Below are 57091 nucleotides of genomic sequence, written 5' to 3' on the forward strand. Positions count from 1 at the left end.
TGCTCCTCTTTCTTGGCGGTTAGAGGGGGCCATGATGCTACCGTGGCTTGTCCTCTCACCGCCAAACTGAGTTGCACTTACGAGTTGAATTCAGGGAGTATTAACCGCAGATTACGCTGATTTACGCGGATTTTCTCCGTGGCAAGGGAAGCGCACGTCGACAATCCCGCAATGGAGCGTGGGAACGCCATCCCGGATGGCAGAAGACCCTCTCGCCGCGCAGCCAGATCCCCTTGGCCTGCAAAACCCGGGGAAAATCCATGTAAATCAGCATAATCTGCGGTCAGGATCTTTTTGCCTTTCTGCTTGAATTCGTGGCCAGCACTTCCTTCAGGCCGGGGAGCGCGCCGGGGCCGGGGCGTCGAGGTTCCAGTCCGCCCAGATGGGGCGGCAGCCGGTGGGCATTGGAGGCAGACGTCCGAGTTCGCTCCAGGCGCCGGGAGCGTGGAAGTCGGAGCCCGCCGATGCCAGGAGGCCGAACCGGCGCGCCAGCTCGGCCATGGTCCGGGTCTCCTCCGCGGACTGAACCCCGCTCACCACCTCCAGGCCGATGCCGCCGCATTCCAGGAAGGCCTGCAGCAGCTGCCGCAGCCGTCCCGGCTTGAGCCGGTAGCGGGCCGGATGGGCAATCACCGCCTCGCCCCCGGAGGCCCGGATCCAGGCCACCGCCTCCTCCAGGCTCGCCCATTCGCTGGGCACATAGGCCGGCCTCCCCGGCCTGAGATAGCGGACGAAGGCATGCTGCATGTCCGTGGCATGACCGGCGGCCACGAGGTGACGGGCGAAGTGGGCCCGTCCGATCTGGCCCAAGCCGGCATGTTCGCGCGCACCGGCCAGCGCGCCCATGATGCCGCAGCGGTTCAGGCGGCGGTCCATCTCCTCGGCCCGCGCCAGGCGCTGCTCCTGCAGCCGGGCCAGCCCCGCCCGCAGCTCCGGATGGTCGGGGTCCACCCGCAGCCCGACCACGTGCACCAGCCCCTTTTTCCAGGTGACCGAGATCTCGACCCCCGGCACCACCTGCAACGCCGTCCCCTGGGCGGCCAACCGGGCCTCCGCCACTCCGTCCACGCAGTCATGATCGGTCACCGCCAGTACCGTGACCCCGGCCTCGCGGGCCCTGGCCGTCAACTCGGACGGGGTCAGCAGACCGTCCGATGCGGTGGTATGGGTGTGGAGGTCGTAGCAGGCCCTGCCCTTTACCCACAAATCAGTCATCAGAGCCCCCCGGAAGCGTCAGGACAAGGCGTGGTGCGCAGGGAAGGGTGGGTTCCCTTTCCAAGCGCCGCAGCGCAGGACTGGGGCTTCCGGGGGACTCCCTTCGGGCGACTCGCTGAGGGCCGATTTGTGGGTAAAGGGCAGGGCTAGCCATGAGGCGAACAGTATACATGGCCGGGGAACGGAGCTCGGCGAGCGTGGTCATACGCAGTTGTCCGGAAGCTTATCCTTCACTCACTCAGCTGAACCTTGCGCCGCAATAGGGGCGCCGGGTATCTTGGTGCGATGCAACTACTATTCGATCTGTTTCCCGTCATCCTCTTCTTCGCCGCTTTCAAGCTGGCGGGCATCTACGTGGCCACCGGCGTGGCCATCGCCGCCTCGATAGCCCAGGTGGCCTGGGTCTGGCTGCGTCGGCGCCGGGTGGAGGCGATGCACCTCATCACCCTGGGGCTGATCGTGGTGCTCGGCGGTGCCACCCTCCTGCTGCAGGACGAGATGTTCATCAAGTGGAAGCCCAGCGTGGTGAACTGGCTCTTCGCCGTGGTCTTCCTCGGCAGCCAGTTCGTGGGCGAGAAGCCGCTGGTGCGCCGCTTCATGGAGAGCAAGGTGGAGCTGCCCGCGTTCGTCTGGATCCGGCTCAACCTGAGCTGGGTGGCCTTCTTCACCCTGCTCGGGTTCGCCAACCTGTTCGTGGTCTACCGCTTCGACACCGAAACCTGGGTGAACTTCAAGCTGTTCGGCATGATGGGCCTGACCGTGGCGTTCGTGCTCGCCCAGGCGCTCTATCTCGCCCGGTACATTCCGGAGGGTTCGGAGAACACCCCCGCGGGAGGCGCGTGACATCATGTACTACGCCATCCTGAGCGAGGACGCCCCCGGCACGCTCGAACAGCGGCTGGCCGCCCGGCCGGCCCACCTGGAGCGGCTCAGGGCGCTGCAGGCCGACGGCCGGCTGCTGGTGGCCGGACCCCACCCTGCCATCGATGCGGAGGACCCCGGGCCGGCCGGCTTTACCGGGAGCCTCGTCATCGCCGAATTCCCGTCCCTGGAGGAGGCCCGGAGCTGGGCCGATGCCGATCCCTACATCGAGGCGGGCGTCTATGCCCGGGTGACGGTCAAGCCCTTCCGCAAGGCGCTCCCCGCATGAGCGAAGACAGCCGCGTCGCATTCATCCGCCAGCGCCTGACCGAGGCCCTCAATCCGCTGCGGCTGGAGATCATCGACGAAAGCCACAAGCACGCCGGCCATCGCGGCAATGTCCAGGGCGGCGGCCACTACCAGGTCACCGTGGTTTCCGAGGCCTTCGCGGGCAAGCGCCTGCTCGCCCGCCACCAGATGATCTACGCCGCCCTGGGCGACGCCATGAAGGCGGAAATCCACGCCCTCGGCATCAACGCCCGGACGCCGGAAGAGGTGGAGGGCGGTTGATTCAGTCGCCGGTTGCCGGTGACACGCCCCAGCCCCAACATCTCATAAATCTCTCGCCAAGACGCGAAGAACGCCAGGAAAAACAACAGATTGACGGTCTCATACTGCGGCGGCCCTCGTGTGAGACGATGCCTGATGTTTAATTCACAAGCTATTAATCATTTTAACCTTGGCGTCTTGGCGGGAAAAATTTGGGCTAGTCCCATTCGAACGCCGCCAGCGACAGGAAGCCGTGGCTGAAGCCGCGGTGCAGGACACGTCCGGGCCGGCCCGGCGTCGCCGCGCCCAGGGGCACGAACAGGGGCAGCAGGTGGTCCGGCGTCGGGTGGTTGTGCTGCGCCTCGGGCGCCTGCCCGGCATAGTCCAGCAACGCCTCCGCATCCCCCGCCTCCACCCGCCCCGCAAGCCAGTCGTCGAACTGGCGCGCATAGCTCTTCACCGGCGCGTCTTCCGCCTGGCCGGCGAAATCCCTCAGATTGTGGGTGGCGCCGCCGCTGCCGAGGATCAGGACGCCTTCACTGCGCAGGGGCGCCAGCGCCCGCCCCAGTTCGAAATGGTGCCGCGGCCCCAGGGGCATCTGCACCGAGAGTTGCACCACCGGCACCCGGGCCTCGGGGAACATGAACCGCAACGGCACCCAGGCGCCGTGGTCGAGGCCGCGGGTGGCGTCCGTCTCCACCTGGAATCCCGCGCCCCGCAACCGTCCGGCGATGGACTCTGCCAGTGCGGGCGCGCCCGGGGCCGGGTAGCGGAGGCGGTAGAGGGGCGCCGGGAAGCCATGGAAGTCGTGGATCGTCCCCGGCCGCTCCGCCGATCCCAGGGCCGGATGCGGTGTCAGCCAGTGGGCGGAGACGCACAGGATCGCCTCCAGGCCTGCCAGCCGCCCACCCAGCCCGGTCCAGAAGGACTGCGTCGGCCCCTGCTCCAGGGCGACGGTGGGGGCGCCATGGGAGACAAACACGCAAGGCAGGGGCAGGCTGGAGACGGGCATGGGTCTTCTCCTTCACGGAAGAGGAACGGCTGCCCGGTTTGACCACCCGGAACGGATTTCGTTGTCCATATCCCGCGGCGGGTGAACTGCCGCTGGAACACCCTCGACTGCCGGCGCAGTCCCCAGGCAGCAACCTCCCCGCCCCCCGCTTGTCCCAGTCCAGCATTCCTGACGGCGCCTCGTCCGGCGCAGCGGATCGACCCTCCGCTACCGCCGCCCCGAGGCGCGCGCGGGCTTCGCCCCGGGCCTGGCCCGCGCAGACATCCCCTCAGGGGACCTCTGCCCCCGTCTCGTGGAAAGGCTCCCCGCAGATTCCGCGCCGCTCCAGGCGGCATCGCTGCTGAAGACATGGCTGCGCTATGGACTGCTCCGCGGCCTGACCCCCTTATACCCCTACTACTTCTGTAGTTACACCAACTGTCAAGAGAGAATTGTGAGATTCGTGTTCACAATTGGTCTATTTTTGTATTAAATATGGGTATCCCGTCACAAATTTACGAATATTCCTACTTGTAAATTCAGTACACACTCGCCAAACTTCATCCACCGAGCGAGGAAAATTTTGACTGAAATCAATTATTGATCCAGGTCAACAACTGCCTCGGTCCGGACCGTTCTGGATAGACCCGGCAGGTCGACAGTTACTTATCAGCCAGCTGCTTTTCCACGGCTCACGCACACAGGAGTCAGGCCATGCACAAACTCATGAACAGGTTTCACGCAATCCAGGGCCGCATCGCATCCCGCATGCACGCCTTCGCCCGGGACGAGGAAGGCGCGACCATGATCGAGTACGCCCTCATCGCCGCCCTCATCTCCGTCGCCGCGATCACGGTGCTGAGTCCTCTCGGACAGAAGATCCTCGCCGTGTTCCAGGACGTTCTGGACGCGATGCCGTAACAGTATCCGGGCGTGTTCGACCCGGGCAGGCCGCCACGTGCCGGCGGATTGGCGGCACGTGGCGGGGATGGCACAGGAAGATGACGGGGCACGGAATCGTGCTGGCGGTGCTGACCGCCTGGGCCTTGCTGGCCGCCCTTCTCGATCTGCGCTATCGCCGACTGCCCAACCCCCTGACCCTCGGGGGGGCGGTGATCGCGCTGGGCTGGCTGGCGATCACCGGCGAAGCCCTGGCCGGCCCCCACTGGAGAGAGGCGGTGGTGTCGGGTGCAGTCGCTTTCGGCTTCACCCTGCCGGCATACCTCGGCGGCGCCATGGCGGCGGGTGATGTGAAGCTGTGCACCGCCATGGGCCTGATGGGGGGCTACACCGTCACCCTCTGGGCCTTTCTCCTCGGCGGGCTGGTGGCGGGCGTTCTGGCCATCGTGCTGCTGAGGGTCGGCCGGGATCGCCGGGTTCCCTACGGCACGGCGATGGCCGTCGGCTTCATGGCCGCACTCTGGTTCAGGTAACCGGGAGCCGCGGAACCACACAACGAAGACAACACAGTGCGTTGAAGGGAAGTCGACGCCACAGGGGTAGGTAGATGCACACAGCAATGCCCATGGCCTGGCAGCCTCGCAGCAGGCACAAGCGGTCCCGGAGCGGCGAACGGGGCGCGGCGCTCATCGAGTTCGCCTTCGCCTTCCCCCTGCTTTTCCTGCTGGTCTACAGCCTGCTGGCCTACGGGATCCTGTTCACCCTCCAGCAGAGCATGACCCTGGCCGCCGAGGAGGGCGCCCGGGCCGCCATCGCCGTGGACCCGGACTATCCCGATTACGCCCTGCAGGTCCAGACCCGGGCCCGCACGACCGCCATGAACCGCCTGGCCTGGCTGCCGGAAACCTACCGCGATGTGCTCTCCGCCAACATCGTGGTGGTGATCGACGCCGGCAACGTGGCCACGCTGCGGGTGCGCTACCCGGACTACGCCGGCAACCCGATCATACCCGCCATCACCCTGCCGGGGCTGGGCTCCGTACCACCCTACCCCGCGGACCTCAGGGCCGAGGCGAGCATACAGCTTTGAAACGACCGGACCGGCGCCGATGCACCGCCGGTTCCCATGCGCAAGAGACAGACCCAAGAGACCTTTGACGGGGGGGTTCAATGAGTGGAAACGTGATGAAGGTATCGGCCTGGTTCATGGTGGTGCTCGCCATCGTGCTGGGTATCTATGCCTACAAGCTGACCAAGGAGGCCGCCACCCCGGCCCCCGCCGAGCCCCAGACGATCGTCCAGACCGTTCCCGCACCCGAAGCCCCCTATCAGGCGGTGATCGCGGTCAAGCCCATCGTGCCCGAGCTGCCCATTCCCGCGGATGCCGTGAGCCTGAAGCCGGTCTGGGTCATGCCCGCGGGCGGATTCGAGCGCATCGATGCGCTGGCGGGGCGCATCCCCACCCAGCCCATCGACGTGGGCGAGCCCGTGCTGGAGAAGCATTTCCTGGTCGGCAGCGTCCTGTCCCAGAAGCTGGAGCCCGGCCAGCGGGCCGTGGCCCTGCAGATCAGCGAGGAGACCGGCGTGGGCGGCTATCCCCAGCCGGGCGACTTTGTCGACGTGCTGCTGTTCCTTCCCGACGACAAGGAGAACGAGAACAGCCAGGCGCGGCTCCTGCTGGAGCGGGTCAAGGTCCTGGCCATGGGAACCCAGGTCAGCGGCCCGCAGGGCCAGGGCAAACCGAACCAGAGCGCCCGCACCGCCGTGCTCAGCGTGCCGGAAGCGAAGGCGCTGGAGCTCATGCTCGGTGCCAGCGCGGGAGAAATCCGGCTGTCGCTCCACGCGGCGAAGGAAGCGGAGCAGCTGGCCATGGCGGCGCCTGTCGGGGAGGCCGCGGCGGAACCCAAGCCGCCGGCCGCCGGCGAGGGGAAGCCGGCGCCCGCCGCCGCCGAGCCCCAGGTCCTGACCCTGAAGGAGTTCGCCGAGGTCCCCAAGACCGCCACGCAGAAGCCGGCGAACCGGGTCGCGGCCACACCCCGGGTGGTCATCTACCGGGGCGGGCAGCGGGAAACGGTTCCCTGCTGCCGCTGAAGAAAACCGTACTGACGGCCCGGCGCCACACGGCCGGGCTCCGACTCCCTGCCGGGCGCGCAGGGAAGCCTGACAGTAAACGAAGGGGTTACCATGGGTAGAACACTCGCTGCACTGGGTCTGGGAATCGCGCTGCTGGCCGTCGCCCTGCCCGCGGAGGCGGGACAGCCGGCCGCCGTCAAGGTGGAAGTGGGCCAGCAACGGCTGGTGACGCATCCGAAATCGATCCGCCAGGTCGCCATCGCCGACCCGCAGGTGGCCGATGTCCGCGTGCGCGGCTCCCGCGAAGTGGTGCTCATCGGCAGGCAGCCCGGCAACACGGAGCTGACGCTCTGGCCCCGGGACAACAGCCCCGCCAGCGGTTTCGCCGTGTGCGTGCCCGGCCCCCTCGCCGACGGCACCCTGCAGCACTGCCTCGACTCCTCGGCCATGGGTGAGAAGGTCCTGCTGAGCGGCGAGAGCGACAGCCTCCCCGCGCAGGACACCCGGCTGCAGCTGGTGGGCGACGGCGCCGTCGACGCCAGCCAGACCGCCTTCGACACCCAGGTCCAGACCAATATCCGGATCGTCGAGGTGAGCCGCAACACCCTGAAGCAGATGGGCTTCACCTTCGGCCGCAACAGCGAAAGCATCACCTTCGCGCTGGGGTCGCCCGGCACCTTCTCCGGCGTGGAGGGAGGGCCCGGCACCGGCGGCTACACCCTCAACAGCGACAGCGGTTTCCTGCCCATCGCCGAGGCCTTCAACCTCATCGCCGGACGCTCCAAGAGCGGGCTGCTGGCGACCCTGAGCATGCTGGAGGGCAACGGCCTGGCCCACACCCTGGCCGAACCGAGCCTGGTGGCCATGAGCGGCCAGTCCGCCAGCTTCCTCGCCGGCGGCGAGTTCCCGGTCCCCGTCCGCGGCGACAACGAATCGGTGACGGTCGAGTACAAGGAGTTCGGCGTGCGCCTGACGCTCACCCCCTCGGTGCTCTCCGCCGACCGCATCGTACTCAAGGTGGCCCCCGAGGTCAGCGAGCTCGACTTTACCGCCGGTGTCGAAAGCGGCGGCGTCTCGGTGCCCGCATTGCGGGTCCGCCGCTCCGACACCATGGTGGAACTCGGCGACGGCGAGAGCTTCGCCATCAGCGGCCTCATCAGCTCCGGCATGATCTCGAACGTGGACAAGGTACCCGGCCTCGGCAATATCCCGGTGCTGGGCGCGTTCTTCAAGTCCACCCGTTTCGAGCGCCAGGACAAGGAGCTCATCATGGTGGTCACCCCGCATGTCGTCCGTCCCGTGGCCCGCAACGCCGTGACCCCGCCCCTGCCGGGCGCCGCCTACCAGGACTACAACCCCGGCACCGGGGAACTGCTGTTCTTCGAAACCGGCCGCTTCGATCCCCGCGGCTACGGCTTCAGCGAGTGAGGTGGACCCAGTGAAGACACCTTACATCGCCATCACCAATCGTGAAGACATCGTCCGCTGGCTGCAGGCGACGCTCGGGCCCAATGCCGAAATCGCGGTCGCGGACCCGGCTTCCCCCGAACGCATCCTGCAACTGGCGGACGCCACCGGGGCGAACGTGGTCTTCACCCTGTTCACCCCCGCCGAGGTCCTCACCAGCGCCCGGCTGGTGGAACGCCTGCTCGAGGCCAAGCCCTACCTGGCGGTGGTCGCCGTGGCCGAGGCCCAGGACGAGCGCCTGATGCTGGCGGCGATGCGTGCCGGGGCCCGCGACTACCTGACCTTCGGCAGTGAGCCCATCGAGGTCCAGGGGCTGGTGGGCCGGCTCCTGGAGCGGCTCCCGGCCAAGGGTGCCGGGAGTGCGGGCCGGCTCTTCTCCGTGCTCTGTGGACGACCCGGCGACGGCAGCGCGACCCTGGCGGTGCACCTGGCGCTCGCACTGCGCGAGCGCACCGACCCGGAACGCCGGATACTGCTGCTCGACCTGGGCGTCCCCGCCGCGGATACCCTGCTGTACCTGGACATGAAGCCGTCCTACACCTTCACCGACGCCATCCGCAGCGTGCGCCGCTTCGACGAAACCCTGATCAAGTCCGCCTTCGCCCAGCACGGCAGCGGGCTGTCGGTCCTGCCCATGGCCGAGGACTTCCTCGATCAGTCGGTAAGCGTGACCCTCAACGACGCCCTGGTCCTCATCGGCATCCTCAAGAACCATTTCGACGTCATCGTGGCCAACCTCGGCGGCATGCCCCACTCGGACTTTCTCTCCCAGATGGTGGATCGTTCCGAGCGGGCGGTATTGCTGGCCGAACAGTCCGTGGCGAGCATCAACGCCAACCGCCGGCTGATCGACTACCTGGTCGACCGGGGCGGCGAGCCGGGCAATCTCGACCTGGTCGTGGACCGGCACCTGGTGAAGCTGGAGCTCGGGGCCGAAAAGATCTCCGAGGTGCTGTCCGCGCCGCTGCTGGCCACCCTGCCCTCCCACGGCATGGAGAGGCTCGGGGCGATGAACGCCGGCTACAGCATCTTCGAGTACGCCCCCAACAGCCCCTATTCCCGTTCGGTGAAGAAGCTGGCCACCGACCTGTTCATCGGCGAGCGCATCAACCTGGCCAACCGCGGCGGCGGATTGCGCGGAAAACTCTTCGGCGGCATCGGCAAACGGAGCTGAGCACCATGTTCAACTTCACACCCACACCCCAGCGGGGCGCGCTCTCTGGCGATGAATACCAGCCACTGAAGGGACACATCCACAAGTTCCTGGTGGAGTCCATCGAGGAGGAGCAGGCCTCGGTGGACGAGTGGCCGCGTCCGCTGCTGCGCCGCTATGTCGACCAGAAGGTCCACGACTATATCCAGCGTGCGCGGCTGCCGGTGAACCAGCGGGAAATGGAAGCCCTGGTGGGTGAGCTGATCGACGAACTCGTGGGCTACGGCCCCATCCAGCCCCTCATCGCGGACGACACCATCAGCGACATCCTCGTCAACGGCGCCAAGCGGGTCTACGTGGAGAAGCGCGGCCGTCTGGAGGAGACGGGAGTCCGCTTCATGGACGACCGCCACGTCCAGCGCATCATCCAGCGCATCATCGCACCGCTGGGCCGGCGCCTGGACGAGTCCAACCCCATGGTGGATGCCCGCCTGCCCGACGGCAGCCGGGTCAACGCCATCATCGCGCCGCTGGCCCTCGACGGCCCGTGCCTGTCGATCCGCAAGTTCCGCAAGGAGCCGCTCACCGGCGGCGATCTCCTCGCCTACCAGACCCTCAGCGACGAGATGCTGGAGTTCATGCGCACCGCCGTGCGCAACCGCGCCAGCGTCCTCATCAGCGGCGGCACCGGCGCCGGCAAGACCACCCTGCTCAACGTCCTGAGCCAGTCCATTCCGCCCGAGGAGCGGCTGGTGACCATCGAGGATGCTGCGGAGCTGAGCCTGGGCCATCCCCACGTGGTCCGGCTGGAGACGCGTCCGGCCAACCTGGAGGGCCAGGGCGAGGTGACCGCGCGCGACCTGGTGCGCAACGCCCTGCGCATGCGCCCCGACCGCATCATCCTGGGCGAGGTGCGCGGGGTGGAGGTGATGGACATGCTGCAGGCCATGAACACCGGCCACGCGGGCTCCATGACCACCATCCATGCCAACACCCCCCGCGACGCCCTCTCCCGGCTCGAGCTCCTGGCCGGTTTCGCCGGATTCAGCGGCCGCGAGGACACCCTGCGCAGCTGGGTCGCCAGCGCCATCGACATCGTCATCCAGATCGCCCGCATGCCCGGCGGCGAGCGCAAGGTCATCTCCATCGACGAGGTGACAGGCTATGCCGACGACAAGATCACCCTGCACGAGATTTTCCACTACGACCGTGCGGAGCGGCGCTTCAGCCGCAGCAACACCTTCGCGGTCGGCAGCCGCAGCGGCGAAGGCCTGGAGCGGCCCGCAGGCGGGGCGCTGAGGGGTGGATACCATGGCCGTTGAGATGCTCCTGCTGATCATCGCCAGCCTCGCCGCGGCCGCCGGCGCCATCCTGCTGTTCAACTCGAGCCGGCAGGAGGACTACCGCGCCCGGATGCTGACCCGGCTCCCGCAACCGGCCCGGCACACGGATCTGCCCGAGCCGCGCAGCGGCGCCGAACAGCCCATCGAACAGCTGCTCACCCACCTCCTGGGCCGTGCCGGCTACGCGCCGGCGCCGTGGCACGGCTGGGCGCTGCTGATCGGAATCGCGCTCTCCGCCATCCTCGGCCTGGAGCTGTTCGGCTTCGCGGGTACGGTCCTGCTCCCCCTCGGCATCGTCGCCCTGCTCTATCTCGCCCTGCTCACGGTGGGTGCCCGCAGGCGCCGGCGAATCACCGCGCAGCTGCCGATGTTTCTCGATCATGTCATCCGTTCCGTGCGGGCCGGCAACAGTATCGAGCAGGGTCTCGTCGCCGCGGTGGAGGAGAGTGACGGCCCCATCCGGGAAGTGTTCGAACGGGTGGTCCGGCAGGTGCAGCTGGGCGTGCACCTGGACGAGGCGGTCGACCAGGCGGCCATGACCTACCGGCTGCAGGAACTGGATCTCCTCCAGGCCGCCATCAGCGTGAATCTGCGCTATGGCGGCGCCATCCGCGAGATTCTCGAGTCCGTGATCACGGCCCTGCGCCAGCGGGAAACCGCGCAGAGGGAATTCCGTGCCATGACCGGCGAGACGAGGCTCAGCGCCTGGGTCCTGGCCGTGCTCCCCATATCGCTCGCCGTGTATATCGTGAGCATGAACCCCCAGTACTTCATGCTGATGTGGAATGAGGAGAACGGCCGCATCGTGATGCTGGCCGCCGGGGCCCTGCAGGGGCTCGGCGTCTTCATCATCTGGCGGATGCTGCGCTCCATCTGAGCCCGGGAACGGGCCATCGCGCCCCAGAAGCCATAGCCATCGAGTCCAGTCATGTCCAACCTACCCCTGATTATCGGCATCAGCGTTACGCTCCTGGTGCTTGGCCTGACCTTCCTGATCGGCAACTGGGTTGCAAACCGCCGTCTCGCCCGCATCCATCGCCGCATCAACGGCGCACTGGCCGCGGCTGACGGACCGTCCCTCGGGGCGGACGGCGGCCATCGATGGCTCACGGGCCAGGGCCTGATACAGCTCGAACGGCTCGCTCCCTCCTTCATGCGCGACGAGGAGGTTCCCGTGCTGCTCGCCCGCGCCGGCTGGCGGGGCTCCCAGGCCCGGGCGCTGTTCTTCGCCGTACAGCTGCTGATGCCCGTCGCGGGCATCCTGCTGACCCTGCTCCTCGTGCCCCATGAGTGGCTGGTCACCCTGGACAGGCGGATTGCCCTGTGGCTGCTTATGGCGTCCATCGCCGGCTACCTGCTGCCCAAGTTCCTGCTGCGCACACGCGCCCATGCCCGGCAGCGCCAGCTGGAAGCGGAGGTGCCCACCCTCGTCCACCTCCTGCGCACCCTGTTCGAAACCGGGCTGGGCCTCGAGCAGTCCCTGGTGGAGATCTGCGAGACGAATCCCCGGGTGCTGCCGGTGCTGGCCCGGGAAATCTACGGTGTCCTGCGCAATATCGGTGCCGGCATGGACCTGAACCAGGCTCTGAAGGAGATGGCCGACGACCTGCAGGTGGAGGATCTCTCCGACCTGGTGAAGATGCTGCGCCAGGTCAACCGCTACGGCGGCAGCATCCGCCAGCCGCTGCTCAACTACGCCGAACTGCTCGAGGATCGCCGCCGCACCGCGCTCCAGGAGCGCATCAGCAAGCTCTCGGCCAAGATGACCATCGTCATGGTGCTGTGCATGTTCCCGGCCCTGCTCATCTTCATCGCCGGCCCCGCCGCCTTCGGCATCCTGCGCGCCCTCGGGGGGCAATGACCATGAAACGCCGACTGCTCAGCGCCGCCCTGGTGCTGCTCCTGCTCTCCAGCCCCGGTTGCGCCCTGCGCAACGGCGCGACGGCCGGGAACGAGGCCAAGCCGGTGGCCAGCGGCAAGGCCCAGGCCACCGAGGAGGACAAGGAGCTGCACATCCGGCTGGTCCAGGAGATGCTCGACAAGAAGCTCTACCATGCCGCGCTCGCCCACCTCCAGGCGATGGAGAACCAGGGCAAGCTGACGCTCGATGCCCGCTACCTGCGCGCCGAGGCGTTGCGCCGCATCGGGCGCCTTACCGAATCCCGGGCCCTGTACCGGGGCCTGCTCGATTCCAGCATGGCGGGACTCGCCCATCACGGCCTGGGACTGATAGCGGCCGAAAACAACGACGATCTCGAGGCGGCGGTCCTGCATTTCAGGACGGCCACGGAACTGCGGCCGGTGGATTCGCGCATCCGCAACGATCTCGGCTACGCCCTGCTGCTGCGGGGAGCCTTCGACGAGGCCGAATTCCAGCTCAACACCGCCATGGAGCTGGGTGGCGACGACAAGCGGACCCAGCGCAATCTGCTGCTCCTGCTGATGGCCCGTGGTGACATGGCCGCGGCGGAGCGCTTCGCCGCCCAGGCCGCAATCGACCCGGCGGAGACCGCAAGGCTGCGCGGGCGCGCCCAGCAGCTGCTTGCCCACCTGCAACGGCAATCGGAATCCACTCCGCCTGCTCCCCCGCAGGCAGCGACTTCAATCAGGGCCCCGGAAGGGACACAGCCGCCACCGGCGGGTACGGAGCCCGCCGGCCAGCTGGTGGCGCCGGCCGGGGAAGCCGGCATTGCGCCCGGCACCGCCGCCTACGCCACCGATCCCGGCAATGCGGCCGCCGGACCGGAGAACGACACTGCTTCGTCCGGAGACAGCGGTCCCGCCGTCGCGGAACCGGCATCACCGCCGGCAGCAGCTTCACCCGCTTCCAACTCTCAAGGAGGTTGACCCGTGCACATCCGTCTCCCACTGGCAGTCGCCATGCTGCTCACGCTTCCATCCGTTTCCGCCCTGGGCGGTGAATGCGAGCCCGCGCCGGTAAGCGCCTTTACCGCCGATCCCGGTCCCCTCGATCCTGCCCGGGTCGGCGAGAGCACCCGGGCCTGGCTGAACTTCCAGTGCAGCGGCCAGGCCGCCGGCACCGCCCACCCGCAACCGGGCGCCGCGGCCACGCGCACCTATGCCCGCTACCTGAACAGCTTCGGGCATCCGATTCCCGAGTTCTACCAGCGGGAGGGATTCATCAAGGGCGGCGGCACCAGGCGCTGAGGCGGACCACGCCTCGTCCGGTCCCGGGAGCACGAGGGGTAAAGGGTGCACAAGGGTATGAGAGTCAATTCCAAGGCAACCGGCGGACCTCCCGGCCGGCAGGTCGGCGCCGTCAGCATCATGGTGGCCGGCGCCCTGCTCGCTGTCGTCCTCTCCGTGGCCCTGGCCGTGGACGTGGGGCGAATTGCCTGGGAAAAGCGGCACCTGCAGCTGGTCGCCGATCTCTCGGCCCTGGAGGCCAGCCTCGCCGTGGGCAACTGCGCCACCCCGGCGGGATCCGCCCTCGGGATCGCCACCACCGCCGCCACCACCGCCGCCGCCCGCAACGACTATGACGGACAGCCCCTGCGTGTGCGGGTGGGGCGGGTGGACACCGATGCCGACGGGATCCGGCAGTTCTCCCCCGGGCCCGGCGTGGTGGAGGCGGTGGAGGTCGTCGCCGCCCGCGATGTGCCGCGCAGCCTTTTCCTGCCGGGGAAGATCGCCGGCAACCATCGGCTCACCGCCACCGCGGTGGCCGGAACCCGCACCATCGGCACCCTGGAAGTGGGCTCCTTCCTGGCCCGCCTCGACACCACCACCTCGCCGCTGCTGAATGCCATTCTGGGCGGTCTGCTGGGGACCTCCATCAACCTGGACGCCGTCTCCTACCGGGGTATCGCCGACGCCCACGTCACCCTGCTCGATCTGATCGACGCCGACGCCACGGTGGGGACCGTGGATGAGCTGCTCAACCTCAATCTGGGCATCCGCGACTTCGTCCTGCTGGCCGCCAACGCCCTGTCGCGCTACCCCGACCAGCGGACCGTCGCCGTGACGCTGCTGAACGTGGCCGACGCCCTGACCGTGGATGCGGACCTGGATCTGCGCCTCGGCGATGTCCTGCAGGTGGCGCTGCCCTCCACCGATGCCGCGCTGAACGCACAGGTGAATGTCTTCGACCTGCTCATGGTCGGCGCCCAGGTGGCCAACGCCGGTCACGCGGTCGCGGTGAACACCAGCACGCCCGGGCTCAACGCCCTGGGCATCGCCGACCTGGGGCTGGATCTCTACATCATCGAGCCGCCGCAGATCGCCATCGGTCCCGCCGGACGGGATGAGAACGGCGAGTGGATCACCCGGGCCCGCTCCGCGCAGATCAACCTGCAGCTGCACCTCGGCCTGCTGGCCCTGCTGTTCCCGCCCGACGGTTTGCTCAGCCTCGACCTCTACGTGGGCGCGGCGGAGACCCGGGCCGGCTTCGAGCGCTTCGAATGCCGCGACGACACCACGCCCGCCGCGGTGGTGGGCGCCGTGCCACAGCTTGCCCGCATCGGCATCGGCGTTTTCGACGACATCGAGGATCTCAATCCGACCATCACGCCGAGCCCGGCCATCAACCTCAACCTGCTCGGCCTGCCGCTGCTCACCATCACGGCCCTGGCCGAGCTGCCCCTGGGCAGTTCCTCCGCCAACCCGGAACAGCTGCTGTTCGAGGAGATCCCCTCGACCCAGACCGTGTCGCCCTCCCTGGGCACCTCCGTGACCACCCTGCTCCAGGCGCTGGTCGACAACCTGGTGGTGGACTTCGATCGCAGCACGCTGCTCGGCGCGCTGCTCGGCGCCATTCTGCAGCCGGTGCTCAACCTGCTCGGGCTCGGCAGCTCGCAGGGGCTCCTCGACCTGGTTGTCAATCTGCTCTCTCCGGTGATCATGGCGCTCGACCCGCTGCTCGACTTCCTGCTCAATCTGCTCGGCCTGCAGCTCGGGGGGGCGGATATCACCGTATCCGATATCAATGTCGGCCGCCCCGGCCTGCTGCGTTAAGTACGGCCACGCCATGGAAAGATTCCGGCGGCAGACAACAGGGCCCGGAGATCCCACCGTGCATGAGGGCCGGCCCCTCCGCCTGGAGGCGGTCCATCCATGACGCGCCCCTGGAAGCTGCACACTCTCATCGGCTTCCTGATGATCCTCCTGCTGGGGGGAGTGGCCGTGGCGCTCGGACTCAGGCACCTGGAACAGCAGCACTGGGCGGTCCAGCCCACGCAAGCCGCCGACGGACTGCTTGCCGCCCTGGACACCGTCGCCGACCCTGCCCGGCGCGAGGAGATGCTGCGCGCCTGGCTCGCGGCGAATCCGGAGATTGGCTCCGCGCTCCTTCAGGAACGCGGCGGTGCGACCATTTCCATAAACGCCGGGAATCGCCCGCGGGGATCCGCGCCGGATTGGTTCCGCGGCGCCCTGGCGCTGGACTTGCCCGCGCTGGAGATCGGCGCCACCGGCGACGGTGGACCAGTGCTACGGCTGAACCCCGATACCGGCATGATTCATGAACGTATCTGGGTGCAGTGGCTGTCCGTCAGCGGGCTCCTTGCCGCATCCCTGCTCATGGCACTGCCCCTTCTGTTCCTGCTCCTGCGCCAATCCGCCGGCCAGCGGGTCACCCTTCAGCGCACGCTCTCCCGGCTCGACGGCGGCGGCGAAGCGGCGGCGAGGGATTCCGCAACCCCTGCGCACCTGCAGGAGCGGCTGCAACGGCTGGAGACGGAACGCGACGAGCTCAAACGCACACTGCAGCGGGTGCAGGACGCCGTCTTCGCCGTGGATTCCGGCGGAAGCATCACCCTGTGGACACCGGCCGCGGAACTGCTGTTCGGCTACCCGGCCGGCGAGATTCTCGGCCAGCCCGTCGCGCGCCTGGTGCCCGCCTGGAAGCAGGAGGAGATAGGCGTGCAGCTGGAACAGGTCCGTGCCGGCGCCAGCCTGCACAACCTCTCCACCCAGCACCTGCATCGCAACGGCTATGTCCTGGAAGTACTGTGCAGCATCACGCCCCTGCCGCGGGACGGTGGAGGATTCCTGTTCAGTGTCAGGGACGTCGGCGAACTGCGCGAACTGGAACGACCCATACGCCTGCGCTCCACCGCCATGCAGGCGTCGGGCTGTTGCCAGCTGATCCTGGAGGCCGGCGGTGAACACCGCATCGTGGAAGCCAACACGAGCGCGATCCGGCTGCTGGGGAGTGACCGGGAGCGACTGGAGCTGACGCCGTTCCCGGATCTCTTCGAACGGTCCCTGAACGGGGAGCTTCTCGACCGGCTCTCCACCTGCCTCGAAACCGGGAGCCGCTGTGAACTGGCGCTGCTGCACCGCTCCGAGGCGGACACACCGCCCCGGCGGCTGCAGGTGGGCATCCAGCCACTACCCGGCCGCTCCCCGGCCAGCGGCCATCTGCTGGCCGAGCTCCACGATGACAGTGTGCTGATGAATGTCGAGGAGCGGCTGCGGTCACGGGAGGCGCAGCTCGGCAACCTCATAGGTCAGGCGCCGATTGGGCTCGCCATCACCGATCCCTCGGGCCGGGTGGAGTCGGTGAACCCCGCATTCTGTACCCTGCTCGGCCGGACCTGCGAGGAGATCGCCGGTCATGACCTGCAGGCGCTGATCGAAGAGGATACCCAGGCTCTGCTGCACGAGGCGGTGGAAAGCCGCGGCAAGAACCGCGAACTGCACCTGCGCGATTCCGCCCAGCGCCGGCTCACCGTGCTGGCCAGCCTGGCGCCCATGGAACAGGTGACGCCGGCGCCCGGATTCGTTCTCTACGTCATGGACATCACCGCGCGCAAGCGCGCCGAACAGAGCCTCTACAAGGAGATCGAGCGGGCCACGGTCACCCTGGAGGCGATTGCGGATGCGGTCATAACCACCAGCGACACCGGGGTCGTGGAGTACCTGAACCCGGTGGCGGAACAGCTCACCGGCTGGAACAGCCGCGAGGCGCAGGGCCTGGAACTGAGCGAGATCCTTCACCTGGTCAACGAGACGACCCGGGAGCCGGAGCAGGATCCGGTCCAGCGCTGCCTGCGCCTGGGACGGCGGATCGAGATCTCCGAGCATGCGCAGCTGCTGCGCAGCGACGGGCGCGAAATCGCCGTCCAGATCTCCGCCTCCCCCATCTACGACCGGGTCGGACGCATTGCCGGCAGTGTCCTGATCCTGCACGAGGTGACCGCCATGCGCCAGCAGGTCCGGCGCATGAGCTACGAGGCACGACATGATCCCCTGACCGGACTCTACAACCGCCGCGAATTCCAGGAACGGCTCGGAGATGCGGTGGAAAGGGCACGGGAGGAGAAGAAGCCTTCCGTGCTCTGCTACCTGGATCTCGACAATTTCAAGACCGTCAACGACAGCGGCGGCCACGTCGCCGGGGACGAGCTGCTCAAACAGGTGGCGGCGCTCCTGCGCGGACAGATCCGTGACTCCGATGTGCTCGCGCGGCTCGGGGGCGACGAATTCGCGGTGCTGCTCCAGGGCTGCAGCCTGGAACGGGGCACCCAGGTGGCGGAGGGGCTCTGCTCCGCCATCAGGGAATTCCGCTTCGCCTGGAAGGACAACCGGTTCGATATCGGCGTGAGCGTCGGCCTGGTGCCGCTGAACGACACCTGCGCCAGCGCGGAAGCGGCATTGAAATCGGCCGATGCGGCCTGCTACGAGGCCAAGGAGGCCGGGCGCAACACCGTGCGCGTCCATCGCCCCGACCCGGATGAACAGCACACCGAGGTTCGCAGTCTGCGGCGGGTCCTGCAGGCCGTGGAGCGGGACCGCCTGGTCCTGTTCCGGCAGTCCATCCACAGCCTGGTGCCCGGCGACTCGCGCACGATGGGCGAGATCCTGGTCCGGCTCGCCGACGATCAGGGCCGGCTGCTCAATCCACGCAGCTTCCTGCCCGCCGCGGTGCGCTACGAGCGCATGGTCGAGGTGGATCGCTGGGTCGTCGGCACGCTGTTCGCCCAGCTCGGGGAGCAGCGCCAGGAGGACACCGGAAACGCCCTGCTGTTCGTCAACCTCTCGGTGCAGAGCATTGCCGACGAACGCTTTCTCGGTTTCGTGGTGGAGCAGGCCGAACGCAACGGACTGCACCCCGAGCAAATCTGCCTGGAGCTCGACGAGAATGAACTGCTGTCCGGGTATACCCGGATTGTCCGTTTCATGCAGTCGCTGCGGGAAAAGGGCTTCCAGTTCGCGCTGGACGATTTCGGCAGCAGCCTGACGCCGTTCTCCTACCTGAAGGGACTGCCCGTCAGCTACCTGAAATTCAGCCGCCAGGTGATTACCGACCTTGCGGCAAGCCCGGTGGACCAGTCCATTCTCCGCGCCATGACCGGCGTGGCCCGGCAGATGGGCATCCGGACCGTTGCCAAGCAACTGGAGGACGAATCGCTGGTGCCGCTGCTGACCGAACTCGGCGTGGATTACATCCAGGGCTATGCCGTTGCGGCTCCGGTCCCCCTGCGGGGCACCGGGACCACCGTCCCGGTTCCCAACGGGCTGGAATCCGGATCAGAATCCTGAGCTTTGCCACCAGGCGGGCAGATCGGCAATCGAGTCCAGCACGGCCGTAGGCCGCACATCACCTTCCAGATCCTGGGGTCGGAACTTCCCCGTGCGCACCAGGAGCGTGCGCAAACCGGCCGCCTGTGCCCCCTCGATATCGCCGCGGATGTCATCACCCACCATCAGGCACATGTCCGCCTCGACCCCGAGGAGATCGAGCGCCGCCTGGAAAAACGGCCTCGCCGGCTTCCCGAACACCCGCGGCTGAAGAGCGCTGGCCATGGCCAGCGCAGCGACGAACGGTCCCGCATCGAGACGCAGCCCGTCGGTCGCCTGCCAGTAGCGGGTCATTCCCAGCGCGATGAGCCTGGGCGGCGGATCCGCCATCAGGAGACGGAACGCCCGGTTCAGCAGGGGGTAACTCCACTCCTCGCCGAGATCGCCCACCACCACCGCGGCCGCTCCCGCTTCGGCATCCGCCGGCAGCTGTCGCAGCCCCGCGAACTCGGTGCGCGTCTGTTCGGTCACGAACAGCGCCACCGGTCCGTCCACGTTGGCGGCGAGCCAGCTGGCGGCCGCCACCGGCGGGGTCAGCAGGGCCCCCGGCTCGACCGGGATGCCCATCGAATCGAGCTTCTCCACCAGGACCGAGCGGGGACGGGAAGTGGTGTTGGTGAGGAAGAGGCGGGCAACGGCATGCCGCCGGAACCAGGCAACGGTCTCGACCGCGCCGGGGATGGCCCGGTCCTCCTGGTAGAGGACACCGTCGAGGTCGAAGAGTACGGCTTTCATCCAGCAGCCACCTGAATCCCAGTGCCTGAGTGGGGACGGCCCCGTGGATACCGGTCTCCGCATGCCGTCCGCGGAAATTCCCGTGTTCCACGGAGGCCGGACCTATTCAGCGTAGATCATGCGCCGGGTCATGCCACCATCGACGACGAAATTCTGCGATGCCCCGGCCGATGCCCTGGGCTGCGCCGGTGACGATGACCACCGGCACGTTGTCCGGGCTCACCCCCCCTCCTCCGCCATCGGCTCCACGTGCAGGTGGGATTCCGTCAACTCACCCTCGGGCGTCAGCCAGGCATCGATTGATATCACCCGGCAGGAAGCCTCGGGGACCGGCAATGGCGGCGTCAGGCGGGCGGAGACGCGAATCAGCCGCAGGCGGCCGTCCATTCCATAGACGTAGGCCACCTGGGTGGCCTTGAGCCGGTCGATGGTCATGACCGTATCGAACAGGATGAGCTCGCCCCGCATCACCATGCGCTCGAACAGCCGCGCCGCGGCGGCCACGGACAACTGCCGCGGAGGCACCAGATCCAGGGTCCCGGCCGGCGGAACCGCCACTGCGTCTCCCGACCCAAACGGCGCAGCGGGGCCCATCGCGGCCGCGGCGCTGCCAGCCAGCAGCGACCACAGCAGGGTCAGGGCAAGACCACGGAGCGGCACGATACGCTCAGAGGCCGAGGGAGAACATCTGTTCGAGGTCGTGCCGGGAGTAGGCGCGGAAAGCCAGCATGGTCTCCGTCTCACGGATGCCCTCGATGCGGGCGATGTGCTCGGTCACCAGGTCGGCGAGAGCCTCGTTTTCATGCACCCGCACGATGGCCACCAGGTCGTAGGGACCGCTCACCGAGTAGGTTTCCGAGATCTCCGGCCGCTCCGCCAACTGCTCGGCGACCTCGTTGACCTTCCCGTGCTCCACCCGCAACATCACGATTGCCGTCAGCATGTCTGGCACTCCTCTTGCGCACTGCTTCACTCTTGGCGACGCTTTCAGAACCCACCACGAAGGCACGAAGGACACGAAGAAGACAAAAAAGATCGATATCCGCAGATTACGCGGATTACGCAGATTGGTTGGTAAAAACCAGGATCACCGTCGGACAACCCGGACCGGGTTGTGCCAGTTCAGCACCTGCGCCGCCAATGACGGCTGGCGCATGGTCCCTTGACGCGAGCGGCCCGGTGGCACGGGCCAGCCGTGCAAATCCGTGAATCTGCGTAATCTGCGTAATCTGCGGATAATCAGAATCTTTTCTTCGTGTCCTCCGTGCCTTCGTGGTGAAGGTATTGTGTCATTCAAGGTTTTCAGGTTGTACTTATCCGCCCAGCGCGGCGGCCACGGCCCGGCCCATTTCGGCCGGGGAGCGGACCGTGTGCACGCCCGCCGCCTCCAGCGCAGCGAACTTCTCCGCGGCGGTGCCCTTGCCGCCGGCGATGATGGCCCCGGCATGGCCCATGCGCTTGCCCTTGGGCGCCGTGACGCCGGCGATGTAGGAGACCACCGGCTTGGTGACATTGGCCTTGATGAAGGCCGCGGCCTCCTCCTCGGCGGTGCCGCCGATCTCGCCCACCATGATGATGGCCTCGGTCTGCGGGTCATCCTGGAACAGCCGCAGGGCGTCCACGAAGTTGGTGCCGGGAATCGGGTCGCCGCCGATGCCGATGCAGGTGCTCTGCCCGAGGCCGGCGTCGGTGGTCTGCTTCACCGCCTCGTAGGTGAGCGTGCCGGAGCGGGACACGATACCCACCTTGCCCGGCTGGTGGATGTGGCCGGGCATGATGCCGATCTTGCACTCCCCGGGGGTGATGATGCCGGGGCAGTTGGGGCCGATGAGACGCGCCTCGTGCTGGTCCAGGTAGGCTTTCACCTGGAGCATGTCGAGGGTGGGAATGCCCTCGGTGATGCAGACGATGAGCTTGATGCCCGCCTCGGCCGCCTCGATGATGGAGTCCTTGCAGAACGGGGCCGGGACGTAGATGACGCTGGCGTCGGCGCCGGTGCTCTCCACCGCGCCACGCACGGTGTCGAACACCGGCAGGCCGAGATGGGTGCTGCCGCCCTTGCCGGGGGTCACGCCGCCCACCATCCGGGTGCCGTAGGCGATGGCCTGCTCCGAGTGGAAGGTGCCCTGCTTGCCGGTGAATCCCTGGCAGATGACTTTCGTCTCCTTGTTGATCAGTACACTCATGCCGCACCTCCCACCGCTGCAACGATCTTCTCGGCGGCGTCGGTAAGGCCGTTGGCCGCAATCAGGTTCAAACCGCTCTCCTCCAGTCTCGAAGCGCCGAGCTCGGCGTTGGTGCCCTCGAGGCGCACCACCACCGGCACCTTGACGCCCACCTGCTCCACCGCGCCGATGATGCCGTCGGCGATGAGGTCACAGCGCACGATCCCGCCGAAGATGTTCACCAGCACCCCCTTCACCTTGGGGTCGGAGAGGATCAGCTTGAAGGCCTCGGTGACCCGTTCGGTGGTGGCGCCGCCGCCCACGTCGAGGAAGTTGGCGGGGCTGCCGCCGTGGAGCTGCACCAGGTCCATGGTCGCCATGGCCAGGCCCGCGCCGTTGACCATGCAGCCGATGTCACCGTCCAGGGCCACGTAGTTGAGGTCGAACTTCTTGGCGTGGACCTCCTTCTCCTCCTCCTGGCTGATGTCGCGCATCTCCTGCAGCTTGGGCTGGCGGTAGAGGGCGTTGTCGTCGATGTTCACCTTGCCGTCGAGACACAGCAGGTTGCCCTCGGCGGTGACCACCAGCGGGTTGACCTCCACCAGGCTGAGATCGCACTCCACGAACAGCCGCACCAGCCCCCCGAGCAGCCGGGTGAACTGCTTGATCTGATCGCCTTCCAGCCCCAGGCCGAAGGCCAGCTCGCGGCACTGGTAGGGCAGCAGGCCGAGCATGGGGTCGACGGTGGTCCTGAGGATCTTCTCCGGCGTTTCCTCGGCCACCTTCTCGATCTCCATCCCCCCCTCGGTGGAGACCATGAGGGTTACGCGGCGGCTGGCGCGATCCACCACGGCGCCGACGTAGAGCTCGCGGGCGATATTGCTCACCTCTTCCAGCAGCACCGCGTTCACCGGCTGGCCGTTGGCGTCGGTCTGGTAGGTGACCAGCCGGGTGCCGAGCAGCGCTTTGGCCACCTCGGCGGCCTCCTCCGCGCTGCCGACCAGCTTCACGCCGCCGGCCTTGCCCCGGCCGCCGGCGTGCACCTGCGCCTTGACCACCCAGCGGTCGCCGGCCAGGTTGGCCAGCGCCGCGCGCACGTCCGCCGCGTCATGGACCACGGCACCGGCGGGTACCGGCATGCCGTAGCCGGCAAAGAGTTGTTTAGCCTGATATTCGTGTAGATTCATAACCTTTCCACTTGTTATCTGGTGGCCCCGCGGGCCGGTGACCCGGGGTCATGGAGGCCGCTCCCCGGCCGTGCCGCTGCGAAAGCGCCCGGAGACGCCGCAGCCGCTATTTTCGCTTTTTTGGCTGGTAAATGTGTATGGCGCTGCCGCCGGCGGCCATCGCCGCCTCGTGCAGCGCCTCCGACAGCGTCGGATGGGCGAAGACGGTCAGCGCGAGATCCTCGGCACTGGCGGCGAACTCCATGGCAATCACCGCCTGGGCGATGATCTCGGAGGCGCTGGGGCCGAGCACATGGACGCCCAGTATCCGGTCGCTCTTCTCCTCGGCGATGATCTTCACCATCCCGACCGCCTCGTCGCTGGCCCGGGCGCGGCCGTTGGCGGCGAAGGGGAAGATGCCGACACGGATCTGCTCGCCGGCGCCGCGCAGGGCCTCCTCGGTCCGCCCCACCCAGGCAAGTTCGGGATTGGTGTAGATCACCGCGGGGATGGTGTCGTAGTTCACCCGGGCCTTGTGGCCGGCGATGATCTCGGCCACCGCCAACCCCTCCTCGGAACCCTTGTGGGCCAGCATGGGACCGCGCACCACGTCCCCCACCGCGTAGACGCCGGGCAGGTTGGTGCGGCAGTGCTCGTCCACGTGGATGAACCCGCCCTCGTCCAGCAGCAGGTCCGACTCGGGGGCGAACAGCCCCTCGGTATGGGGCCGGCGGCCCACGGCCACCACCAGCTTCTCCACCTGGATCCTGTGCTCGCCGGCGCTGTCGGTGTAGTGCACCACGACATTCTTCTTGCCCAGGCTGGTGGAGGTCACCCGGGCGCCGAGGCGGATGTCCAGCCCCTGCCGGGTGAACTGCTTGTAGGCCTCCTCGGCCATCTGCTGGTCGGCGAAGTGGAGGAAGTTCTCCTGTGCCTCGAGCAGCACCACCTCGGCCCCGAGCCGGCGCCAGACGCTGCCCAGCTCCAGGCCGATGACGCCCGCACCGATGATGCCGAGGCGCTTGGGCACCTCGTCGAACTCCAGCGCACCGGTGGAATCGACAATCCGATCCCCGTCCACGGGCGCCATGTGCAGGGTGCTCGGCCGCGAGCCGCTGGCCAGGATGACATCACCCGCCTGCACCACCTCGGGGTCGCCCCCGCCGGTCGGGGAGAACTCCACCCGGCGGCCATCCAGCAGCCGTCCGTGGCCCTGCAGCCAGGTCACCTTGTTGGCCTTGAACAGGGCGGCGATACCGCCGGTCAGGCCCTTCACCACCTCGTCCTTGCGGGTAATCATCTGCGGCACGTCGAGGCTGAGCCCCTCCACGCTGATACCGTGCCCCCCCAGCTCATGGGCGATCCGGTGGTAGTGTTCCGAGGAGTCCAGCAGCGCCTTGGATGGGATGCAGCCGGCGTTGAGGCAGGTTCCGCCCAGCGACGGTTTGCCCGCCTTGTCCAGCCACTCGTCGACACAGGCCGTCTTCAGCCCCAGCTGGGCGCAGCGGATGGCCGCCACGTAACCGGCCGGCCCCCCGCCAATCACCACCACGTCATAGGATTTTGACATCGCTCATCTCCCCCTGCGCCCGCGCACCTGCACGGACGGATTCATGGTTTCCCTGCTGTCTCCGACCGCCGGACCGCCTTCTGCAGAGCTCCGGGATTCCGGTCCGTTCCTTCAGCCGGCAACCGCGCGGTGCGGAACAACCTGTGTAGGCCACAGAGTGCACGGAGGACACGGGGCAATGGGGATCGGGGGCCGGCTGCGGCACACCCGTACCTACCCACGCGCCACGTTGAGGTTCCGGTGTTCCGATCCTCTGTATTCTCTGTGACCCCTGTGGCGGCAGAACCCGATCAAAGCTGCAGCAGCATCCGCGCCGGGTCCTCCAGGGCCTCCTTGATGGTGACCAGGAACTGGACCGCCTCACGCCCGTCGATGATGCGGTGATCGTAGGACAGGGCCAGGTACATCATTGGCCGGATGACAATCTCGCCGTCGACCACCACCGGGCGCTCCTGGGTCTTGTGCATCCCGAGAATCGCGCTCTGCGGCGGGTTGAGGATGGGCGTGGAGAGCATGGAGCCGAACACGCCGCCGTTGGAGAGGGTGAAGGTGCCGCCGGTGAGCTCCTCCATGGACAGCGCGCCCTTCTTGGCCTTGTCGCCGTAGGCGGCGATGGCATTCTCGATGTCAGCCAGGCTCATCTGGTCCACGTCGCGCAGGATCGGCACCACGAGTCCCCGCGGCGAGGCCACGGCGATGCCCACGTCGTAATAGCCGTGGTAGACGATGTCGGTGCCGTCGATGGAGGCATTCACCTCGGGGAAACGCTTGAGGGCCTCGACACACGCCTTGACGAAAAAGGACATGAAGCCAAGGCGCACGCCGTGAGCCTTCTCGAAGCGGTCCTTGTAGCGGGCGCGCAGGTCCATCACCCCTTTCAGATCCACCTCGTTGAAGGTGGTGAGGATGGCCGCGGTGTGCTGGGCCTCCACCAGCCGCTCGGCGATACGCTGGCGGATGCGGGTCATGGGCACCCGGCGCTCGGCCCTGGCCCCCAGGGGCTCGGTTGCCGGCACCGGCGCTGCGGGCGGTGGCGGCGGCTCTGCCGCCGCGGGGGCCGGAGCAGTCGCCTCCGCCGCTTCGGCCTGGCGGTTTTCCAGGTAGGCGAGCACATCGCCCTTCGTCAGGCGGTCGCCGCTCACGGGGATGGCGGTGGCATCGAGGCCGTGCTCCTCCAGCAGGCGCCGCACCGCGGGCCCCACGCCGGTAGCGGCGGCGGATTCCGTTTCCGGCTCCCCCGCGGCAGTCCCGGCTGCGGCGCTTTCATCCGCGGCGGGGGCGGGAGCGCTTTCAACGGCTGGCGCCGCGACACCGGCCTCCAGGATGGCCAGCACCTCCTCGGCCACCACCTGGGCGCCATCGCGCTTGAGAATCTCCCTCAGCACGCCGTCCTGGGGCGCCGGCACCTCGAGCACCACCTTGTCGGTTTCGATATCCACCAGGTTTTCGTCGCGCCTGACCGCCTCACCCGGCTGTTTGTGCCAGGTCACCACCGTCGCATCGGCAACGGACTCCGGCAACATGGGAACCTTGACTTCTATGGACATGGCAGCTTCCTTCAATCTGGACTTCCGGGGTCGTTATCAGCTGAGCGCCTGGTCTACCAGGGCCGCCTGTTGTTGTACGTGCAGCGAGAAGTAGCCGGTCGCCGGCGAGGCGGAGAAATCCCGGCCCGCGTAGGACAGGCTCTGCCCCGTCCGCAGGCACTCCTCGAGATGGTGCTTGCTGGAGAACCAGGCACCCTGGTTCTTCGGCTCCTCCTGGCACCAGACCACCTCCCTGGCCCGGGTGTAGCGTTTCAGCTCCACGCTGAGCTCCTCCACCGGGAAGGGATAGAGCTGTTCCACCCGCAGGATGACCACATCGTCGGCCTCGCGGGCCTGGCGCGCCTCGTAGAGGTCGAAGTAGACCTTGCCGCTGCACAGCACCACCTTGCGCACCCCGCTGGGCTTGATGGGCTCGACCTCCGGAATGACCGGCTGGAACCTGCCCTCGGAGATGTCCTCCAGGCTCGAGGTGGAGAGCTTGTGGCGCAGCAGGCTCTTCGGGGTCATCACCACCAGCGGCTTGCGGTAGGGCCGCAGCGCCTGGCGCCGGAGCATGTGGAACATCTGCGCCGGGGTGCTGGGTACGCAGACCTGGATGTTCTGCTCGGCGCACAGCTGCAGGTAGCGCTCCAGGCGTGCCGAGGAGTGCTCCGGGCCCTGGCCCTCGTAGCCGTGGGGAAGGAACATCACCAGCCCGCACAGGCGACCCCACTTCGACTCGCCGGAGCTGATGAACTGGTCGATGACCACCTGGGCGCCGTTGGCGAAATCACCGAACTGCGCCTCCCAGATGACCAGGGTATCCGGTTCGGCGGTGGCGTAGCCATACTCGAAGCCGAGCACCGCCTCCTCCGAGAGCAGGGAGTCGATGACGCGGAACTGGGGCTGCTCCTCGGCCAGGTGCTGCAGCGGGATGTAGTGGGCATCCTCCTTCTGGTTGTGCAGTACCGCGTGGCGGTGGAAGAAGGTGCCGCGGCCGCAGTCCTGGCCGGAGATGCGGATGGCGTAGTTCTCCCGCAGGAGCGCGGCGTAGGCCAGGGTTTCGGCAAAGCCCCAGTCCATGGCCAGGGCGCCGGCGCCCATCTTGCGGCGGTCGTCGATGATCTTGGCCACGCGCGGGTGCAGCTCCAGGCCCTCGGGCAGCTGGGTGAGCCGCTCGGTGAGCTCCTTGATGACCGGCTGCGGCAGGGAGGTGTCCACCGGGTGGCGCCAATCGGTGCCGTGGAAGCGGCTCCAGTCCACGGTGTGCTTGTTGCCCTTGCCGTTCTCGATCACGTCCCGGGCGGCGATGGCGCCCGATTCCAGTTTGTCGCGGTAGCTCTCGGCAACCGCGTCGACCTCCCCCTCCTTCAGCATCCCCTCCTTGGTCAGGCGTTCACCATGGAGCTGGCGCAGGGTGGGCAACTCGCGGATGCGCTGGTACATCTGCGGCTGGGTCACCGCCGGCTCGTCGGCCTCGTTGTGGCCGTGGCGGCGGTAGCAGACCATGTCGATGACCACGTCCCGCTCGAATTCGTTGCGGTAGTCCAGCGCCAGCTGGGAGACGAACACCACCGCTTCGGGATCGTCGCCGTTCACGTGGAAGATGGGCGCCTGCACCATCTTGAACACATCGGTGCAGTAGAGGGTGGAGCGGGCGTCCAGGGGATTGCTGGTGGTGAATCCCACCTGGTTGTTGACCACGATGTGCACCGTGCCCCCGGTGGCGTAGCCGCGCGCCTGGGACATGTTCATGGTCTCCATCACCACGCCCTGGCCGGCGATGGCGGCATCGCCGTGGATCAGCACCGGCAGCACCCGCGCATTGGCGCCCGCGCCGCGCCGCTCCTGGCGCGCCCGCACCGATCCCTCCACCACCGGCGAGACGATCTCCAGGTGGGACGGGTTGAAGGCCAGCACCAGGTGCAGCGGCCCGCCCGGGGTGCGGATGTCGCTGGAGAACCCCTTGTGGTACTTGACGTCGCCGGAGCCCTGGAGATGATCGTGATCGTACTTGCCCTCGAATTCCTGGAACAGGTTGGTGGGCGACTTGCCGAGAATGTTGACGAGCACGTTCAGGCGGCCGCGGTGGGCCATGCCCACGATTACCTCCTCCACCCCGCTCTTGCCGGCCCGCTGCACCATGTCGTCCAGCATGGGTATCAGCGCCTCGCCCCCTTCCAGGGAGAAGCGCTTCTGGCCCACGTACCTGGAGTGCAGGTAGCGCTCCAGGCCCTCGGCGGCGGTGATCCGCTCGAAGATGCGGCGCTTGGTCTCGGCCACGAAGTTGGGCTGGGAGCGGCGCATCTCCAGCCGCTCCTGGATCCAGCGCTTCTGCACCGTGTCGGTGATGTGCATGTACTCGGCGCCGATGGTGCCGCAGTAGGTGGCGCGCAGCGCGTGCAGGATCTCCTTGAGCGACGCCTTCTTCCGGCCGAACAGGAACGAGCCGGTGTTGAACTGCAGGTTCAGATCCGCGTCGGCGAGATTGTGGTACTCAAGGTCCAGGTCGGGGACGTGCGGGCGTTCATGGATCCCGAGCGGACTGAGGTTGGCGTACTGGTGGCCGCGGAAGCGGTAAGCGTTGATGAGCTGGAGCACGCGCACCTGCTTGCGCTCGTGCTCGGCCATCTGCTGCAGCACCCGGGAATCAGGCGCCGCCCCGGCGTGCAGCGCGGCCTGCCGGAACTGGTCCCGGATGGGCGCGTGCGGAACATCGGCATGTGCGCCGCCGGCCAGCTTCAGCTCCTCGAAGTAGTCGCGCCACTCGGGGCTGACCGCCTCCGGGTCCTGCAGGTAGGTCTCGTAGACGGCTTCCAGGTACGCGGCACTGCCGCCCGACAGGTGGGTGTTGCCGAGGAGTGCCTTGAGGTTCCCCATCGCAGTCACGTATTTCTCCTCCACGAGAAGTCCGCTGCGCAGGAACATGCCGGCCATCTGGCGAGCCGGTCACATGCCTGCCGAGTCCGGGACGCCGTGAGCCGCCCCGGCCGTGCCTTGTATTTCCAGTGCGCAAGCGCGGCCGGGCCGCACCCGCTCAGGCGCTCTTGCGCAGCATGAGCGTCTTGATCTGGGCGATCGCCTGGGTCGGATTGAGCCCCTTGGGGCAGACCGCCACGCAGTTCATGATGCCGTGGCAGCGGAAGACGCTGTAGGCATCCTGCAGATCGGCCAGCCGTTCCTCGGTGGCCTGGTCGCGGCTGTCGACGATGAAGCGGTAGGCCTGCAGCAGCGCGGCCGGACCCATGAACTTGTCCGGGTTCCACCAGAAGGAGGGGCAGGAGGTGGAGCAGCAGCCGCAGAGGATGCATTCGTACAGCCCGTCGAGCTTCTCGCGATCCGCCGGGGACTGCAGCCGTTCGGTGCGCGGCGCCGGCGTTTCGTTGATGAGGTAGGGACGGGCCTTCTCGTACTGCCTGTAGAACTGGCCCATGTCCACCACCAGGTCGCGGATGACCGGCAGGCCGGGCAAGGGGCGCAGCACCACGGGCTCCTGCAGGGATGACATCGGCGTGATGCAGGCCAGCCCGTTCACCCCGTTGATGCTCATGCCATCGGATCCGCAGACGCCTTCACGGCAGGAGCGGCGGAAGGTGAGGCTTTCATCCTCGGCCTTCAGCAGCATGAGGGCATCGAGCAGCATCATGTCGCCGGCTTCCACGTCCAGGCGGTAGTCCTGCATCCTGGGCGCCTGGTCCTGCTCCGGGTCGTAACGGTAGATTGAAAAGCGCATCGTCTTTAGTCGTCTTCGTGCAAGGCTTCTGAAACGCGCGGAGCGGACCGGCGCCCCGCCACCCGGTACTCAGTAGGTTCGCTTCCTGGGCGGGAACGGCTCCACCGTCAGCGGTTTCATGTTCACCGAGCGGTAGCGCAGGGGCTGACCGGCGAAATAGACCGTGTGCCGGATCCAGTTCTCGTCGTCGCGCTCGGGAAAGTCCACCCGCGAGTGGGCGCCGCGGCTCTCCTTGCGCGCCTCCGCGGAGACGATGCTGGCATGGGCCACGGCCATCAGGTTCTCGAGCTCGAGCGCCTCCACCCGGGCGGTGTTGTAGGCTTTGCTCTTGTCGCGCAGGTGGGCATGCCGCAGGCGCTCCTGCAGCGCCTCGATCTTCCCGATGCCCTCCTGCATCACCTCCTCGGTGCGGAACACGCTGCAGTCGTTCTGCATGGTCCGGCGCATCTCGTTGCGGATGTCCTCCACCCGCTCGCCGCCGCTGCTCTGATTCCAGCGATCGAGCCGATCGAGCGCCGGGTCGAGGGCGTCCTCGCCCAGCGGCCGCTCCACGTGCTCGGTGGCGAGCATGTGGGTCACGTGCTGGCCGGCGGCGCGGCCGAACACCACCAGGTCGAGCAGGGAGTTGCCGCCGAGGCGGTTGGCGCCGTGGACGGAGACGCAGGCGCACTCGCCGACCGCGTAGAGCCCGTCCACCACCCGGTCGCCGCCGTCCGCATCCTGGCTGAGCACCTGGCCGTAGACGTTGGTGGGCACGCCGCCCATCATGTAGTGGGCGGTGGGCACCACCGGGATGGGCTTCTCGATGGGGTCCGCGTGGGCGAAGGTGATGGCCAGCTCGCGGATGCCGGGCAGGCGGCTCTTGATCACGTCGGCACCCAGGTGATCGAGCTTCAGCAGCACGTGATCGCCCTCGGGGCCGCAGCCGCGCCCCTCGCGGATCTCCACCGCCATGGCCCGGGCCACCACGTCGCGCGAGGCCAGGTCCTTGGCGTTGGGGGCGTAGCGCTCCATGAACCGTTCGCCATCCTTGTTCAGCAGGTAGCCGCCCTCCCCGCGCACGCCCTCGGTGACGAGCACGCCCGCGCCGGCGATGCCGGTGGGGTGGAACTGCCACATCTCCATGTCCTGCACCGGCAGGCCGGCGCGCAGGGCCATGCCCAGACCGTCGCCGGTGTTGATGAGGGCATTGGTGGTGGAGGCGAAGATGCGCCCCGCCCCGCCGGTGGCGAGCACCGTGGCCCGGCTCTTGATGAAGTGCAGGTCGCCCGTCTCGATCTCGATGGCCAGCACGCCGGCGATGGCGCCGTTGCGGTCCTTGATCAGGTCCACCGCCAGGAACTCGGTGAAGAAGGTGGTCCCGGCCATCAGGTTCCGCTGGTAGAGGGTATGCAGCAGGGCGTGGCCGGTGCGGTCGGCCGCCGCGCAGGTGCGGGTGGCCTGCTCGCCGCCGAAATTGCGTGACTGGCCGCCGAAGGGTCGCTGGTAGATCTTGCCGTTGTCCAGGCGCGAGAAGGGCAGCCCGTAGTGCTCCAGCTCATAGACCACGTCCGCCGCGTGGCGGCACATGTACTCGATGGCATCCTGGTCGCCCAGGTAGTCCGACCCCTTGACGGTATCGAACATGTGCCAGTGCCAGTTGTCCTCGGAGACATTCCCGAGCGCGGCGGTGATGCCGCCCTGGGCCGAGACGGTGTGGGAGCGGGTGGGAAAGACCTTCGAGACCACGGCCGGGCGCAGCCCCGCCTCGGCCATCTGCAGGCCCGCCCGCAGGCCGGCGCCGCCGGCGCCGATGATCACCGCATCGAATTCGTGCTCAACAACCGCTGTCATCAGTTACCCCACAGAATCGCGACGGCCCAGGCGACGAAGACCACCAGCGCCAGGATGACAACCACCTGGAACAGCAGCCGGAGCCAGTAAGGATGGATGTAGTCGGTGGACACGCCCCACACGCCGACCCAGGCATGACCGGCCAGCGACAGGACCGACAACAGGGTGAACATGCGGAACCAACCCTGGGCGAAGAGCCCCTGCCAGTCCGCGAACTGCAGGTCCGGGTTGAGCAGCAGGAAGCCCAGGAGAAACAGGGTGTAGAGGGCGAGGATGACCGCCGAGACGCGCTGCACCAGCCAGTCGCGCAGGCCGGTGCGGGCAAGGCCTGCCACATTGTCTACCATAGCCAGACCCCCATCAGCAGCGTGGCGACGGCGGCTACCGCAATCGCACTCCAGGCACCGCGGCGCCCCCCCTCGAGGGTGTCGCCGATATGCATGTCCATGAACAGGTGACGGATGCCCGCGGCCAGGTGATAGAGGAGGCCGGCCAGAACCGCCAGCAGCACCAGCTTCACGATGAAGCCGTCGAGGGTCGCCTTGAGCGCGTCGAACGCTTCCGCGGAGTCCAGGGACCGCTCCAGCATCCAGAGCAGCAGGGGCGTGGCCACGAACAGGGCCATGCCGGATACGCGGTGCAGAATGGAGGCGACGGCCGGGACGGGGAAGCGGATGCTCGTGAGATCGAGATTGACAGGACGCTTCTTGTTCACAGTTCGCAAAACCACCATTTTTTATGGCTTATGCCATTGTTTTAAATAAAAAAGGTGTGCAGTCAAAAAGTCAGGCACACCCCCGTCTTATGGAGACATAAGCGAATTATATGCACATCGCTTGTGCAAAATAAAGGCTTATGTGCGTTCGCAGCAAGCCCCCCTTGAACTCCCCGCTGGGCCCACTTGCCGATTAGTATTATTTATATTGTTTATCAGTTTGACAAATAGTTCCGCCTTTCTATAACTTACGGTTCCGGCCAAAACCACTATACTGATGCGTTTGCGAAGGCCGTCCGCCCCCGTCGGGACGCAACACCGTTTCATGACGCGGGTGAGCGCGCGCCGAGGGCTTCCCGGGACCGGGACCGACCGATCGGCATCCTCCCCGAGGGCCGTGTCGAGGTAAAATCACCAGGTCGTGACAGCCGTGTCCCGTGCGACCCGGGCCCGCAGACGCCTAACGGCTGTTTCACTGTTGGAAGGAGGCACCGATGACGGTGGACAAGAAAGCGCATATCACGATTGACGGGCGCAGCGAGCCCATTGAACTGCCGGTCATGTCCGGCTCTCTGGGCCAGGACGTCATCGATGTTCGCGACCTGGGCAAGGCGGGGTACTTCACCTACGATCCCGGCTTCCTCTCCACGGCAAGCTGCGAATCGGGCATCACCTTCATCGACGGCGACAAGGGCATCCTGCTGCACCGCGGCTATCCCATCGAGCAGCTGGCGGAGAAGTCCGATTTCCTCGAGGTGGCCTACCTGCTGCTCTACGGCGACCTCCCCTCCTCCTCCCAGTACCACCAGTTCGTGAAGACGGTGAAGCACCACACGATGGTGCATGAGCAGATCCACAAGTTCTACAGCGGCTTCCGCCGCGACGCCCACCCCATGGCCACCATGGTGGCGGTGGTGGGCGCGCTGTCGGCCTTCTATCACGACACCCTCGACATCAGCAACGAGAAGCACCGCGAGATTGCCGCCTTCCGGATGCTGGCGAAGATGCCCACCCTGGCGGCCATGTCCTACAAGTACTACGTCGGGCAGCCGTTCATGTATCCGCGCAACGACCTGTCCTACGCGGAGAATTTCCTGCACATGATGTTCGCGGTGCCGTGCGAGCCCTATACGCCGAACCCGGTGCTGGCCCGCGCCATGGATCGCATCTTCATCCTGCATGCCGATCACGAGCAGAACGCCTCCACTTCGACCGTCCGCCTGGCCGGTTCCTCCGGCGCCAATCCCTTCGCCTGCATCGCCGCCGGCATCGCCGCTCTCTGGGGTCCCGCCCACGGCGGCGCCAACGAGGCGGTACTCAACATGCTCGAGCAGATCGAGACGCCGGATCGCATTCCGGAATTCATCGAGCGGGCCAAGGACAAGGACGATCCCTTCCGCCTCATGGGCTTCGGCCACCGGGTCTACAAGAACTACGACCCCCGCGCCAAGGTGCTGCGCAACACCTGTCACGAGGTGCTCTCCGAGCTCGGCCTCCAGGATGAGCCGCTGTTCAGGATCTCCATGGAACTGGAGCGGATTGCCCTGGAGGACGACTACTTCATCGAGAAGAAGCTCTATCCGAACGTGGACTTCTACTCGGGCATCATCCTCCGCGCCATCGGCATCCCCTCCAACATGTTCACGGTCATCTTCGCCCTGGCGCGCACCATCGGCTGGGTCGCCCAGTGGCACGAGATGATCGGCACCCCGAACCTCAAGATCGGCCGCCCCCGCCAGCTCTACACCGGCCAGCTCCAGCGCGAGTACTCGCCGCTCAAGGAGCGCTGACAGGGCATGGCCGCCCGCCGGCGCTCCGGCCGGCGGGCGGCAGGCCTGCCAGTGGCGCGCTGAAAGTCCCCGCAGGCGCAGTACACTAGCCGCCGGACTCGAAGGCCAGGACGACCATCAGGTTCTGCAGCGCCAGCAGCGTACCCCCGAGGGCCAGCACTTTGGTGAGACGGCGCATCACTCTTTTCACGGCCACCTCCTTCCGGCTATTTCCGAGTATTTTTGTCAATTATAAAAATTGTAGTGCCGGCAAGGCCCTGGATCAAGGCGGAGCGGACGGAGAGCGTGGCGGAACGAAAGGCTGGAAGGGGTCTCCGGCGCCACCGGCGGGCCCGGGTTCAGAGGGGATGGAGCCGCTCGATCAGCAGCTGCAGGCTGCGCCGGCCCCGGTATTCGTTCACATCGAGCCGATAGACCACCAGCACCCGGGTCAGCGGGGATTCCAGCAGGTCGGCCTCCACGTTGAAGGCGATGGCATCCAGAAGCCGCTCCACGCCGGGATGGCCGAGCTGCAGCTTCAGATGGCGATCGCCGCCCACGGGACGCTGTGACAGGACCTCGAACTCTCCATGGAACAGGGGCTCCGGAAAGCCCTGACCCCAGGGCCCCCCCTCCCGTATCCGCTGCGCCAGGTCGAGGCTGAACTCGGAGTCCTCCAGGACGCCGTCACTGCGAATCCGGCCGCGCAGGTCCTCCAGGCTCACCAGGCGCGCCAGCTCCCGGTTGAACGCCGCATCGAAGGCTTCCAGGTCCGGGCGCAGCAAACTCAGGCCGGCCGCCATGGCATGGCCGCCGAACTTGATCAGCAGACCGGGGTGACGGGCGGCGATCGTATCCAGCAGGTCGCGGATGTGCACCCCGGGCACCGAGCGTGCGGAGCCGCGCAGTTCGTCGCCGTCACCCGCGGGGGCGAAGGCGATGACCGGCCGGTGCAGCCGCTCCTTGATCCGCGAGGCGACCAGGCCCACGACGCCCTGGTGCCAATCCTCCCGGAACAGGATGACACCGAGACGGTCGGAGGCCTCCTCCCCCTCCATGGCCGCCACCGCCGCCAGCGCCTCCTCGCGCATCCGGGTCTCGATCTCGCGCCGCTCCCGGTTGAGGCGGTCGAGCTCGCCGGCCAGGCGGCGGGCTTCCCCCGGGGCGTCGGCCAGCAGGCACTCGATGCCATGGGACATGTCGTCGAGCCGGCCGGCGGCGTTGAGCCGCGGACCCACCGTGAAGCCCAGGTCGGCCGCCACCAGGCGCCCCGGATCGCGCCCCGCCACCGCCAGCAGCGCCGTGATGCCGGCGCAGCAGCTCCCGCTGCGGATACGCGCCAGCCCCTGGGCCACGAGAACGCGGTTGTTGCGGTCCAGGGGCACCACGTCGGCCACGGTTCCCAGCGCCACCAGGTCGAGGAACCGCGCCAGGTTGGGCTCCGCGATGCCGCGCCGCTCGAACCAGCCGTGCCCGCGCAGGTGGGCGCGCAGCGCCAGCATGACATAGAAGATGACGCCGACACCGGCCAGGTTCTTGCTCGCGAAGCCGTCACCGGGCTGGTTCGGGTTCACGATGGCGTCGGCGGCCGGCAGCTCCGCGCCCGGAAGGTGGTGATCGGTGACCAGCACCCGGATGCCGCGTTCGCGGGCGGCCGCCACGCCGGCGATGCTGGAGATGCCGTTGTCGACGGTGATGATGAGATCGGGCCGGCGATCGGCCGCGACGGCCACGATTTCCGGGGTCAGGCCGTAGCCGTATTCGAACCGGTTGGGGACCAGGTAATCGACCGCGGCGGCGCCGAGGGCGCGCAGGGCGCGCAACGCCAGCGCCGTACTGGTGGCCCCGTCGGCATCGAAGTCACCCACCACCAGGATGCGCCAGCGCTTCTCCAGCGCCTGCTCCAGCAGGCCGACCGCCGCGCCCATCCCCGCGAGCGCCGTGGCCGGGAGCAGGCCCCCCAACCCATACTCCAGCTCGTCCACGGAGCCCACGCCCCGGGCGGCGTAGACACGCGCCAGCACCGGGTGCAGCTGCCCGGCCCACGCCGGGAGCTCCCCCCCGACCTCCCGTGGGACGATCAGCGGCTTCATCGCCACATCTCCAGCGCACGGGGGCGCCGCCACCAGCGCCACAGCAGACGGCGGGTCAGCTCCAGCCGCTGGCCAGCGCCCGGCAGCAGCCACAACCGTGACGGTCCGTCCGCCGACAGCGCGGCGACGATCGGTTCCAGCCAGTCCCGCAACAGTGCCTCGACCGCCGGCACCCAGGCCGATCGATCCCCGTACTGGGCCGCGTCCCCCACGCCGTCGAGAACCACGAGATGGCGACCGTCGCCCGTCTGCGCCAGCCATTCGGCGGCACTGCCGGGCGTGCCGGCCCAGGGGGTGCCGGTGAGGCGGGCCAGACCATGCAGCAGTGGCCCGCCGCCCCGGATTCCGTCCCAGCGGGAGGGACGCGACGGCGGCAGCGTCCCCCCGCCCCACAACCAGAGACTGTTGGGACCCGGGAGGCCGCGGGCCGTGCGGCCGGCGCTCACCGGGCTGGCGTGCAGCAGCATCTGCAGCTCGGTGGCCACCCGTTGCCAGCGGGCCCGGTCCGCTCCCTCCGGCTGGAAGTCGTGGATGGCGTGGCCGAGGGCCGCGGCGGGAGGATGGGTGCGCAGGTCGGCGGGTTCGGGCAACCGCAGGTACCAGCGCCGGGGGTGGGGGGCGCGCAGGGCGCAGCCCTCCTCCCGCAGGTGGGCGTCGAGCTCCGCCGCCAGGCGCCGCGACTCGCCGGCGTCCAGTGCCAGGTGGCGGTTGCCCAGCAGGAAGACCTGGGCCTGATCGGCCTCGAGCTGGACCGGATCGGCGCGCAGCCAGTATGCCCCGCCGGGGTCCTCACCCTCGCCCAGCAGGCTCACCGGGGCCACCGGGGGAGCCTCCCCCGGCTCCACCCCGCAGAGCCGGAACAGCAGGCGATCCGGGTCCCGGTCGAGCGCCCGATGGCAGCGGCCACGGGCCAGCAGGCGGGCCAGCCGCCCGCTCCCCCGGAAGTCGCCGGCCAGCACCGGCAGCAGTCCGGGAACCACCAGGGTCAGCTCGAAAATCCGCTCGCTGCGGTGGGGTGAGGTCGCCATGGACTCAATGATCCGCCGCAGCGGGCCGGGCTGCCATGGCGGCACGGGCGAGCCGTTCCACCACCGCTCCGTGGCCCGCCTCCCGCGCAATCACCAGGGCCGTGCGGCCGCCGGCGTCGGTCTGCGTCGGTGGGACACCCGCCGCCAGCAACGCATCCACCACCCCGAGATGCCCCTTGGCCGCCGCCCAGGTCAGCGCGGTGTTGCCGCCGCTGTCCCGCAGCGTGCCGTCGGCGCCGGAGCGCAACAGCAGCGCCGCGATCTCCCCCTCCCCCTCCTTGGCGGCCCAGATGAGCGCGGTCCAGCCCAGCGTGGATTCCTGGCGGTCCGGATCGGCGCCGGCGGCCAGCAACCGCTCGACCACCTCCCGGTGGCCGTTGCCGGCGGCCAGCATGAGCGCGGTGTAGTCGCCGCTGTCCCGGTCGTTGGCATCGGCGCCGGCGGCCAGCAGCCGTTCCACCACCTCCAGGTGGCCGCCGAGCGCGGCCCGCAGCAGGGCGGTCCAGCCACAGTGATCCCGGGCGCCGATGTCGGCGCCGCGATCGAGCCAGCGCTCGACCCCGTCCAGATCGCCGGATTCGGCGGCGATGATGAGCGGGGTGCGCCCCTTTTCGTCACGGGCATGGGGATCGCCGCAGGCCGCCACTGACAGCGCCAGTACCAGCAGGATCGCTGTCCATTGCAGTTTCATCAGGGACGACCCTTGGGGGGCGGGGGCGGGGGCGCCGGCCGGGTGACCCGGCAAAACCGCCCCGGCCCGATGGGCTCAGGCCATGTTGTCGAGGATGGCGCCCTTCACCGCGTCCAGGGTGGCATCGACGGTGAGCACCGGCTCGCTCTGCTTGATGGCGGTGTCCGGGTCCTTGAGGCCGTGACCGGTGAGGGTGCAGACCACGGTGCTCCCCTCGGGGATGCGGCCGTGGCGGATGTCGTTCAGGGCTCCGGCCACGGAGATGGCGGAGGCGGGTTCGCAGAACACCCCTTCCTTGCGCGCCAGGAGCTTCTGGGCGGCGAGGATATCCGCGTCGCTGAACTCGTCGAACCAGCCGCCGGACTCCTCCTTGGCGTTGACGGCGAGGTCCCAGGACTGGGGGTTGCCGATGCGGATGGCGGTGGCGACGGTCTCCGGATTCTCCACCGGGTGGCCGCGCAGGAACGGCGCGGCGCCGCTGGCCTGGTAGCCGCACATGACGGGGCGGCGGTTGGTGAGGCCGTCGCGCCAGTACTCGCTGTAGCCCATCCAGTAGGCACTGATGTTGCCGGCGTTGCCCACCGGCAGGCAGTGGTAGTCGGGGGCGCGCCCGAGGGCTTCCACGATCTCGAACGCCGCGGTCTTCTGGCCCTGCAGCCGGTAGGGATTGATGGAGTTGACGATGGTCACCGGCGCCTCGCCCGCCACCTCCTTGACCAGCTGCATGCCCTCGTCGAAGTTGCCCTTGATCTGGATGACGGTGGCACCGTGCATCATGGCCTGGGCCAGCTTGCCCAGGGCGATCTTGCCGTCTGGAATCAGCACGAAGGCGGTGATCCCGGCCCGCGCCGCGTAGGCCGCGGCCGCCGCGGAGGTGTTGCCCGTGGAGGCGCAGATGATGGCCTTGGAGCCCTCCTCCACCGCCTTGGTGACCGCCATGGTCATGCCGCGGTCCTTGAAGGAGCCGGTCGGGTTCAGACCCTCGAACTTGACGTAGATGTCCACCTCGCGTCCCAGTTCGCGGGGGATGTTGGCCAGCCGGATGAGAGGGGTGTTGCCCTCGCCCAGGCTGATGATGCGCGTGTCGTCCTTGATCGGCAGACGGTCGCGGTAGCGCTCGATGAGTCCGGTGTAGCGGGTACGGAACGGCATTTTCTCTCCCTCGTGCTTATCTGTTCGCCCGTGTGGACATCCTGCCGGCGGTCAACTGGATCAGGTGCTCAGCGGTGGCTGTCCAGGTGCTCCAGGCGGATGCGCACCACCTGGCCGCTGATGCACTCCAGGGCCTCGATGGCGTCGATGGCCCCGTTCATCTTCGCCTCGAGGGTGCGCTGGGTCAGGAAGATGAGCGGAACGTGGCTCTGTCCCTCGGAGGGCTCCTTCTGCAGCACCGCCTCGATGCTGATGCCCTGGTCGCCCAGTATACGGGTGATGTCCGCGAGCACGCCGGGGCTGTCCTCGGCCTGCAGGCGCAGGTAGTAGGCGGTCTGGACCTGCTCCATGGGCAGGATCGGCAGATCCGAGAGCGCATCGGCCTGGAACGCCAGGTGCGGGACCCGGTTGTTGGGATCGGTGGTCAGCACGCGCACCACGTCCACCAGGTCGGCCACCACCGCCGAGGCGGTGGCCTCGGCGCCGGCGCCGGCGCCGTAGTAGAGGGTCGGGCCGACGGCGTCGCCCTGCACCAGCACGGCGTTCATCACGCCGTCCACGTTGGCGATGAGGCGCCGCTCCGGGATCAGGGTCGGGTGCACGCGCAGCTCGATGCCCGACTCCACCCGGCGCGCCATCCCCAGGTGCTTGATGCGGTAACCCAGCTGTTCAGCATAGGTGACGTCGGTCGGGGTAATCCGGGTGATGCCCTCGGTGTAGGCGTGCTCGAACTGCAGGGGGATGCCGAAGGCTATCGAGGCGAGGATGGTGAGCTTGTGGGCGGCGTCGATGCCCTCCACATCGAAGGTGGGATCGGCCTCGGCATAGCCGAACCGCTGGGCCTCGGCCAGCACATCGGCGAACTCGCGCCCCTTGTCCCGCATCTCGGTGAGGATGAAGTTGCCGGTGCCGTTGATGATGCCCGCCAGCCACTCGATGCGGTTGCCCGCCAGCCCCTCGCGGATCGCCTTGATGATGGGAATCCCGCCCGCGACCGCCGCCTCGAACGCCACCACCACGCCCTGCCGGCTGGCCGCGGCGAAGATCTCGTTGCCGTACTTGGCGATCAGCGCCTTGTTGGCGGTCACCACGTGCTTGCCGTTGGCGATGGCGCGCAGCACCAGCTCCCGGGCCAGGTCGTAGCCGCCGATGAGTTCCACCACCACGTCGACCCCGGGATCGTCCACCACCTCGTTGGGGTCGGTCGTCAGGCGGATGCCGGTGGTATCGCAGAGCCGCGGCTTGTCCAGGCTGCGCGCGGCGGCATGGGAAATCACGATTCCGCGACCGGCACGCCGGGTAATCTCCTCGGCATTGCGGCGCAGTACGTTGACGGTGCCCCCGCCCACGGTTCCCAGGCCCAGCAGGCCCACTTTCACCGGTTTCACAAACCTCGCTCCTCTTCCTCTACGCGGACCATGAGCCGCGGACCATCCCGGCCCGGCGTCGCGCCGGGCGCCAATTCTCGGCGTCCGCGCATCCATGCCCCGGCGACGGCACGCCCGGGGCGGAGGCGCGGACGATCATCCCTTCTTGATCAGTTCCCGGATGCCGCGCACCGCCTGCCGGGTACGGTGCTCGTTCTCGATCAGGCTGAAGCGCACGTGATCGTCACCCCACTCGCCGAAGCCGATGCCGGGCGAGACCGCCACCTTGGCCTCCTTGAGCAGCAGCTTGGAGAACTCCAGCGATCCCATGGCCCGGAACTGTTCGGGAATCTGCGCCCACACGAACATGGTCGCCTTGGGCTTCTCCACCTGCCAGCCCGCCTGCTGCAGGCCGCGGCAGAGGGTGTCGCGGCGGCTCTGGTACATCCCGCGGATCTCGTCCACGCAGTCCTGCGGCCCCTCAAGGGCGGCGATGGCGGCCACCTGGATGGGCGTGAACATGCCGTAGTCCAGGTAGGATTTCATCCGCGCCAGGGCCGCTATCAGGGTCGGGTTGCCGCAGCAGAAGCCCACCCGCCAGCCGGGCATGTTGTAGGTCTTTGACAGCGAATAGAACTCCACGGCGATGTCCTTCGCGCCGGGCACCTGCAGGATCGAGGGCGCCTGGTAGCCGTCGAAGGTGATCTCCGCGTAGGCGATATCGTGGATGACCCAGATCTGGTGCTCGCGGGCGATGTCGACCACCTTCTGGAAGAACTCCAGCTCCACGCACTGGGTGGTGGGATTGGCCGGGAAGCTGATGATGAGCATCTTCGGCTTCGGCCAGCACTCCCGGATCGCCTTCTCCAGCTCCTCGAAGAAATCCACTCCCGGCACCAGCGGCACGTGGCGGATGTCCGCCCCGGCGATCACGCAGCCGTAGGGATGGATGGGATAGGCCGGGCTCGGCACCAGTACCGCATCCCCGGGGCCCATGGTGGCCAGGGCCAGGTGTGCCAGCCCCTCCTTGGAGCCGATGGTGACGATGGCCTCGCGCTCCGGATCCAGCTCCACGTCGTACTTGGTCTTGTACCAGCGGGCGATGGCCCGGCGCAGGCGCGGGATGCCCCGTGACATGGAGTAGCGATGGGTGTCGCGCCGCTGCGCGGCCTCCACCAGCTTGTCGACGATGTGCTGGGGGGTGGGCTGATCGGGGTTGCCCATGCCGAAGTCGATGATATCCTCGCCCCGGGCTCGAGCCTGCGCCTTCAGTTCATTGACGATATTGAAGACGTATGGCGGAAGGCGCTTGATGCGAGGAAATTCGTCCATTGACAGGTTCACCCAGGCGAGGTCGTTGCGGTCAGGAAACGGGGATCCGGCCCAAAGAATTCATCAAATGCCACAGCAAAGCACAGCGACCCGCGGTCCGGACAGAGGCTCCGGCAGCGGAGTCCGGCGGATCATCGACACCGCAATCCGGCGACTCGGCCACTGTGATTCAGATGGCGGACAAATCAGGCTTGGGCGGGAACCGCCCGCACATTGCGAAACTGCTAACATTAATGACGAACCCGTAACCTGTCAATTCAGTCCTTGACCCGGAACAGACCGCAAGACCGTGAAACTGACCCAGCACATCGAGACCGAGGGCAATGTCATCCGGGCCTACGCCGATGGCGAGGCGCGCATCAACGAGTCCGTCTACCGCGAGAGCCTGATCGTGACTCCGGATCGACTCATTACCGGGTGGCCGGCCGATGAGGGAGCGCCGCTGGCCGCGGAGCACCTGGCTCCCCTGCTGGAACTGGGGGTGGATATCGTCGTCATCGGCACCGGGCGGCGGCTGCGCTTCCCGGCTCCCGAAGTCCTGGCGCTGCTCGGCAGCCACGGTATCGGCGCGGAGGTCATGGACACCGCCGCGGCCTGCCGCACCTTCGCGGTGCTCGCCTCCGAAGGGCGCCGCGTCGCCGCGGCCCTGGTGCTGGGCTGATGCCGGGCGGGAACGGACCCCCGCCGGGCACCGGCTCCCGTTCCCGCGGTTGATCCTGCCCGCTACGCCCCCATACTGATCACTCTCCGGTGTCCCGGCCAGCCGCGGAGAAGCGCGGCCTGGAGCGTTTTGCCCGCCCGGGGCATCCACCACGACCGGACAGGCGGTCCTTCCGCGCCGGGCCGGCAGCGGGAAAAGGCCGGCCGCCACCCGTTCCGCGACCTTCGGGACGGGGTTCCGGCCACGGGCGGCGCCGGACCGACGCACACAGCTGATTGCGAGGAGCCCATGAACACAATCCCCTCTATCGTCGATGCCACCCTGGATCACTTCAACGACCTGCTGGAAATCTCCAGGGAAGTACCGGTGGTGGTGGATTTCTGGGCCGAGTGGTGCGGCCCGTGCAAGTCGCTGATGCCCATCCTCACGAAGCTGGCCGAGGAGTACCAGGGCAAGTTCATCCTGGCCAAGGCGAACATCGACGCCGAGCAGGAACTGGCCATGCAGTTCGGCGTGCGCAGCGTCCCCACCGTGATCCTGTTCCGCCACGGCAAGCCCGTGGATCAGTTCATGGGCGCCCAGCCGGAATCGGAGGTCCGCCGCTTCATCGATCCCCACCTGTCACGGCCCGCCGACGCCCGCATCCAGGCCGCCCGCGAGTCCCTGGAGCGGCACGATGTGGCATCGGCCCTGGAGCAGGCGCGGGCCGCGCTGGCCGAGGATGAGGCCTACGTGCCCGCCCAGCTGGTGCTGATCGAAGCGCTGCTGACGGCGGGAGAGGTGGTGGAGGCGGGCGCCCGCATCGACCAGCTGCCGGTGGACATGCTGGCCGACCCGGCGGTGGAACGGCTGCGCGCCCTGCGACTGTTCGCCGAGGCTGCCGCCGACGCCCCGGAACAGGCGGCGCTGGAGCAGGCCGTGGCCGCCGACGAGGGCGACCTCGAAGCGCGCTACCGGCTGGCCGCCCGCCTGGTCCAGGCGGGCGACTACGAGCCGGCCCTGGAGCACTACCTGGCCATTCTCCGGCGGAACCGCAACTACGGCGACGACGCGGCGCGCAAGGCGATGGTGGCCGTGTTCGACCTGCTCGGCGGCAGCGGCGGCCTGGTGACGCGCTACCGGGCGAAGATGGCGCAGGCGTTGTACTGAGCAGTTTCCGGTCGCCGGTTACCAGTCACCGGTCATTGCTGGAATCTCCTGGCGACTGGTAACCGGCGACCGGAAGCCGGTAACTGCAACCCCCCTCAATCCAGCTGGTTCAGCAACTCGGCGGCGGGGACGTAGCCGGGGAAGGTGCGGCCGGTCTCGGTGATGATGGTGGGAGTGCCGCGCACGCCCAGGCGCATGCCCGTCTGCAGCTGGTCCATGACGGGGTTGTCGCAGGTGCGGCTCTCCACCTCCGCCCCGGACTTGGCGGCCGTCATTGCCGCCGCGCGATCCTCGGCGCACCACACGGACACGGCCTTGTCATAACCCGGCGAGGGGATTCCCTGGCGCGGGAAGGCCAGGTAGCGCACCTTGACGCCCGCGGCGTTCAGCTGGGGCACCTCGCTGTGCAGCTTGCGGCAGTAGGGGCAGTCGGGATCGGTGAACACGGTCAGGGTGTGCTTCACATCGCCGGCCGGCGCGAACACCACCATGTCCTTCTCGTCCAGTGCCGAGATTGCCTCGGCGCGCATTTCGCCGCGGCGCTCCTCGGTGAGGTTGCGGCGCTCCTGGATATCCACGAGATTGCCCTGGATCAGGTAGCGGCCGTCGTCGCTCACGTAGATCACCTCGCCGTCCAGCACCACCTCGTTAAGGCCCGGAACGGGCGTGGCGGTGACGCTCTTGACGTTCTCGGCGCCGAACACCTGGGCCATGGCATCGGCCACGGATTCCTGCGCCCCCTCGGCTGCCAGCACTGTTCCGGTTCCGGCCAGGCACAGGGCCAGGGCACCCGCGTATCGATTCAGCATCAGATTCGTTCCTCGCGTGAAAATATTGAGTTCCCGGCGGCGCCACCCGGCACCGGGGCCGTGTCTCGGTTAGAGGCTGTCCATGCACGACGGTTCCCGATCATACCGCGATCGGGCTGTTGAAGGCCCCATCAGGGGCGCTTCATGTAATCGGACACCCTTGCCCCCGCGGCCGTCTTGTTCGCTCGGCGAGGCCAGCGGCTCCACATGGGCGGGCCCCGGAGGGGTCGGCGCCGGCCGGGGCTCCCGTCTTGGCCGGGCGCCGGTGTCCGGAGGTGCGTGGCCCCGTTTCAGCCCCGCGGATGATGGCGGGCATGGAGATCCTTCAGCCGTTCCCGGGCCACATGGGTGTAGATCTGGGTGGTGGAGAGATCGCTGTGGCCCAGCAGCAGCTGCACCACGCGCAGGTCCGCACCATGGTTGATGAGGTGGGTGGCGAAGGCGTGGCGCAGGGTATGGGGCGAGAGCGGCTTGGCGATGCCCGCGGACAGCGCATAGCGCTTGATCAGGTACCAGAAGGCCTGGCGGGTCATGGTCGCCCCGCGGCCGGTCGGAAACAGGGCCGAACCGGCTCGCCCACGCAGCAGCGACGGACGCGCCTCGCGCAGGTAGCGCTCGAGCCAGGCCAGCGCCTCCTCCCCCAGGGGCACCAGCCGCTCCTTGCCGCCCTTGCCGGTAATCCGCACCACGCCCTGGCGCAGGTTCACCTGCCCCAGCTGCAGCCCCACCAGCTCCGAGACCCGCAGCCCGCAGGCATAGAGCACCTCCAGCATGGTCCGGTCACGCAGGCCCAGCACCGTGTCCAGGGGCGGCGCCGCCAGCAGCGCCTCCACCTCCTCCTCGGTCAGCGTCTTCGGCAGCGGCCGGCCGGTGCGCGGCGCGTCGATGCGCAGGGTGGGGTCCTCGGGAATGCGGCCCTCCCGGGCCAGGTAGCGGTAGAAGCGCCGCAGGCTGGAGAGCAGCCGGGCCGTGGACCGGGGCCGGGCGCCGCCGCTCATCCGCTCGGCCAGGAAAGCCATCAGATCGGCGCGGCCCGCGCCGGCCAGGCGACTGTCCCGGGCCGCCAGCCACAGCCCCAGCGCCCCCAGATCGGCCCGGTAGGCCGCCAGCGTGTTCGCGGACAGCCCCTGCTCCATCCACAGCGCATCCAGAAACGTTTCCAGCAGCCGGCGCTCATCCTCCGGCAGGCGGCGGTCAGCAGCGATGCTCATGACGCAGCAACCATTGCTTAACCTGCAGCGGACGGCCCGTGCGGGCACCGGCATACCCGCCCGGGCCGGCGGCCGCCACCACGCGGTGGCAGGGCACCACGATGGGCAGCGGGTTGGCACGGCAGGCACCGGCCACGGCCCGCGCGCCGCTGCCCAGCGCCGCGGCGAGTTGACCGTAGCTACGGGTCTCGCCCGGCGGGATGGCGAGCAGAGCGCTACGGACCCGGGCCTGATAGGGGGTGGGTGCGGGGGCCAGCGGCGGCCGGAGCGGCTGGCGGGGATCGGCGAAGTACCGTGCCAGCATCCGGGCCACGGTCTTGGCCCCGGCGCTGCCGCCACGGGGAGTAGCCCGCTCCGGATCGAGAAACGCCACCGCGGCCAGCCGCCCTTCCTGCAGCCGGATTCCCAGCGGACCGAGCGGCGTTTCGATCACCGCGTCGAAAAGGGACGGATCGGTATGGCGGAAGCCGGACTGAATCATGGCGCTACCCGGGTCGGCGGATCTCCTGTCTCCGGGAGTCTGCCCGATTATCATGCCCTTGGCGAGGCGGAGGGCCGGCGACCGGCGCCGATGCGGGTCGCCGCCGCGCGGCGGCGACCCCAACGCAGAGCGGGCGCCCGGCAACGGGCGCCCGCTCTGCGTTGCCTGACTAACCGTCCCGGAAGGACGGTTAGTGCGCGGCTTAGAGCTTCTCCTTGATGCGGGCCGCCTTGCCGCGCAGTTCGCGCAGGTAGTACAGCTTGGCCCGGCGGACGTCGCCGCGGCGCTTCACGGCGATGGAATCCACCAGCGGGCTGTAGACGGGGAAGACGCGCTCCACGCCCTCACCATGGGAGATCTTGCGCACGGTGAAGGAGGAGTCGAGCCCGCGGTTGCGCTTGGCGATGACCACGCCCTCGAAGGCCTGCAGACGCTCGCGGTTGCCCTCGGTGACCTTCACCTGCACCACCACGGTGTCGCCGGGGGCGAATTCCGGCACATCCTTATTCATCTGCTCGGCGTTGATCTGGTCGATGATGTTGCTCATGGCTTGCTCCTGATAACTTGCTTTCGGCTGCCTGCGACGGCCCCGCCCTGTATGTGAATCCCGGCGGCCGCGTCCCGCTGAACAGGCACCGACTCACCCGTATCCGGGAGCCGCTGGCCAATCCGGCTGCCCTTGCAACCGGATTGGCCAGCGGCTCCTCCACCCTTTACCGTTCCTCGTCCCGCCCTTCGTGCTCGCGCCGGTACTCCTCCAGCAGGGCGCGCTGTTGCGCATCCAGCTCCAGCCGCGCCAGCAGATCCGGACGCCGTTCCCAGGTCCGTCCCAGGGACTGCTTGAGCCGCCAGCGCTCGATGGCCGCGTGGTTGCCCGACAGCAGCACCTCCGGCACCCGGCGTCCATCCAGCTCCTCCGGACGCGTGTAGTGCGGGCAGTCCAGCAGCCCGGCGGCGAAGGAGTCCTGCTGCGCGGAATCCTGGTGCCCCAGCGCCCCGGGCAGAAGACGGGTGATCGCATCCAGCATCACCATCGCCCCCAGCTCGCCGCCGCTCAGCACGTAGTCGCCGACGGACCACTCCTCGTCCACCTCGGACTCGATCAGCCGCTCGTCGACACCCTCGTAGCGGCCGGCGACGAGAACCAGCCGTCCGCGCCCGGCGAGCTCTTCCACGCCGCGCTGGTCCAGCAGCCGTCCCTGGGGCGAGAGGTAGACCACCCTGGCCCCGGCCCCCGCCGCCGAACGCGCCGCGGCGATGGCCGAGCGCAGCGGCTCCACCATCATCACCATGCCCGGCCCGCCGCCGTAGGGACGATCGTCCACCGTCCGGTGACGGTCGCGGGTGAAGTCCCGCGGATTGCTGAACATCAGCTCCAGCAACCCCCGCTTCACCGCCCGGCCGGTAATGCCGTGGGCGGTTATGGCGTCGAACATCTCCGGGAACAGGGTCACCACCCCGGCCCGGAAGGCCGGCTCCGGAACTGCGTCCCCTTGCGCGCGCTTCGTTTCCACGGCGGCCCGGTTCAGAACTCCGGGTCCCAGTCCACGCGCAGGGTCCCCTGCTCCAGGTCCACCTCGCGGACCACGTCGCCCGGCAGATAGGGAATGAGGCGCTCGCGCTCTCCCCGCACCACCAGCACATCGTTGGCGCCGGTCTCGATGAGGTGGTCGACCACGCCGAGCGCCCGGCCTTCGAGTGTCTCCACCCGCAACCCCTCGAGCTCGCCCCAGTAGTACTCGCCCTGGGGCAGGAGCGGCAGCTCTTCGCGCCGGATCGCGATGTCCGCGTCGATCAGCGCGCGGGCCGCTTCCCGGTCCTCGCAACCTTCCAGCCGGACGACCAGGGCCTTGCCGTGCACCTTGCCCTCCAGCACCCGCACCGGCCGCCAGCCGCCGGTCAGGCGCAATTGCCAGACCGGATACTCGAGCAGGTTTTCCCGCGGGTCGCTGTTGGACCAGACCTTGACCCAGCCGCGTATTCCGAACACGCCGGAGACGCGGCCCATCACCAACAGATCAGTCGCGTCCCCGCCCATTGCACTGTCGCGGCGGCCGCAAGCGGCCACCGCCCGCACCTCAGGCGCTGGCCTGCTTCAGCAGGCTGTTCACCCGGTCGGAGGGCTTGGCGCCCTGGGCGATCCAGTAGCTGACGCGCTCCTGGTTCACCTCGAGCCGCTGCTCGCCACCGGCGGCGATGGGGTTGAAAAAGCCGAGGCGCTCGATGAAGCGGCCATCACGGCGGTTACGGCTGTCCGTCACCACGATCTGGTAGAACGGACGCTTCTTGGCGCCCGACCGGGCGAGACGAATGGTCACCATACGAATTCGTATCCTCTTGCTGCCTGAAGGGCGGCCACACGACCGTCCCGGGAAAAGCCGGTTATTTTACTGGACTTACAACAAATTGGAAGAGATATGTGCGCAGCGGCGCGGGCGGCCCCTTCGCGCACCGGGAAAGCGAACGCAAACTCCCGCCGGATCAGTCGCTTGCCGCTTCAGAAGCGCATGGGCGGAACCCCGCCGGGGGGCAGCATGCCCTTCATCCCGCGCATCATCTTCTTCATCCCTCCCTTGCGGGAGAGCTTTTTCATCATCTTCTGCATCTGGGTGAACTGCTTCAGGAGGCGGTTGACGTCCTGGACCTGGGTTCCGGAGCCGCTGGCGATCCGGCGCTTGCGGGAGCCGTTGATGATGCCCGGGTGACGCCGCTCCTGGGCGGTCATGGAACCGATGATCGCCTCCAGCCGGCGCATGTCCTTGTCATTGACCTGGTTCTTCACCTTGTCCGGCAGGTCGGCCACCCCGGGCAGCTTGTCGAGCAGGCCGGCCACGCCGCCCATGCTCTGCATCTGCTGCAGCTGGGCGCGGAAATCGTCCAGGTCGAAATCCTTGCCCTTCTGCACCTTGCGCGCCAGCTTCTCCGCCTGCTGGCGGTCCACCTTGTGCTCGGCCTCCTCGATGAGGGAGAGGATGTCCCCCATCCCGAGGATGCGCGAGGCGACGCGGTCCGGGTGGAAAGGCTCCAGGGCATCGGTCTTCTCCCCGACGCCCAGGAACTTGATGGGCTTGCCGGTCAGGCCGCGGATGGAGAGCGCGGCGCCGCCACGGGCGTCGCCGTCGGCCTTGGTGAGGATGACACCGGTGAGGGGCAGCGCCTCGTTGAACACCCGCGCGGTGTTGGCCGCGTCCTGGCCGGTCATGCTGTCCACCACGAACAGCGTCTCCACCGGCTCCACGGCCCCATGCAGACGCTGGACCTCGTCCATCATCTCCGCGTCCACGTGGAGCCGGCCCGCGGTGTCGACGATGACCACGTCGATGAAGCGGGTGCGCGCCTGCGCGAGGGCCCCCCGGGCGATCGCCACCGGGTCCTGGTCGGCGCTGCTGGGGAAGAACTCCACCCCCACCTCGGCGGCCAGGGTGCGCAACTGCTCAATGGCCGCCGGACGGTAGATGTCGGCACTGGTGACGAGCACCGACTTCTTGCGCCGCTCCTTCAGCCAGCGGGCGAGCTTCGCCACGCTGGTGGTCTTGCCCGAGCCCTGCAGGCCGGCCATGAGGATGACCGCCGGCGGGCGGGCGCTGAGGTCGAGCTCGTCGTTGTACTCGCCCATGACCCGCACCAGCTCGTCGCGCACCACCCGCACCAGGGCCTGGCCCGGGGTGAGGCTCTGCATGACATCCTGGCCCACCGAGCGCTCGCGCACCCGGTCGATGAAGTCGCGCACCACCGGGAGGGCCACGTCGGCCTCCAGCAGCGCCATGCGCACCTCGCGCAGGGCATCCTTGATGTTGTCCTCGGTCAGGCGTCCCTGGCCGCGGAGGTTTTTCAGGGTGCGGCCGAGCCGTTCGGTCAGGTTTTCGAACATGGGTCGTCAGGATTCTCGCAGGGAGTTGGCCTAAGAGATGGGATTATACCCGAGTCTGCCCCTGCAGGTCAGGGCCGGCATCGCCCATCCCGGCACTCACGGAACAGGGAGCAGGGGACACCGGGGTCCCCGTTCGGCTCCCAGCCGCCTTTATCCTTTGTCCATTGTCCATTGACCCTTCACGCACTCCCGCACTCCCGCACTCCCGCACTCCCGCACTCCCGCACTCACGCACTCACGCACTCACGCACTCACGCACTCACGCACTCACGCATTCACGCATTCACGCATTCACGCATTCACGCATTCACACATTCACACATTCACCATCCCGCCCAAGCCTTCTCTGGAGGATGGAGATATGCGATCATCGCCGCAGTCGTGCACTGACAGCAGGAAGCATGAATACAGCGCTCATCAGCACCGCCAGCATTGTCCTCTACCTTACCTCCGGCACGCTGCTGGCATGGCGGCTCATGCGCAGGCCGGATCTGCCCAAGCTGCCCGTCCTCGCCCCCGGCCTGCTGGCCGCGGTGCTGCACGGACTCCTGCTCTACCACTGGATCCACGTGGGGATGGACCGCGACCTGAGCTTCTTCAATGTCGCCTCCCTGCTGGCCTGGATCATGACCATCCTGGTGCTGCTCGGCTCCCTGCGCATGCCGATGGAGAATGTCGGGATCGCCATCCTCCCGCTCGCGGCCGTCACCATCATCACCGCCCTGCTGTTTCCGATGCACCACATCGTGCACGACATCCGCAGCCCGGACCTGCTCAGCCACATCCTGATTTCGATCCTTGCCTACAGCCTGCTGACCATCGCGGCGCTGCAGGCGCTGCTGCTGGCACTGCAGCACCGGCATCTGCGCAACCGCCAGCCGGGCGGTTTCGTGCGCGCGCTGCCGCCGCTGCAGACCATGGAGACTCTGCTGTTCCAGATGATCTGGGCCGGCTTCATCCTGCTGGGCCTGTCCCTGGTCACCGGGGTGCTCTATATCGACGACATCTTCGCCCAGCACCTGGTCCACAAGACGGTGCTGTCCATCATCGCCTGGCTGGTGTTCGCCGTGCTGCTGTGGGGGCGTTACCGCTTCGGCTGGCGTGGCCGCACCGCGGTGCGCTGGACCCTGTGGGGCTTCGGCTTCCTGGCCCTGGCCTACTTCGGCAGCAAGCTGGTGCTGGAGCTGATCCTGCAGCGCTGAGCGTTCGGGACACCAACGACTCCGAGGTCAATCACCTTGAGCGATGCCCCCCTGAGCGTCCTGTTCGGCGCCCTGCTGGTACTCATCCTCCTGTCCGCCTTCTTTTCCGGCTCCGAGACGGGAATGATGTCGCTGAACCGCTATCGTCTGCGCCACCTGGCGGAGAAGAAGCTGCGTGGCGCCCAGCGCGCCCAGCGCCTGCTGGAGCGGCCCGACCGGCTCATCGGCCTCATCCTCATCGGCAACAACTTCGTCAACATCCTCGCCTCCTCCATCGCCACGGTCATCGCCCTACGCCTGTTCGGCGAGGCGGGCATCGCCATCGCCGCCGGCCTGCTGACCCTGGTGATCCTGATCTTCGCCGAGGTGGCCCCCAAGACCGTCGCCGCCCTGCACCCCGAGCGGGTGGCCTTCCCCGCCAGCGCCGTGCTGATGGTGCTCCAGCGGCTGCTCTACCCCCTGGTCTGGGCGGTCAACATGCTGGCCAACGGCGTTCTGCGGGTGATCGGCGTCTCCGCCGAACAGGCGCCCAGCCACAGCCTCAGCAGCGAGGAGCTGCGCACGGTGGTCAACGAGGCCGGCGCCCTCATCCCCCGGCGCCACCAGGAGATGCTGCTCAACATCCTCGACCTGGAGAAGGTGACGGTGGAGGACATCATGGTGCCCCGCAACGAGGTGGTGGGCATCGATCTGGAGGATGAGTGGGAGGAGATCCTGGAGCAACTGATCCACTGCCAGCACACCCGGCTGCCCGTCTACCGCGACAGCATCGACGACGTGGTGGGCGTACTCCATGCCCGCAACGTGCTGTCGCTGCTCGGCACCAGCGTCTTCGACAAGGAGCGACTCATCGGGCTGGTGCGCGAGCCCTACTACGTCCCCGAGGGCACGGCGCTGCACCGGCAGCTGCTCAACTTCCAGCGCAGCCGCCGCCGCATCGGCCTGGTGGTGGATGAATACGGCGACATCCAGGGCCTGGTGACCCTGGAAGACATCCTCGAGGAGATCATCGGCGAGTTCACCACCGACGTCTCGGCGCTGAGCCGCGACATCCACCCCCAGGATGACGGCAGCCTGCTGGTGGACGCCGGGGTGACCATCCGCGAGCTGAACCGGCTGGAGGGGCTGGACCTGCCCACCGACGGCCCCAAGACCCTCAACGGCCTGGTGCTGGAGTACCTGGAGAACATCCCGGAGGCCGGGACCAGCCTCAAGCTGGCGGGCTACCCCATCGAGATCGTCCAGACCACCGGCAACGCCGTGAAGACCGTGCGCATCCTGCCGCGGCTGGATGATTAGCCGCAGAGGACCCGCTGGAGGGAGAATACATGGCCGACCTGGACCGACTCATCGACCGCGCCGAGGAACTGCTGGCGCGACTCGAACAGCTGCTTCCCGCCGGCGCGCCGGACACGGACTGGAGCGCCACCGCCTACCGCTGGCGCCGCCGGGGCGGACATGGCCACCTGCAGCCGGTGCTGCAGCCCCATCCCATCCGGCTCGAGGACCTGCGCGACATCGAACCCCAGAAGGAGGCGCTGGAGCGCAATATCCGCCAGTTCGTCGCCGGCCTGCCGGCCAACAACGTGCTGCTGTGGGGCTCCCGCGGCACCGGCAAGTCCTCCCTCATCAAGGCCCTGCTCCATGCCTACGCCGGGCGCGGCCTGCGCCTGGTGGAGGTGGACAAGCCCCACCTGGAGGATCTGCCGGAGATCGCCGAGCTGCTGCGCGGGCGGCCCGAACGGTTCCTGATTTTCTCCGACGACCTCTCCTTCGAGGCCGACGACGCCAGCTACAAGGCGCTGAAGAGCCTGCTCGACGGCTCGGTGGCCGCTCCGCCCGAAAATCTCCTCATCTGCGCCACTTCCAACCGCCGCCATCTGCTGCCCGAGTACATGCACGAGAACCTCGAGGCCCGGGTGGTGGAGACCGAGATTCACCACGGCGAGGCGGTGGAGGAGAAGATCTCCCTCTCCGAGCGCTTCGGACTGTGGCTCTCCTTCTACCCCTTCAACCAGGACCAGTACCTGGACATCGTCTTCCACTGGCTCGACGTCTACCGGGTGGACTGCGCGGAGCCGGAGCCCATCCGCCGCGCCGCCCTGCAGTGGGCCCTGGCCCGCGGCTCCCGCAGCGGCCGCTCCGCCCGCCAGTTCGCCCAGGACTGGGCCGGACGCAACCGGCTGGAACAGGACGACTGAGGCCGCACCAGGAACCGCTCCGGCGCCCCCGCCGGAGCGGACAGATGAAAACCCCCTTGTTACACCTGCAAACCCGCTTACCACCCCTCGCGTCCCACAATCACCCTCGCCCATAACTATCCGGCTGTTTTACCGGAACTTTCTCCGCCAGGTCACCCAGCTGAACGCTCTGGTATGGCCCTTGCAATAACCATCCTGATCATCGGTGATTAGCCGTCGCGGCCTGTACCGCCGCCGCGACCAACGCGCGGAGCATGACAATGGATGGTGAACTGAACAGTGGTATCGGGGGGGTCAGCCGCCGGGAATTTATCCAGTTCTGTACCGGGGTGGCGGCCACGCTGGGCCTCTCGCCCGCCCTGGGCGTGCGCATCGCCGAGGCGGCCACCGCCCCCGGGCGGCCGCCGGTCGTCTGGCTGTCGGCCCAGGAGTGCACCGGCTGTACCGAATCGCTGCTGCGCTCCACCCATCCCACCCTCGAACACCTGATTCTTGAAGCCATCTCGCTGGATTACAACGAAACCCTGCAGGCCGCGGCGGGCCACCAGGCGGAGGCGGCGCGGCACGCTTCCATGGAGGCCAACCGCGGCAACTACGTGCTGGTGGTGGACGGCTCCATCCCCACCAAGGACGGCGGCATCTACTGCAAGGTGGCCAACCGCACCATGCAGGAGCACGTCATGGAGGCCGCGGCCGGCGCGGCGGCCATCATCGCCATCGGCTCCTGCGCCTCCTGGGGCGGCATCCCCTCCAGCGGACCCAACCCCACCGGCGCGGTCGGGGTGCAGAAAATCCTCACTGACAAGACGGTGCTCAATATCCCCGGCTGCCCGCCGAACCCCTACAACTTCCTCGCCTCGGTGCTGCATTTCATCACCTTCGGGAAGCTGCCGGAGCTGGATCACAAGAACCGGCCGAAATTCGCCTACAGCCGCCTCATCCACGAGAACTGCGAACGCCGACCCCATTTCGACGCCGGCCGCTTCGCCCTGGAGTTCGGGGACGAGGGCCACCGCCAGGGCTGGTGCCTGTACAAGATCGGCTGCAAGGGTCCCGAGACCTACGCCAACTGCCCCACCATCCTGTTCGGCGACGTGGGCCCCGGCGCCTGGCCGGTGGGCACCGGTCATCCCTGCTTCGGCTGCACCGAGGAGGGCGTCGGGTTCACCAAGCCCATCCATGCCCTGGCCGAGCTGAAGACGGTCTCTCCGCCCACCGCCTTCGCCCGCATCGCCGAGGACAAGGGCCGGGGGATCACCCCGGGAGCCGCCGCGCTGGCCGCGGGGCTCGGCGGGGCGGCCATCGGCGCCGGGGCCGTTTTCGCCAGCCGCCTGGGCAAGGCCGAGCAGGCCGAGAACGGCGAACACGCCGAGTCCGGCAAGCCGGATTGACGGGGGTGCGGCCATGAAACGACGCGATTTTCTCAAGGCGACAGCTGCCCTGGCGGCGGCTGCCCCCGCCGCGGGCCAGGCCGCGCTGATGCGCGAGCCGAAACCGATGCCGCCGCAGGCCATCGGCATGCTCTACGACTCCACCCTGTGCATCGGCTGCAAGGCCTGCATGAGCGCCTGCAAGGAGGCCAACGACCTCCCGCCGGAGCGGCTGCCCGAGGGCGGCGAGTGGAACACGGGCACCTGGGACACCCCGCTGGACCTCTCGCCCACCACCTACAACATCATCAAGGCCTACGTGAACGGCACCCGGGCCGAGAAGGACCGGGTCGAGGACGGCTATGCCTTCGTCAAGCGCCACTGCCTGCACTGCGTGGATCCCTCCTGCGTGTCCGCCTGCCCGGTTTCGGCGATGCACAAGGATCCCCTCACCGGGCTGGTGAGTCATGATCCGAGCCTCTGCATCGGCTGCCGCTACTGCGTCTACTCCTGCCCCTTCGGCGTACCGCGCTACAACTACGACGATCCCTTCGGACAGATCGGCAAGTGCCAGCTCTGCAGCCACCTGCTGGCCGAGGGCGGCATCCCGGCCTGCTGCGACGTCTGTCCCACCGGCGCCTCCCTGTTCGGCCCCGTGGAGCAGCTCAAGGCGGAGGCGCAGCGCCGGCTGGCCGCGGCGCCGGGAACCGAGCTGGAGTTCCCGCGCGGGGAGATCGGCTCCGATCGACCCACCCACGTGGCCGCCACGGGCAACTATCAGCAGCATCTCTACGGCGACCGGGAACTGGGCGGGACCCAGGTGATGTACCTCGCGGGAGTTCCCTTCGACAAGCTGGGACTGCCCACCGACGTGCCCGACGTCGGCTACCCGACCCTCTCCGAGGGCCTTCAGCACACCCTCTACAAGGGGATGGCCGGACCGGCCCTCCTGCTTGGCGGCCTCGTCTTCCTGGCGCGGCGCAACATCAAGCGGAACCAGGCCGACGACCCCCTGTTCACCGATGAGGGCATGGAGCCGGACGCCGCCGCGAAGAAGGAGGAGAAGGACTCATGAGCGCCCATGCACACGCACCCGTCGGCGGCCGCCTGGTCACGGTCCCGTTCCTGGTCCTGGCCTTCCTCGCGGCGATTGCCCTGGCGCTCCTGGCCGGCCGCTTCGTCTATGGACTGGGCGCGGTCACCAACCTGAACGACGGCTATCCCTGGGGTATCTGGGTGATCATCGACATCGTCATCGGCACCGCCTTCGGTTGTGCCGGCTACGCGGTGTCGCTCATCGTCTACATCCTCAACCGCGGCGAGTACCATCCCATCGTCCGCTCGGCGGTCATGGCGAGCCTGTTCGGCTATACGCTTGCCGGTATCGCGGTGATGTTCGACCTGGGCCGCTACTGGAACTTCTACAACCTGTTCCTGCCCTGGTACGCCCAGCCCAATTCGGTGATGTGGGAGATCGCGCTGTGCGTGGCCGGCTACATCACCGTGCTCTGGATCGAGTTCGCGCCCACGTTCCTGGAGCGCTTCGGCCTCCACAACGCCCGCGAAAAGCTGAGCCGGGTACTGTTCATCATCATCGCCCTGGGCGTGCTGCTGCCCACCATGCACCAGTCGTCCCTCGGCAGCGCCATCGTCATTCTCGGCCACAAGGTCTCCCCCCTGTGGCAGACCCAGTTCCTGCCCCTGCTCTATCTCAGCTCGGCCATTCTCATGGGCCTGGCGCTGGTGCCCTTCGAGTCGGTGCTCGCGGCGCTCGGCCTGCGCCGCCAGCTGGAGACCGGCCTCATGGGACGGCTCAACCGGGTCATCCTGGTGGTGGGCGCCATCTTCCTGGCGGTGCGCTTCGGCGACCTGCTGTTCCGGGGCGCCCTCGGCCATGCCCTCGCCGGCGATCTCCGGGCCAACATGTTCCTGCTGGAATCGGCGCTGTTCATCGGCGGCCTGGCCCTGCTGGCCCGCCAGCAGGCCCAGCGCAGCGCCCGGGCGCAGTTCATCGCGGCGGTAACCCTGCTCACGGCCGGCATCCTGTTCCGCATCAACTCCTACCTGGTGGGCTACGAACCGGTGAACGGCACCTGGCACTACTTCCCGTCGGTGCCGGAGATGCTCGTGACCGTGGGCGTCTTTTCCATCGAGATCCTGCTCTA

The 57091-nt window shown here is 68.0% G+C and carries 53 protein-coding genes (1 of these 53 cut by a window edge); 25 read left to right on the forward strand and 28 right to left on the reverse strand.

The genetic code is table 11. The annotated features are described in order from the left end of the window. Positions 1-330: 330 nt before the first annotated feature. Positions 331-1215, reverse strand: coding sequence for a PHP domain-containing protein (locus DFQ59_RS12175; RefSeq protein WP_114279993.1), 885 nt, complete (start codon positions 1213-1215; stop codon positions 331-333). A 285-nt stretch (positions 1216-1500) separates the two neighbouring features. On the opposite strand from DFQ59_RS12175, the gene DFQ59_RS12180 reads away from it, so the two are divergent. From DFQ59_RS12180 to DFQ59_RS12190, 3 genes are read left to right on the forward strand one after another with little or no spacing between them, the layout of a single operon-like run. Further along, entirely contained in the window at positions 1501-2058 is a 558-nt protein-coding gene (locus tag DFQ59_RS12180) for a septation protein A (RefSeq protein ID WP_114279994.1), read from the forward strand. 4 nt (positions 2059-2062) lie between these two features. Further along, complete coding sequence (locus DFQ59_RS12185) at positions 2063-2365, forward strand: YciI family protein (RefSeq protein ID WP_114279995.1); 303 nt, start codon at positions 2063-2065, stop codon at positions 2363-2365. After that, positions 2362-2646, forward strand: coding sequence for a BolA family protein (locus DFQ59_RS12190; protein ID WP_114279996.1), 285 nt, complete (start codon positions 2362-2364; stop codon positions 2644-2646). Before DFQ59_RS12185 ends, DFQ59_RS12190 begins: the two co-directional genes overlap by 4 nt. Before the next feature lie 196 nt (positions 2647-2842). On the opposite strand, the gene DFQ59_RS12195 is transcribed toward DFQ59_RS12190, so the two are convergent. Continuing rightward, positions 2843-3637: a dioxygenase family protein gene (locus DFQ59_RS12195; RefSeq protein WP_114279997.1), complete on the reverse strand. Its 795-nt coding sequence runs from the start codon at positions 3635-3637 to the stop codon at positions 2843-2845. A gap of 693 nt (positions 3638-4330) precedes the next feature. Between DFQ59_RS12195 and DFQ59_RS12200 the strand changes: the two genes are divergently transcribed. The 13 genes from DFQ59_RS12200 to DFQ59_RS12260 all read left to right on the forward strand — a co-directional run bounded on the left by DFQ59_RS12200 (position 4331) and on the right by DFQ59_RS12260 (position 19057). Next, positions 4331-4537: a Flp family type IVb pilin gene (locus DFQ59_RS12200; protein WP_281268256.1), complete on the forward strand. Its 207-nt coding sequence runs from the start codon at positions 4331-4333 to the stop codon at positions 4535-4537. Positions 4538-4617: 80 nt separating this feature from the next. Beyond that, positions 4618-5049: a prepilin peptidase gene (locus DFQ59_RS12205; RefSeq protein WP_114279998.1), complete on the forward strand. Its 432-nt coding sequence runs from the start codon at positions 4618-4620 to the stop codon at positions 5047-5049. Between the two features lie 74 nt (positions 5050-5123). After that, on the forward strand, positions 5124-5606 hold the full coding sequence (locus DFQ59_RS12210) for a TadE/TadG family type IV pilus assembly protein (RefSeq protein WP_114279999.1): 483 nt from the start codon (positions 5124-5126) through the stop codon (positions 5604-5606). A gap of 95 nt (positions 5607-5701) precedes the next feature. Next, on the forward strand, positions 5702-6607 hold the full coding sequence (cpaB, locus tag DFQ59_RS12215; RefSeq protein ID WP_211314925.1) for a Flp pilus assembly protein CpaB: 906 nt from the start codon (positions 5702-5704) through the stop codon (positions 6605-6607). A gap of 93 nt (positions 6608-6700) precedes the next feature. Continuing rightward, positions 6701-8017 (forward strand): type II and III secretion system protein family protein, encoded by a 1317-nt coding sequence (locus DFQ59_RS12220; protein WP_114280001.1) that lies wholly within the window; start codon positions 6701-6703, stop codon positions 8015-8017. Between the two features lie 10 nt (positions 8018-8027). Beyond that, complete coding sequence (locus DFQ59_RS12225) at positions 8028-9230, forward strand: CpaE/TadZ family protein (protein WP_170142151.1); 1203 nt, start codon at positions 8028-8030, stop codon at positions 9228-9230. A 5-nt stretch (positions 9231-9235) separates the two neighbouring features. Continuing rightward, entirely contained in the window at positions 9236-10531 is a 1296-nt protein-coding gene (locus DFQ59_RS12230) for a TadA family conjugal transfer-associated ATPase (RefSeq protein WP_114280003.1), read from the forward strand. Then, positions 10521-11429 carry a type II secretion system F family protein gene (locus DFQ59_RS12235; protein ID WP_114280004.1) on the forward strand — a complete coding sequence of 303 codons (909 nt, stop codon included), beginning with the start codon at positions 10521-10523 and terminating at the stop codon, positions 11427-11429. Before DFQ59_RS12230 ends, DFQ59_RS12235 begins: the two co-directional genes overlap by 11 nt. 51 nt (positions 11430-11480) lie before the next feature. After that, the gene (locus tag DFQ59_RS12240) at positions 11481-12413 is read left to right on the forward strand and encodes a type II secretion system F family protein (RefSeq protein ID WP_114280005.1); all 933 of its coding nucleotides are present in this window, start codon (positions 11481-11483) and stop codon (positions 12411-12413) included. Between the two features lie 2 nt (positions 12414-12415). Further along, positions 12416-13399 (forward strand): tetratricopeptide repeat protein, encoded by a 984-nt coding sequence (locus DFQ59_RS12245; protein WP_114280006.1) that lies wholly within the window; start codon positions 12416-12418, stop codon positions 13397-13399. Positions 13400-13402: 3 nt separating this feature from the next. Then, on the forward strand, positions 13403-13720 hold the full coding sequence (locus tag DFQ59_RS12250) for a DUF3613 domain-containing protein (protein WP_114280007.1): 318 nt from the start codon (positions 13403-13405) through the stop codon (positions 13718-13720). Between the two features lie 57 nt (positions 13721-13777). Beyond that, positions 13778-15526, forward strand: a complete 1749-nt coding sequence (locus DFQ59_RS12255) for a TadG family pilus assembly protein (RefSeq protein ID WP_114280008.1) — start codon at positions 13778-13780, stop codon at positions 15524-15526. A gap of 99 nt (positions 15527-15625) precedes the next feature. After that, a complete protein-coding gene (locus tag DFQ59_RS12260) occupies positions 15626-19057 on the forward strand; it encodes an EAL domain-containing protein (protein ID WP_114280009.1) in 3432 nt (1143 codons plus the stop codon). On the opposite strand, the gene DFQ59_RS12265 is transcribed toward DFQ59_RS12260, so the two are convergent. From DFQ59_RS12265 to sdhC, 12 genes are all read right to left on the reverse strand, one after another. Then, on the reverse strand, positions 19046-19831 hold the full coding sequence (locus DFQ59_RS12265; protein WP_114280010.1) for a TIGR01458 family HAD-type hydrolase: 786 nt from the start codon (positions 19829-19831) through the stop codon (positions 19046-19048). The two genes, DFQ59_RS12260 and DFQ59_RS12265, sit on opposite strands and share 12 nt — an antisense overlap. 219 nt (positions 19832-20050) lie before the next feature. Next, positions 20051-20389 (reverse strand): hypothetical protein, encoded by a 339-nt coding sequence (locus tag DFQ59_RS12270; protein WP_114280011.1) that lies wholly within the window; start codon positions 20387-20389, stop codon positions 20051-20053. 109 nt (positions 20390-20498) lie between these two features. Next, on the reverse strand, positions 20499-20774 hold the full coding sequence (locus DFQ59_RS12275; RefSeq protein ID WP_114280012.1) for an Lrp/AsnC family transcriptional regulator: 276 nt from the start codon (positions 20772-20774) through the stop codon (positions 20499-20501). Between the two features lie 370 nt (positions 20775-21144). Then, positions 21145-22017: a succinate--CoA ligase subunit alpha gene (gene sucD, locus DFQ59_RS12280; protein ID WP_114280013.1), complete on the reverse strand. Its 873-nt coding sequence runs from the start codon at positions 22015-22017 to the stop codon at positions 21145-21147. Beyond that, positions 22014-23183 carry an ADP-forming succinate--CoA ligase subunit beta gene (sucC, locus tag DFQ59_RS12285; RefSeq protein ID WP_114280014.1) on the reverse strand — a complete coding sequence of 390 codons (1170 nt, stop codon included), beginning with the start codon at positions 23181-23183 and terminating at the stop codon, positions 22014-22016. The genes sucD and sucC overlap by 4 nt, the downstream gene beginning before the upstream one ends. Positions 23184-23289: 106 nt before the next feature. Beyond that, complete coding sequence (lpdA, locus tag DFQ59_RS12290; RefSeq protein WP_114280015.1) at positions 23290-24732, reverse strand: dihydrolipoyl dehydrogenase; 1443 nt, start codon at positions 24730-24732, stop codon at positions 23290-23292. Positions 24733-25022: 290 nt separating this feature from the next. Next, complete coding sequence (gene odhB, locus DFQ59_RS12295; RefSeq protein ID WP_114280016.1) at positions 25023-26279, reverse strand: 2-oxoglutarate dehydrogenase complex dihydrolipoyllysine-residue succinyltransferase; 1257 nt, start codon at positions 26277-26279, stop codon at positions 25023-25025. A gap of 36 nt (positions 26280-26315) precedes the next feature. Then, positions 26316-29186, reverse strand: a complete 2871-nt coding sequence (locus tag DFQ59_RS12300) for a 2-oxoglutarate dehydrogenase E1 component (protein WP_425451024.1) — start codon at positions 29184-29186, stop codon at positions 26316-26318. Between the two features lie 109 nt (positions 29187-29295). Then, positions 29296-29991 carry a succinate dehydrogenase iron-sulfur subunit gene (locus tag DFQ59_RS12305; protein WP_114280017.1) on the reverse strand — a complete coding sequence of 232 codons (696 nt, stop codon included), beginning with the start codon at positions 29989-29991 and terminating at the stop codon, positions 29296-29298. Positions 29992-30060: 69 nt separating this feature from the next. Beyond that, complete coding sequence (gene sdhA, locus DFQ59_RS12310) at positions 30061-31824, reverse strand: succinate dehydrogenase flavoprotein subunit (protein WP_114280018.1); 1764 nt, start codon at positions 31822-31824, stop codon at positions 30061-30063. Further along, positions 31824-32159: a succinate dehydrogenase, hydrophobic membrane anchor protein gene (sdhD, locus tag DFQ59_RS12315; protein WP_245937268.1), complete on the reverse strand. Its 336-nt coding sequence runs from the start codon at positions 32157-32159 to the stop codon at positions 31824-31826. The genes sdhA and sdhD overlap by 1 nt, the downstream gene beginning before the upstream one ends. Positions 32160-32164: 5 nt before the next feature. Further along, the gene (sdhC, locus tag DFQ59_RS12320) at positions 32165-32539 is read right to left on the reverse strand and encodes a succinate dehydrogenase, cytochrome b556 subunit (protein ID WP_114280020.1); all 375 of its coding nucleotides are present in this window, start codon (positions 32537-32539) and stop codon (positions 32165-32167) included. Between the two features lie 500 nt (positions 32540-33039). On the opposite strand from sdhC, the gene gltA reads away from it, so the two are divergent. Further along, positions 33040-34329 (forward strand): citrate synthase, encoded by a 1290-nt coding sequence (gene gltA, locus DFQ59_RS12325; protein WP_425451031.1) that lies wholly within the window; start codon positions 33040-33042, stop codon positions 34327-34329. A 338-nt stretch (positions 34330-34667) separates the two neighbouring features. On the opposite strand, the gene recJ is transcribed toward gltA, so the two are convergent. The 6 genes from recJ to alaC form a co-directional block, all read right to left on the reverse strand. Continuing rightward, positions 34668-36401, reverse strand: a complete 1734-nt coding sequence (gene recJ, locus DFQ59_RS12330; RefSeq protein WP_114280022.1) for a single-stranded-DNA-specific exonuclease RecJ — start codon at positions 36399-36401, stop codon at positions 34668-34670. Then, a complete protein-coding gene (locus DFQ59_RS12335; protein ID WP_147275249.1) occupies positions 36398-37429 on the reverse strand; it encodes a hypothetical protein in 1032 nt (343 codons plus the stop codon). Before DFQ59_RS12335 ends, recJ begins: the two co-directional genes overlap by 4 nt. Positions 37430-37433: 4 nt before the next feature. Further along, positions 37434-38120 carry an ankyrin repeat domain-containing protein gene (locus DFQ59_RS12340; RefSeq protein ID WP_114280024.1) on the reverse strand — a complete coding sequence of 229 codons (687 nt, stop codon included), beginning with the start codon at positions 38118-38120 and terminating at the stop codon, positions 37434-37436. A gap of 75 nt (positions 38121-38195) precedes the next feature. Continuing rightward, on the reverse strand, positions 38196-39272 hold the full coding sequence (thrC, locus tag DFQ59_RS12345; protein ID WP_114280025.1) for a threonine synthase: 1077 nt from the start codon (positions 39270-39272) through the stop codon (positions 38196-38198). A 68-nt stretch (positions 39273-39340) separates the two neighbouring features. After that, positions 39341-40660, reverse strand: a complete 1320-nt coding sequence (locus DFQ59_RS12350) for a homoserine dehydrogenase (protein ID WP_114280026.1) — start codon at positions 40658-40660, stop codon at positions 39341-39343. A 135-nt stretch (positions 40661-40795) separates the two neighbouring features. Further along, complete coding sequence (gene alaC / locus DFQ59_RS12355) at positions 40796-41971, reverse strand: alanine transaminase (RefSeq protein ID WP_114280027.1); 1176 nt, start codon at positions 41969-41971, stop codon at positions 40796-40798. Positions 41972-42260: 289 nt separating this feature from the next. Between alaC and DFQ59_RS12360 the strand changes: the two genes are divergently transcribed. Together DFQ59_RS12360 and trxA are read left to right on the forward strand one after the other, a co-directional pair. Beyond that, the gene (locus tag DFQ59_RS12360; protein ID WP_245937269.1) at positions 42261-42632 is read left to right on the forward strand and encodes an Mth938-like domain-containing protein; all 372 of its coding nucleotides are present in this window, start codon (positions 42261-42263) and stop codon (positions 42630-42632) included. A 288-nt stretch (positions 42633-42920) separates the two neighbouring features. Continuing rightward, the gene (gene trxA, locus DFQ59_RS12365) at positions 42921-43781 is read left to right on the forward strand and encodes a thioredoxin (RefSeq protein ID WP_114280028.1); all 861 of its coding nucleotides are present in this window, start codon (positions 42921-42923) and stop codon (positions 43779-43781) included. Between the two features lie 95 nt (positions 43782-43876). On the opposite strand, the gene DFQ59_RS12370 is transcribed toward trxA, so the two are convergent. The 8 genes from DFQ59_RS12370 to ffh form a co-directional block, all read right to left on the reverse strand. Beyond that, positions 43877-44590, reverse strand: coding sequence for a DsbC family protein (locus tag DFQ59_RS12370; RefSeq protein ID WP_114280029.1), 714 nt, complete (start codon positions 44588-44590; stop codon positions 43877-43879). Positions 44591-44880: 290 nt separating this feature from the next. Then, positions 44881-45801: a site-specific tyrosine recombinase XerD gene (xerD, locus tag DFQ59_RS12375; protein WP_114280030.1), complete on the reverse strand. Its 921-nt coding sequence runs from the start codon at positions 45799-45801 to the stop codon at positions 44881-44883. Then, a complete protein-coding gene (locus DFQ59_RS12380) occupies positions 45785-46282 on the reverse strand; it encodes a methylated-DNA--[protein]-cysteine S-methyltransferase (protein WP_114280031.1) in 498 nt (165 codons plus the stop codon). Before DFQ59_RS12380 ends, xerD begins: the two co-directional genes overlap by 17 nt. 202 nt (positions 46283-46484) lie before the next feature. After that, positions 46485-46829, reverse strand: a complete 345-nt coding sequence (gene rplS / locus DFQ59_RS12385) for a 50S ribosomal protein L19 (RefSeq protein ID WP_114280032.1) — start codon at positions 46827-46829, stop codon at positions 46485-46487. Between the two features lie 166 nt (positions 46830-46995). Next, the gene (gene trmD, locus DFQ59_RS12390) at positions 46996-47796 is read right to left on the reverse strand and encodes a tRNA (guanosine(37)-N1)-methyltransferase TrmD (protein ID WP_281268257.1); all 801 of its coding nucleotides are present in this window, start codon (positions 47794-47796) and stop codon (positions 46996-46998) included. Between the two features lie 11 nt (positions 47797-47807). After that, on the reverse strand, positions 47808-48320 hold the full coding sequence (gene rimM / locus DFQ59_RS12395; RefSeq protein ID WP_114280033.1) for a ribosome maturation factor RimM: 513 nt from the start codon (positions 48318-48320) through the stop codon (positions 47808-47810). A 40-nt stretch (positions 48321-48360) separates the two neighbouring features. Next, positions 48361-48603, reverse strand: coding sequence for a 30S ribosomal protein S16 (rpsP, locus tag DFQ59_RS12400; protein ID WP_114280034.1), 243 nt, complete (start codon positions 48601-48603; stop codon positions 48361-48363). A gap of 176 nt (positions 48604-48779) precedes the next feature. Next, a complete protein-coding gene (ffh, locus tag DFQ59_RS12405; RefSeq protein ID WP_114280035.1) occupies positions 48780-50153 on the reverse strand; it encodes a signal recognition particle protein in 1374 nt (457 codons plus the stop codon). Between the two features lie 401 nt (positions 50154-50554). Here ffh and DFQ59_RS12410 point away from each other — a divergent pair, with 401 nt between their 5' ends. From DFQ59_RS12410 to hybB, 6 genes are all read left to right on the forward strand, one after another. Continuing rightward, positions 50555-51355, forward strand: coding sequence for a cytochrome C assembly family protein (locus DFQ59_RS12410; RefSeq protein WP_114280036.1), 801 nt, complete (start codon positions 50555-50557; stop codon positions 51353-51355). Between the two features lie 36 nt (positions 51356-51391). Continuing rightward, on the forward strand, positions 51392-52654 hold the full coding sequence (locus DFQ59_RS12415; protein ID WP_114280037.1) for an HlyC/CorC family transporter: 1263 nt from the start codon (positions 51392-51394) through the stop codon (positions 52652-52654). Positions 52655-52683: 29 nt separating this feature from the next. After that, a complete protein-coding gene (locus tag DFQ59_RS12420) occupies positions 52684-53556 on the forward strand; it encodes an ATP-binding protein (RefSeq protein ID WP_114280038.1) in 873 nt (290 codons plus the stop codon). Positions 53557-53816: 260 nt separating this feature from the next. Continuing rightward, positions 53817-54947, forward strand: a complete 1131-nt coding sequence (locus DFQ59_RS12425) for a hydrogenase small subunit (protein WP_114280039.1) — start codon at positions 53817-53819, stop codon at positions 54945-54947. A 13-nt stretch (positions 54948-54960) separates the two neighbouring features. Next, positions 54961-56001: a hydrogenase 2 operon protein HybA gene (gene hybA / locus DFQ59_RS12430; RefSeq protein WP_114280040.1), complete on the forward strand. Its 1041-nt coding sequence runs from the start codon at positions 54961-54963 to the stop codon at positions 55999-56001. Continuing rightward, a protein-coding gene (hybB, locus tag DFQ59_RS12435) for a Ni/Fe-hydrogenase cytochrome b subunit (protein ID WP_114280041.1) crosses the window boundary here: on the forward strand, positions 55998-57091 show its 5' portion. 46 nt of this gene lie beyond the right edge of the window; only the first 1094 of its 1140 coding nucleotides appear in the window; it begins with the start codon at positions 55998-56000; the stop codon falls past the right edge of the window. Before hybA ends, hybB begins: the two co-directional genes overlap by 4 nt.

The organism is Thioalbus denitrificans, from assembly GCF_003337735.1.
Classification (GTDB): Bacteria; Pseudomonadota; Gammaproteobacteria; order DSM-26407; family DSM-26407; genus Thioalbus; species Thioalbus denitrificans.

Bases quoted from the DNA above. Each gene is read 5' to 3' on its own strand.
- DFQ59_RS12175 (WP_114279993.1), bottom strand. From the start codon at position 1,215: ATGACTGATTTGTGGGTAAAGGGCAGGGCCTGCTACGACCTCCACACC.
- DFQ59_RS12180 (WP_114279994.1), top strand. From the start codon at position 1,501: ATGCAACTACTATTCGATCTGTTTCCCGTCATCCTCTTCTTCGCCGCT.
- DFQ59_RS12185 (WP_114279995.1), top strand. From the start codon at position 2,063: ATGTACTACGCCATCCTGAGCGAGGACGCCCCCGGCACGCTCGAACAG.
- DFQ59_RS12190 (WP_114279996.1), top strand. From the start codon at position 2,362: ATGAGCGAAGACAGCCGCGTCGCATTCATCCGCCAGCGCCTGACCGAG.
- DFQ59_RS12195 (WP_114279997.1), bottom strand. From the start codon at position 3,637: ATGCCCGTCTCCAGCCTGCCCCTGCCTTGCGTGTTTGTCTCCCATGGC.
- DFQ59_RS12200 (WP_281268256.1), top strand. From the start codon at position 4,331: ATGCACAAACTCATGAACAGGTTTCACGCAATCCAGGGCCGCATCGCA.
- DFQ59_RS12205 (WP_114279998.1), top strand. From the start codon at position 4,618: ATGACGGGGCACGGAATCGTGCTGGCGGTGCTGACCGCCTGGGCCTTG.
- DFQ59_RS12210 (WP_114279999.1), top strand. From the start codon at position 5,124: ATGCACACAGCAATGCCCATGGCCTGGCAGCCTCGCAGCAGGCACAAG.
- cpaB (WP_211314925.1), top strand. From the start codon at position 5,702: ATGAAGGTATCGGCCTGGTTCATGGTGGTGCTCGCCATCGTGCTGGGT.
- DFQ59_RS12220 (WP_114280001.1), top strand. From the start codon at position 6,701: ATGGGTAGAACACTCGCTGCACTGGGTCTGGGAATCGCGCTGCTGGCC.
- DFQ59_RS12230 (WP_114280003.1), top strand. From the start codon at position 9,236: ATGTTCAACTTCACACCCACACCCCAGCGGGGCGCGCTCTCTGGCGAT.
- DFQ59_RS12235 (WP_114280004.1), top strand. From the start codon at position 10,521: ATGGCCGTTGAGATGCTCCTGCTGATCATCGCCAGCCTCGCCGCGGCC.
- DFQ59_RS12240 (WP_114280005.1), top strand. From the start codon at position 11,481: ATGTCCAACCTACCCCTGATTATCGGCATCAGCGTTACGCTCCTGGTG.
- DFQ59_RS12245 (WP_114280006.1), top strand. From the start codon at position 12,416: ATGAAACGCCGACTGCTCAGCGCCGCCCTGGTGCTGCTCCTGCTCTCC.
- DFQ59_RS12255 (WP_114280008.1), top strand. From the start codon at position 13,778: ATGAGAGTCAATTCCAAGGCAACCGGCGGACCTCCCGGCCGGCAGGTC.
- DFQ59_RS12260 (WP_114280009.1), top strand. From the start codon at position 15,626: ATGACGCGCCCCTGGAAGCTGCACACTCTCATCGGCTTCCTGATGATC.
- DFQ59_RS12265 (WP_114280010.1), bottom strand. From the start codon at position 19,831: ATGAAAGCCGTACTCTTCGACCTCGACGGTGTCCTCTACCAGGAGGAC.
- DFQ59_RS12275 (WP_114280012.1), bottom strand. From the start codon at position 20,774: ATGCTGACGGCAATCGTGATGTTGCGGGTGGAGCACGGGAAGGTCAAC.
- sucD (WP_114280013.1), bottom strand. From the start codon at position 22,017: ATGAGTGTACTGATCAACAAGGAGACGAAAGTCATCTGCCAGGGATTC.
- sucC (WP_114280014.1), bottom strand. From the start codon at position 23,183: ATGAATCTACACGAATATCAGGCTAAACAACTCTTTGCCGGCTACGGC.
- lpdA (WP_114280015.1), bottom strand. From the start codon at position 24,732: ATGTCAAAATCCTATGACGTGGTGGTGATTGGCGGGGGGCCGGCCGGT.
- odhB (WP_114280016.1), bottom strand. From the start codon at position 26,279: ATGTCCATAGAAGTCAAGGTTCCCATGTTGCCGGAGTCCGTTGCCGAT.
- DFQ59_RS12300 (WP_425451024.1), bottom strand. From the start codon at position 29,186: ATGTTCCTGCGCAGCGGACTTCTCGTGGAGGAGAAATACGTGACTGCG.
- DFQ59_RS12305 (WP_114280017.1), bottom strand. From the start codon at position 29,991: ATGCGCTTTTCAATCTACCGTTACGACCCGGAGCAGGACCAGGCGCCC.
- sdhA (WP_114280018.1), bottom strand. From the start codon at position 31,824: ATGACAGCGGTTGTTGAGCACGAATTCGATGCGGTGATCATCGGCGCC.
- recJ (WP_114280022.1), bottom strand. From the start codon at position 36,401: ATGAAGCCGCTGATCGTCCCACGGGAGGTCGGGGGGGAGCTCCCGGCG.
- DFQ59_RS12335 (WP_147275249.1), bottom strand. From the start codon at position 37,429: ATGGCGACCTCACCCCACCGCAGCGAGCGGATTTTCGAGCTGACCCTG.
- DFQ59_RS12340 (WP_114280024.1), bottom strand. From the start codon at position 38,120: ATGAAACTGCAATGGACAGCGATCCTGCTGGTACTGGCGCTGTCAGTG.
- thrC (WP_114280025.1), bottom strand. From the start codon at position 39,272: ATGCCGTTCCGTACCCGCTACACCGGACTCATCGAGCGCTACCGCGAC.
- alaC (WP_114280027.1), bottom strand. From the start codon at position 41,971: ATGGACGAATTTCCTCGCATCAAGCGCCTTCCGCCATACGTCTTCAAT.
- trxA (WP_114280028.1), top strand. From the start codon at position 42,921: ATGAACACAATCCCCTCTATCGTCGATGCCACCCTGGATCACTTCAAC.
- DFQ59_RS12370 (WP_114280029.1), bottom strand. From the start codon at position 44,590: ATGCTGAATCGATACGCGGGTGCCCTGGCCCTGTGCCTGGCCGGAACC.
- xerD (WP_114280030.1), bottom strand. From the start codon at position 45,801: ATGAGCATCGCTGCTGACCGCCGCCTGCCGGAGGATGAGCGCCGGCTG.
- DFQ59_RS12380 (WP_114280031.1), bottom strand. From the start codon at position 46,282: ATGATTCAGTCCGGCTTCCGCCATACCGATCCGTCCCTTTTCGACGCG.
- rplS (WP_114280032.1), bottom strand. From the start codon at position 46,829: ATGAGCAACATCATCGACCAGATCAACGCCGAGCAGATGAATAAGGAT.
- rimM (WP_114280033.1), bottom strand. From the start codon at position 48,320: ATGGGCGGGGACGCGACTGATCTGTTGGTGATGGGCCGCGTCTCCGGC.
- rpsP (WP_114280034.1), bottom strand. From the start codon at position 48,603: ATGGTGACCATTCGTCTCGCCCGGTCGGGCGCCAAGAAGCGTCCGTTC.
- ffh (WP_114280035.1), bottom strand. From the start codon at position 50,153: ATGTTCGAAAACCTGACCGAACGGCTCGGCCGCACCCTGAAAAACCTC.
- DFQ59_RS12410 (WP_114280036.1), top strand. From the start codon at position 50,555: ATGAATACAGCGCTCATCAGCACCGCCAGCATTGTCCTCTACCTTACC.
- DFQ59_RS12420 (WP_114280038.1), top strand. From the start codon at position 52,684: ATGGCCGACCTGGACCGACTCATCGACCGCGCCGAGGAACTGCTGGCG.
- DFQ59_RS12425 (WP_114280039.1), top strand. From the start codon at position 53,817: ATGGATGGTGAACTGAACAGTGGTATCGGGGGGGTCAGCCGCCGGGAA.
- hybA (WP_114280040.1), top strand. From the start codon at position 54,961: ATGAAACGACGCGATTTTCTCAAGGCGACAGCTGCCCTGGCGGCGGCT.